Origin of the sequence: Streptomyces sp. NPDC086519 (assembly GCF_040686075.1) — a bacterium.
GTDB classification, from domain to species: domain Bacteria; phylum Actinomycetota; class Actinomycetes; order Streptomycetales; family Streptomycetaceae; genus Streptomyces; species Streptomyces shenzhenensis.
In genome coordinates this window covers 1-57,671 of sequence record NZ_JBFBJL010000031.1, presented here as the reverse complement: position 1 = coordinate 57,671, position 57,671 = coordinate 1, and the positions used below count along the sequence as shown (strand labels likewise).

The window sequence follows — 57,671 nt, the reverse complement described above, 5'->3', positions numbered from 1 at the left end:
CTCGAAGCCGCCCACGGTCCAGGTCCGCCAGGCCTCCAGGTGGTCTTCGGTGACCCATGGATCGCCCGTCCCGCCGAGGGCGAGCAGCGGGACCCGGAGCGGGCCGTGTTCCGGCCGGTAGCGGGCGAGCATCAGATAGTCGGCCCGCAGGACCGGGATCACCAGGTCGGCGAGGTCGTCCGAGTCGACCGGCGCGCCCGTCGCGGCCGCGCCCTCGGCGAGCTCGGCGAGCCAGTCACCGCGCCCCATCGACAGCACACGCGCGGTGTCGAGACGGACCCGGTCCGGCGGCGGAGCGGCCGAGACGACCACCCCCGCGGGTGGCCGGCCCATCGCCGTCAGCAGTGCGGCGATCTCGTAGCAGAGCAACCCGCCCATGCTGTGACCGGCCAGCACCAGCGTGCCGGTGCCGTGCCGGACGATGTCCCGGGCGGCCTCCTCCGCCACCTCGGACAGGCTGGTGGCGTGCGGCTCGGTGCTGCGCGGACCGCGTCCCGGGTACTGGATCACCAGCGCGGTGTCGCCCGGCCGCACCAGCCTCGGCGGCAGCTCGGCGAGCGAGTAGGCGCTGCCCCCGGCGAACGGGGCGAGCACGAATGTCACGCCCGCCGGGCCGCCCGCGTCGCCGAACCGCCACAACAACGGGGTGAGCGGTCTGCGGCTCACCACGGCTGCCGCACCGCCCGCACGGCCACGCTCCGGCCGCCACCGTCCCACGCGCGCTCCTCGGCCCCGGCCGCGAAGTCGAGCGCGACACCGTTGCGCCCGGTCGGGGTCAGCACCAGCTCGACCGTGCCGCAGCCGTGGCGTCCCGCGATGTCCACGATCCGCTGTAGGACGAGCGGCTCGACCCCGCGGCCCATCACGGGGCACGAGACCGAGAACACCTCGACCCGGCAGATGTCCGGGGACAGCGCCAGCGCGGCCACCGCGCCCAGGCCGTAGTCGCCGAACCGGTCGTGCACCTCCGCCGTGAGCAGGACCTGCTCGTCCCCGGCGGCGAAGTCGGCCGGGCTGAACCCGTCCGGCACCGGGCCCAGCACGAAGTCCTTGGACCGCGCCAGCAGATCGGCCACCTTGGGGGAGAGGGCGCCGGCCGGCTCGTCGAACGCGACCGAGACATCCAGGCCGGCCACGAACTCCTCCAGCGACAGCGTCCGGGCGGATTCCGCCGAGGACACCGGAACGTCCGTGCCGTCCGGTCGCGGCCGCCCGCGCAGAGGCCGGTCGAAGACGCCCGCCTCCCGCAGCTCGGCCGGCCAGGCCTCGGGAGCCGGACCGAGGAGCACCGGCTGAAGTCCCCCGACCGAGCCGGCCGCCGCGGCCAGTTCCGGGTCCGCGGTCAGCAGCAGGCTCGGGCCGAGGCCGTCCGCCACCGCGCGCAGGGGCTCGGCGCCCGTGCCCGCCGGCCACGCGTCGCCCAGGTGCGGTGCCAGGTACGGTGCCAGCGGGGCCCATGCGCCGGTCAGCGCCGTCAGGAACGCCTCCCCGTCGTACGGGCCGGCGACCGCGAGACGTACGCCGGCCTCGCCCAGCCGGGCCAGCGGCTCGCTCAGGACCTCCGCGTACCCGGGGGTGAGAAGGTCGCCGCCCAGGGCCGCGGCACGCGGCACACCGCCGAAGTGGGCCCGCAGGAGCCGGGCGACCTGCAGCCCGAGCCGCCAGAACACCTCCTCGGTGTAGGGGATGCGGGCGAACGCGTACAGGCCCGGATGGTGGGCGCGCAGCGCACCGACGTCGCGCACGGCTTCCTCCGCGTCGGCGACCAGCACGTGAGGGCGGACCGCGAGCCGGTCCCGCAGCCGCTGCCTGGCCGCTGTGGCGGCCGCCGCGACCCCGTCGGGGCGCCCGGCGTCGGCCACCCCGGCCCGGTCCTGGGGAAGCGCGGGGAGCACGAACACCAGGCAGGTCTCCCTGCGTTCGGCGGCCTGAAGGGCCGCGTCCGCGACCCGCAGCAGCTCACCCTCCTCGTCGCCGTCCGGCATCTCCTCCCAGCGGGGGGCGACGACGAGCGCGTCCGGGGCGAGCCGGGCCATGCGCCCGTGGTCGTCCAGGCACTCGGGCAGGATCTGGTTGAACGGCCCGAAGACGATCTCCGGGACCAGACCGGCGTCCGCGAGCGCCGTGTGCAGGTACGGCTCGACCGGGTCGGCGGTGTAGGACGCCAGCACTCCTATGCGCAGGGCAGCCGGGGCGGCCGTCAGACCCCGGCGGCGGGTCCGTACGGCGGCGGCCGCGGCGGCCAGGTCGTCCCGCTCAGCGGTCGCCGGCATCGGCCCCCGCCTCCTCACCGCGCACACCGGCCAGGGAAGGCCGGGACACCGCGGCCGCGTTCGCGCCGGACGTCTGTGCACCCGACGTCTGTGCACCGGACGTCTTCGGACCGGACGTCTTCGGACCGGACGTCTTCGGACCGGACGTCTTCGGACCGGACGTCTTCGGACCGGACGTCCCCGCGTCGGCGGCGGACGGGCCGGGGACGTCGAGCCCGATGGGCGATTCGAGCGCCTTCTTGATCGCTTTGAGGAACTCGACCGCGGTACTGCCGTTGACGAACCGGTGGTCGTAGGCGAGCCCCACCACGGCCACCGACCGCGCGACGACGGCGCCGTCGTCGGTGAACACGGCCTCGCGGCGGGTGCCGGCCAGCGACACCGCGCAGGTCTGGCCCGGGAAGACGATGGGCTGGGCGAAGAGCACGTCCTCGTCGTGGTTCAGGGAGAGCAGGATGTTGGCGCCGTTGAGATCGTCCGTCTGGAAGGCTTCCCGCATCGCCTTGATGCGGTAGTCCATCAGCAGCCCGGCGATCTCGCCCAGCGTCAGCTCGCCCGCGCTCTTCACCACCGGCGCGAACAGGCCCCGCCCGACGTCGACGGTGACCCCGACCCGCGCCTCCTCGGGCAGCAGCAGCGTGCCCTGGTCGGTGGGCGTGCCGTAGCAGAGCGGGAACCGGTGGTGCAGGCGGCCGAGCACGGCCACGAGCAGCTCGGGGAGGCCGATGAGCGCCCCCGTCCGCTCCGACAGCTCCCTGGCGGTGGCCAGGGCGGAGTCGACGGTGACGACGACCGCGGTGAAGGCGGCCGGGATCTCCCGGTGGGACTGCGCGACCGCCGCGGCCACCGCGCGCTGCGCCCGGTTCGGGGTGTGCGCCCGCGCCTCGCTGTCCTGCGGCGCCTCGCTCAGCAGCCGGCGTACGTCGGCCTCGCGCACGACCCGCAGACCCAGCCGGGCCAGGGCGGCCGGCTCGATCCCGTGCCGTTCGGCCAGCAGCCGCGCGGGTTCGGTGAGCGTGGGCAGACCGGCGGCGCCGTCGTCCACGGGGGCGGGCGCGGGGTCCGCGGGCCGCTCCGCCAGGAACTCCTGACGGTCCGCCTCGGAGGCGAAGAGGCGGGCGATGACATCGCCCTGGGCGCAGTCGGCGGGGGCGGCGACCAGCCGCTGCAGCACGCCACCGTGCTCACAGCACAGTTCCTCGGCCGCCTTCGAGGTCTCGATGACGACGACCGGATCCCCCTCCTCCAGCTGCTGCCCGTCCTCCGCGAGCCACTCGACGAGCACATAGGCGGTGTCGTTGTTGTTGAGCTTCGGCACCTCGACGGCGGTCACACCGGGCTCCTTTCGCCCTGCAGGTCCGCGAGCACGGCGTCGCGGATCGTGTCGGCCTGGACCAGGACCGCGCGTTCCAGGTGGACGGCGGTCGGGATGACGCTGTCGGCCGAGTGGACGAGCCGGACGGGCCGGCGCAGCCGCCCCCACAGCTGCTCGTGCAGGACGTGCGCGACCTCCGCGCCCCAGGTCCCGCCCGCGGTGCTCTCCTCGACGACGCACACGTACGACGCGCGCCGCGCCGCCTCGACCAGCGGCCCGGTCTCCACCGGGTACAGCCGGGAGGGCACCACGAGCCGGCAGCTGATCTCGTGGCGCAGCAGCAGGTCACGCATGGCGGCCACGGCGCGCTCCGCCACGCCGCCGGGCGCGACGAGGAGGCAGTCGACCTCGCCGTCGGCATCGGCGTACACCTGCGCCGGGGCGATGCCGTCCGCGCCGAGGAAGCCGTAGTCGAACAGGTCGTCCACCCGGCCGCCCGCGGCCGTCCGGCGGGTGTAGAGCACCTTGTCCTCGACGAACACGCAGGGTTCGCCCAGATCGAGCATGCGGGCCAGCACCGCCCGGTTGTCGTGGAACGGCGACAGCTCGAACAGCGACAGCCCGGGTATCCCGACGAAGTGCTTCAGCAGGGTCTGGCTGTGCGTCGGCCCGTAGCCGCGGTTGCCGCCGGACGGGCAGCGCACGACCAGGCGCATGGGGTGCCGCCGCCCGTACATGGACACGGACTTGCTGGCGAAGTTGAGCACCTGGTCGAACGCGAGACCGGCGAAGTCGCCGAACATGATCTCGACGATCGCCGCGTCCCCGGCCAGGGCGAGCCCGGCGGCGACCCCGACGATGCCGTTCTCACTGATCGGCGTCGTGATCACCCGGTCCGGATGGGCCTGCGACAGCCCGCGGGTGACCTTGAACGCCCCTCCGTAGGGGTCGGCGACGTCCTCGCCGAGCACGTACAGCCGGGCGTCGGCCCGCATCCGCTCGTGCAGCGCGAGATTGAGGTTCTCCACCACCCGTACCGGCCGCCCGGTCATGCCGCGCTCCAGACCGACAGCGGCCGCGCGGCCACCTCCGCCACCAGCCGGGCGACCCGGTCCGCCGCGACCGCGTCGGCCGCCGCGAACCGTTCGCCGAGCGCCGTGCGGTACCGCGTGTGCCAGTCGGCCTCGCGCACCCGGCGCAGCTCGGCGTCGGTCCGGGTGTCGTCGCCCTTGCTGTGCGGCCCGAGCCGCTGGGTGACGAACTCCAGGACCAGCGGAGCGCCGTCCCGGACCCGCTCGACGAGCGGCCCCGCCACCGCCCGGATCCCGGCCGGATCTGTGCTCTCCACGCGCAGGTGGGCGATGCCGAAGGCGGCGGCGCGGGCCTGGACGGTGCCCGCCATGTGGGTGCCGGTGGCCGTCGACTGGGCGATGCCGTTGTTCTCGACGACGACCAGGAGCGGCAGCCGCCACAGCGCCGCCATGTTGAGCGCCTCGTACACCGCGCCCTCTCCCCAGGTGCCGTCGCCCGTGTAGGCGAGCGCGAGGGCGCCCGGCTCCTGCCGCTTGAGGTGCAGAGCGGCACCGGCGGCGACCGGCAGGCTCTCCCCCTGCACGCCGGTGGACAGGTAGCGGTCGCGGAAGACGTGCTGGCTGCCGCCGACGCCGTTGCAGACGGCACCCTCCCGCCCCATGATCTCCGCCAGCAGGCCGCTCGGGTCGCCGAATCTGGCGATGTAGTGGCCGTGGCCGCGGTGGTTGCTGAAGACGTAGTCACGCTCGCCCAGCAACGGCGCCAGCGCGACCGGCACGTGTTCCTGGCCCAGGCAGGTATGTGTCGTGCCGTGCAGCTCGCCCCGTGCGAAGAGGTCGAGCAGGGCGAGTTCGAAATGACGGATCAGCAGCATCGCCGCCAGGTCGGCGTCGGCCGGTGGGGTGATGCTGTCGGTGCCTTCCGGCACCGTCGCGACGGTCGTCGTCGCCGTGTGGTGGGTCACTTGCCGGTCCTCTCCCGGTGTCTGCGGCGGGCGAGCGGGACGCTTCGGTCAGACGACGGCGTTCTTGGCACGCAGCGTCTCCCGGATGGCCGCGACGGAGGTCATGCCGCGGATCTCGGCCTGCGACAGCGAGATGCCGAAGGTGTGCTCCAGCGCCGTGACGAGCTGGATGTGCCTGAGGCTCGTCCAGTCGGCCGACCGGCCCGGCCCGGTCTCGTCGTCGATCTCGGCCGGGTCGGTCTCCAGGATCTCGGCGATGAGCCGGACCAGCGGCGTGGCCTCGGACGCGGCGCCGGAGGCCGCCCCGGACGCGGCCTCGCGGACGGACCGCGGGCGCATGTCCGTCCACACCTCCTCGATGTAGGCGAGGCACTCCTCCTTGCTCGCCGTCTTCCCGGCGTCGTGCCAGCCGGGCGGGTTCTCCCTGTGGTCCGGCCAGACGGAGTACTGCTCCTCGTCGTTCACGACCACCCGGTAGGCGGGGGCGGCCGTGGCGGCCGTGGCGGTGGTGGCGGCGGTGTCGGTCATGGTGGGCTCCTTCCAAGGGGCGCTGAGGTCGCTCACATCGCTCAAGTCGCGCGGGCCGCGCGGCCCGCGCGAGTCGCTCGGGCCGCTCAGGTGGCGAGGCGGGTGCCGGGAGTCGCCGGGGAGGGTTCGGCCACGTCGTCGCCCCCGTCCGGCAGCAGGGCCTCCGCGTGCCGGATGGAGGGCGTGAGAAAGCCGACGACGGCGACGACGACCGCACCCAGGCCGGACAGGACGTACAGGACGGCGATCCCGGTGCCCGGCCCGGTGCCGGTGATCGGCCCGAAGACCGGCGCGAGCCAGCCGTGCGGCCGCATGGCGGGCTCCAGGACGTGGTCGGCGAGGAGGCCGGCGGCGAGATAGGCGATCGGGCTCGCGATGTTCTCCGCCATCTGCACGGCCGCGAACAGCCGCCCCTGGAGCTCGGGCGGGGTCTTCTCCTGCCAGATGCTCTGGTTGTAGCCGTCGATGAAGGGGAGGGCGCCCCAGCCGAGGAACAGGGCGACCGACCAGATCCAGACGCCGTCGAAGGCGAAGAAGATCCGCCCCGGAACACCCAGGACGAGGATCGCGACCAGCATACGGAAGATCTTCTTGTCGGTGGGCCTGAGCATGGCGAGCACGACGCCCGCCCCCGTGCCGCCGATCGCCCCGACGGCCTGGACGATGCCCACCGCGTTGGCCGACCCGTCCGTGCGGGCGAGGATCAGCGGCGTGAACAGCACCCAGCCCAACGCGGACAGGAAGCTGATCGAGAGCATGATGGACAGCAGCCCGACCAGGGGCCTGCGGTGCGCGATGTAGCGGAACGCCGTGCCGATGTCCTGCCGGAAGCCGGAGATCCCCTTGGAGACGTGCTCGCGTACCGGGTTGGGCGGCAGCTTGACGGCGAACACCGCGGCGATCGCCAGCAGGTACGAGGCGGCGTCCACGGCCAGGACCGAGTCGATCCCGATCGCCGACAGCAGGGGAGCGGCGATGGCGGGGGCGGCCACGTACGGCGCCGCCCTCAGCATGGTCATCATCGCGTTGGCCCGGGTGTAACCGCCCTTCTCGATCATCACGGTGATGGCGGCACCGTACGCCGGGGCCTGGAACGCGAGGAACGCGCCGGTCAGGAAGTTCACCACGTACAGCTGCCAGAGCTGCGCGTCCCCGACCAGGTACACGCACAGCAGCAGTAAGGTCACGGCCCCCGAACCCACGTCCGAGGCGATGATGGTGGTGCGGCGGCTCCACCGGTCGATCAGGGCCCCCGCGACGGGGGAGAAGATGACGGTCGCGCCGAAGGCGACGAACGTGAGCAGGGTGACGTCGAGGGACGAGTGCGTCGTCTGGTAGACGTGGATGCCGATGGCGAAATTCGTCATCCGGGTACCGACCTGCGACAGTATCTGACCGGCCCACATCACGGTGAACCCGGCGAAACCCGAAGCGCGCCTCACAGGTGAATCAGTTCCTTCCTTCTAGGAGTTGGTCTTCGGTCAGCTGTCGCGACGGCTCTGCGGCGCTGGTCGCGCCCGCGGCCTGTTCGGCGATGGTGGGACGGGCGCAGAACCGGCCGGCGGTGATCGGGACACCGGCCCGGCTCGCGCGGAAGGCGGCCTGGACGGCGAGCATCGAGTCGCCGCCGAGGGCGAAGAAGTTGTCGTGGACCCCGATCCGGGACACGTCCAGCCCCAGCACGTCGGCCCAGACCCGCGCCAGCGTCCGTTCCCGGTCGTCGCGGGGCTCCGCGGACGCCGGCTCGGTCAGGGTCAGCGGCACCGCCGGCGACCAGCCGGACGTCACCGGCGGCGCGTCCAGCTCCCACCGCGCCCGTACGGCGGCCCAGGGATCGTCCCCGTCGGGAAGCAGCACCGCGCACTCGGCCGGATCGGTGCCTGCCACCCCGGTGAGCACGGCCGGTGCCGCGGTCACGTCGCCGTCGGCCAGCCGGACACCTTCGGCGTCCCGGAGCCGGGCGGGCGGCTCGGTGCCGGGCGGCACACAGACGACGAGACGGCGGCCGTAGGCCTGCTGGAGCGCGGCGAGCCGCAGCACGTCGGCCTCGGACCAGCCCGCCGCCGGGGTGACCACCCACTTCACCGCAGGGACCCGGAAAGCCTGGTGCAGCCGGCGCACGGCCGTCTCGCCGGCCGGCGCCGGAAGCGGGCCGGTCAGCACCTCCGTCCCCGGGAGCGCGGCGAGCTCGACGTGCAGCCGGGCGTCCAGGCGCGCCTCCAGCGCGGGGTCCAGGAGACCTTCCGCGGACCGGGTCAGCACCACCAGCGGCCGGCTCGATGCGGCCCGGTACGCCCTGACCGCCGCCACGACGTCGGTCACCGCGTCGTCCAGGCGGCGGACCAGCGCGCCCAGCCGTCCGGGCACCGGTGACCCGATCAGATCGGTCCAGCGCAGCACAACCACGTTGATCCCGTCGGACCCGGCCGCGAACACTCCGGCCGGGTCGAGCAGGGCGCCGAACACCTGGGAGGTGACGGAGAGGGCCGGCGCGACCTCGAAGCGGGCCAGCAGCGGTTCGGTCTCACGGCGGACCGGTTCGGCCGGGCAGGTCGTGGCCACGGCCAGCCTCGGTACGGCGCGCGACCCGGCCCGGACGGGTTCCGGCAGCGTCGGCCCGGGGACGGCGCTGCCGGGCGCGCCGCTCATCTCCATGAGGACCGACTCGAAACGCGAGAGCAGGTCGTCCACCACGTCCGCGTCCAGCCTGGTGGCGTCGTACTCCACGTCCGCGCCCAGGACGCCGTCCCGCCAGTGCAGGTGGAGGAACAACTCGTACGCCGTGTTCCGTTTCGGCACGTCCAGCGTCCGCACCGATATACCCGGCAGGTCGAGACCGGTCGACGGTTCGTCCACCACGTTGAGCGCATGCTGGAAGACCGGGTGGTACGAGGCGTCGCGTGGCGGCCGGACCGCCTCGACGATGCGGCCGAACGGCGTCTCCCGGTGCCGCCCGGCGCCCAGCACCGTCTCGTGCACGCGGCGCAGCAGCGCCCGCGAGGTCGGGGCCCCCGACAGATCCAGACGGAGCGGCATCAGGTGGGCGAAGCGGCCGACGAGGTCCCGCAGTTCCGGGTGGTCCCGGCCCCCGGACGGCACGCCGAGCACGACGTCTCCCCGGCCGCTCTCCTCGCCCAGCACCAGCGCGTACGCGGTGAGCAGCACCACGAACGTACTGACGCCGCACATCCGGGCGAGTTCCTCGGCCCGCGCACCTAGATCACCGCGGAGCTGCCGGGCCAGGGCACCGGCGTTCCCCGCCGAAGCCGAAGCCGAAGCCGAAGCCGAAGCCGAGGCCGACGCAGCCGACGACGACGATGGCGCGTCGTGGCGGGCGCGGGCCAGTTCCAGCCGTGGCGGCGCGTCCTGGAGGCGGTCGGTCCAGTAGGCCGTGTCGGCCTCGGCAGCCGCGGAGGCCAGCCGGTCGCGTTCCCACACCGCGTAGTCCGCCATCTGGACGGGCAGCGGCGGCAGCGGCTCGCCCAGGCCCGTCCGGGCCCGGTAGCAGGCCGCCAGGTCCTTGAGGAGGATGTGCCATGACGCGTCGTCACAGGCGATGTGGTGCACGCCGATCAGCAGGTGGTGCCGCTCGGGCCCGTCCCGCAGCAGCCGCACCCGCAGCAGCGGTCCCCGCTCGAGGTCGTACGGCTGCGTCTCGTACGCGTGGATCGCCGTGGCCGGCTCGTCCGGCCGGCCGTGGACGTCGTCGGTGTCGTCGGTGTCGCCGGTCAGGGCTCCGGACCACCAGCAGTCCAGCCGGTCGTGGACGGTCAGGACCGGGCGGCCCTCGGCCACGCCGAAGGTCGTGCGCAGGGACTCGTGCCGCCGCACGACGTCGTCCACCGCCGCGCGCAGCGCCGCCTCGTCCAGCGGCCCGGTCAGGGTGGCGGCGAAGGTGACCGCGGCGGATCCGGCGCCGAGCTGCGCGAGGGCCCACAGCCGGCGCTGGGTCACGGTCGGCTCGACGGGCTGGTCCCTGGGCACCGGAACGACCGCCGGCCGGCCGCCGGTCTCCGGTGTGCCCTCCTCCCGGGCGGCCAGCCCCAGGTCGATCGTGCGGGCGAGCGCCGTGATCACGGGGTCGGCGTAGAACTCGTGGAACGACACGGGCACCCCGAACTCCTGCTGCACCAGGGACAGGATCCTGGTGGCCAGCAGCGAGTGCCCGCCCAGTGTGAAGAAGCTGCTCTGCGCGCCGACCTCGTCGGAACCGAGCTGCTCGGCCCAGAGCGCCGCCAGCCGCTTCTCCGTCTCCGTCCGCGGCGGCACGTACTCCTGCGGTTCGCCGTCCGCGGTGGGCTCCGTGAGGTTCTCGCGCACCGCCCTCGTGATCTGCGCCGCGGTGGCGAGACGGGTCTCGGCGTACTCCGCGCGTTCCGGGCCCGGCGGTTCGGCCCGCCACGCGGCGAGCAGGCGCCGCACCGCGAGGGTGCCGAGCGCGGCGAAGTACTCCTCGGTGTACGGGACGTGCCCGAGCGCGTCGGCGGTGGCGTCGGCGACCTCCGTGACGCCCAGCCCGGCGGCGAACTCCGCGGGCCATGTCACCTCGACACCCGGCACCCCGGCCAGTCCCCGCGCGAGCCGCTCGTCGGCCGCGCCGAAGACGGCCCCCTCGCGCGACGGGCAGACCATCACCAGCAGCGGCGTGCCCGTCCGGGCCCGGAAGGCGGTGACGGCCGCGAGCAGGTCGTCGACGACGTCGGCGAGCGAGCCGGCGGTGAGCTCGCCGGACCGGTGGCGGGACCAGTCCTCCCAGCGCAGCAGCACGACCTGCCCGTCGCTCCCGTCACCGGCCAGGAGCTGCTGGAGGACCTGGCCGTAGGGCGCGAACTCCGCCTGGAACGGCACCCGCGAGAAGCCCGACCAGAACCGCATCGCCTCGCCCATCGGCTCGGCCGTGAACGAGGCGGCCACCTGGACCGTACGGCGGCGCGGCGGCACCAGCTCGGCGACCGGCCGGCCGGGTGCCTCGGCGAACCCGGTCAGCACGGCGGCCAGGCCGTCGGCGACGTGCCGGGCGGTCTCGGCCAGGTAGAGGTCGGTGCTGTACCCGAGAACGCCCGTCAGGCCCGCGGCCCCGCGGCGCACTGTTAAAAACATGTCAAAGTCGGTGGCACCCGTCTCTACCCGCTCCGGTGTGAACGTGACATCGCCCGCTGTCCGGGGCTCGGCCACGCCCAACTCGCTTGCGCTGAGCATGATTTGGAACAGCGGATTGTACGCGGGCCGCCGGGCGGGCGCGAGTTCCTGCACGAGCCGGGAGAAGGGCACGTCCTGGTGCGCCGCGGCGGTGGCGGCCGACCGCTGGACCCGGCGCAGGAGTTCCTCGCCCGTCGGACCGCCGGACAGGTCGACCCGGATCACCAGGGTGTCGGCGATGCTGCCGATGAGCGGTTCGAGCTCCGTCCGCTGCCGGCGCGCGACCGGCGTGCCGAACAGTACGTCGTCCTGGCCGGTGGCCTGCTGGACCAGCACCGCGAAGGCCGCGGTGACGACGTTGTTGAGGGTGACGCCGGCCTGCCGGGCCACCGTCGTCAGACGGTCGGTCACCTCGGGGGGGAGGACGAACTCCGTGTGGGCGCCCCGGCCGCTCGGCGCGGGCGGGCGGGGGCGGTCCGCGGGAACGGTCGACAGGGCGGGGGCGCCGGCCAGCCGCTCCCGCCAGTGGGAGAGCTGCGACGCGAGCCGGCCGTCGTCGGCCGCCTCCCGCTGGGCCGCGGCATGGTCGGCGAACCGCAGGCGCAGCGCGGGCAGTTCGGCGTCCTCGCCGGTGCGGCGCGCGTAGCAGGCGACCAGGTCGGCGACGAAGACCTCGGTGGACCAGCCGTCGATGACGATGTGGTGGACGCTGACCAGCAGCAGGTGGTCGTGGTGTCCCAGCGCGAACAGCGTCATGGCCACCGGCGGGGCGGCGGTCAGGTCGAACGGCGGCCGGGCCCGCTCGGCGATCAGCCGCGCGACCGCCGGGGGGTACGGCCCGGCCGGTGCCGTCGTGACCGGCTCCGCGACGATCACCGGCAGGGGCGGCACGAAGGCGTCGAGAACGACCTGGCGAGGCCCGTCCGGAGTCTTCCGGAACACCGTGCGCAGCGCCGACTGGCGGGTGACGACGTCTGCGATCGCCGCGTGCAGGAGGTCCCGGTCGAGCGGCCCGGTCAGTCGGACCGCGAACGTCACCGGCACCGCCCGGCCGGGCGAGAGCTGATCGGCCAGCCACAGCCGCTCCTGCGCCGGCGACAGTGGCAGCGCCTCCTCGTGGGACGCCGGCCGGCCGGTCCCGGCGGGGGACGGCACGGCGGCGGCGGACCGCTGGGCCAGCCTGGTCTGAAGCAGCCTGCGCTGCTGCGGGGTGAGTCCGTCGAGCAGCTCGCCGAGGTCCTTGCTCATCGCACCGTCCGCCCTTCGAGGTCGGTGACCGCGTCATGCAGGGACGCGAGCACGAGGTCGGCCATCCGGTCCGCGAGTCCGGCGGCGGCGAGGTCGGGCCGGGCCCGGACCATCAGCTCCCACTCCCGCGAGAGCGGCCGGCGCGCGACCGTGACGGTCATCGGGAAGTCGTTGCGGTCGGAGTACCAGAACTCCAGCGGCCGCACGTGCCGGAGGCCGGCGAGGGAGTCGTAGGTGCGGAAGTCGGCGTAGTTGAACAGGACGTCGAACGGCATCGAGCCGAGCGCACCGCGCAACGTGGCCAGCGGGAACCTGCGGTACGGGGCGAGCCCGCGCTCCGCGGCCCAGGCCGAGGCGACCACGTCGCGCCATCCCGCCCCGCCGCCGGTGTCCACGCGCAGCGGCACGCTGTTGACGAACATGCCGATCACCCGGTCCGCGCCGTCCACCTCCGCCCGGCCGTTGACGGCCAGCCCGGTGACGACGTCGGCCGAGCCGCCGAGGGCGGCCAGGGCCCGCAGGTGCGCGGCGAGGAAGACGCTCTTGGCCGGTACGGCCAGCCGCGCGGCCGCCGCTCGCGCGCGGTGCCGCACCGCGGGGTCGAGCACCCGCCGGACATCGACGTCGGGAGCCGCCGGGACGCCCGGGAGGGCCGGTTCGGTGCGCTCCCGGGCCGCGACCGGCGCGGGGCGGTGCCCCTTCAGCATCGTCGTGAAGTACTCGCGGGCGCCGGGATCGGCCACCGTCCGCCGTTCGAGCGCCACGAACTCACGGTAGGCCCCCGTCCGCGACGGCTCGCCGGGCCCGGCCGGGGCTCCGGACAGCCGGAGGTCGTAGGCCTGCACGAGGTCGGTGAGGAGGACCGCGAGGCTCCAGCCGTCCAGCACCGCGTGGTGCACCGACAGCGCCAGCGTCCAGGAGCCGTCGCCGTGGTCCAGCGCGTGGCACCGGGCGAGCGGCGGCCGGGCGAGGTCGAACCACTCGTGCCACTGGGGCAGCCACCACTCCCGCACCGCCGCCGCGTGGCCGCCCGCCGGCGTCACCGGGGCCCGGACCACCGTGAGCGGCAGCGGAGCGTGCTTGTGCACCCGCAGGAGGGGCCCGTCCTCGTGCAGCACGTCGAACGAGGCACGCAGCAGGTCGTGCCGGGCCGAGACGGCGGCCAGCGCGTCGCCCAGCGCCGCGGGGTCGAGCGGCCCGGACAGGCGCAGGGTGCTCAGGTCGTGGTAGAGGGTCGGGTCGTCGCCGATCTCGTACTCGTAGATGATCCCGGTCTGCAGCACCGAGGCGGGGTGGGCGTCCGCCAGGCCGTCGGGCGTGGTGCCGTCGGCCGTGGCCGCCGCGAAGCCTGACTCCGGCTCCTCGCCGGTGCCGGCTCCCGGGGGCTGCGGGCGGTCTTCCGCGTCCGTGCCGAGGACCGCCAGCAGCCGGCCGACCGTCGGATGGGTGAAGAGGTCCGCGACGGTGATCGCCAGCCCGGCGGCGCGGGCCGCCGCCACGACCCGGACGGCGTGCATGGAATCGCCGCCGAGCACGAAGAAGTCGTCGTCCTCGCCGACCTGTTCGACGCCGAGCACGTCCGCCCAGATGGCGGCCAGTCCGGCGGCGGCCAGTCCGGCGGCGGCCGGTCCGGTGGCGGCCGGTCCGGTGGCGGCCGGTCCGGTGGCGGCCGGTCCGGTGGTGGCCGGTCCGGTGGTGGACGCGTCGGGCCGCGCGGCCGCGGGCCGCCGTGTCCGGGGGTCGGGGAGCGCGGCACGGTCGAGTTTGCCGTTCACGGTGAGCGGCAGCCGGTCCAGCACGACCAGCGCCGCGGGCACCATGTGGCCGGGCAGCCGCTGGGCGAGACGCCGGCGCAGCTCGGCGACGTCCGGATCCGCACCCGGCGCCGGCACCACGTAGCCGACCAGCCGTTCGGCGTCGTCGCCGTCGGCCCGCACCACCACGGCCGCCGAACGGACCTCCGGCTCGGCCAGCAGCGTCGCCTCGATCTCACCCGGTTCGATCCGGAAGCCGCGCAGTTGCACCTGCTGGTCGGCGCGGCCGCAGAACACCAGCTCGCCGTCCGGGCGCAGGATCGCGAGGTCCCCGGTCCGGTACATCCTGGCGCCGGTGAACGGGTCGGGCAGGAACCGTTCGGCGGTGAGCGCCGGCCGTCCCAGATAGCCGCGGGAAACGCCCGCGCCCAGCACGTACAGCTCGCCCTGCACGCCGACCGGGACGGGATCCAGGCCGGCGTCGAGCAGGGCCAGTCCGAGGTCGGCGAGCGGGCGGCCGATCGGGCTGCCCGTCCCAGCCGCGTCGGCGGCGGTCAGGGGCCGCAGGGTCACGTGGACGGTGGTCTCGGTGATCCCGTACATGTTGACGAGCCGGGGGGACCGGTCGCCGTACCCCGCCAGCCAGTCGCGCAGCATCGCGGGTTCGAGGGCCTCCCCGCCGAAGACGACCAGGCGCAGGTCCGTCGCCGGGTGGCCGCGGTCGGCGGCGACCGCGGCGAGCTGGCGGAACGCCGACGGTGTCTGGCTGAGGACGGTGACGCGCTCGCTCCGCACCAGCTCCCAGAACGCCTCGGGGTCCCGGCTCACGGCGTAGGGGACGACCACGACCCGGCCGCCGTGCAGCAGCGCCCCCCACAGCTCCCACACGGAGAAGTCGAAGGCGAAGGAGTGGAACAGCGACCAGGTGTCGTCGGGTCCGAACCCGAACTCCCCGGCGGTGACGGCGAACAGCCGGGACGCGTTGGCATGCGTCACCATCACGCCCTTCGGGCGCCCGGTCGAGCCGGAGGTGTAGATGACGTACGCGGTGTTCGCCGGGCCTACGCCGCTGTCGGGCGCGGTGTCGGGGAGCGCCGTGTCGTAGGCGTCGGCGACGTCGACGAGGTCGGCGCCCGGGAGCAGGTCCGCGAAGTCCGGGCCGGCCACGACCGAGCGGCAGCCGGAGTCCTCCAGGGTCAGGGCGAGGCGGGCCGGTGGGTAGCGGGGGTCCAGCGGCACGTAGCCCGCGCCCGCCTTGAGCACGGCCAGGATCGCGACGGCGACGTCGGCTCCGCGGTCCAGGCAGACGCCGACCAGGGTCTCCGGCCGCGCGCCGTGTGCGCTCAGCCGGTGCGCCAGCCGGTTGGACGCCAGGTCCAGCTCCCGGTAGGTGAGGCGGGTGCGGCCGTCGCTGACGGCCACCCGGTCCGGGGTGCGGGCGGCCTGGGCGGAGAACAGTTCGTGCAGGCAGTCGCCGGGGGCGGCCGGTCGTGCGGGCGGGAGTACGGCGCGTTCGTCCTCGGCGGTGAACCGCAGGGCGTCCAGCGGGGCGTCGGGGGTGGTCACGGCGGAGTCCAGAAGGCGTGTGTACCAGTCCAGGAGCCGTCGGGCCGTGGCGGGGTCGAACAGGTCGGCGCTGAACTCGGCGGTGACCCGCACGCCGTGCGGCAGCTCGTCGAGTTCGAGGGTGAGGTCGAACTTCGCGGTGCCGTTGTCCAGGGCGACCGGCTCGACGTCGAGCCCGGGCAGCGCCGCCTGCGGCCTGAGCGGCCCCTGGTAGGCGAACGCCACCTGCGCGATCGGCTGCCGGGACAGGTCGCGGTCCGGGGCGACCTGCGCCACCACGGCCTCCAGCGGCACGTACTGGTGCTCATGGGCGTCCAGCGTGCGGTCCCGGCTCTCCCCGACGAGCGAGCGGAAGCTCCGCCGGGCGTCCGTCCGCAGCCGCAGCAGCACGGTGTTGGTGAAGAAACCGATCACGTCCTCGGCCTCCGGCGTCGGCCGCCCGGCCATCGGCGCCGCCACCACCAGGTCGTCCCCGCCGCCGACGGCGCGCAGCAGCGCGCCGAACGCCGCCAGGTACACGGCGAACGGGGTGGAGTTCTCGGCGGCGGCCAGCTCCGCGACCGCGGCCGCCCGGTCCGCCGTCAGCGTCGTGGCGACCCGGCCGCCCGTGTGGGTCTGCACCGGCGGCCGGGGCCGGTCGGCGGGCAGCTCGACAGCGGTGGGTACGCCGCTCAACTGCGCGCGCCAGTAGGCCAGGCCGGGCTTCAGGGCGCCGGTCCGGGCGAGCTCGGCGTGCCGGGCGGCGAAGTCGGCGTAGCGTGGCGCGGGCGCCGGCAGGTCCGGGCCCGCCCCCGTCTCCCGCGCGTACAGCAGGGCCAGGTCGCGGTCGAAGACGTTCTGCGACCAGCCGTCGGTGACCAGATGGTGCATGACGACCACGAACAGGTGGTCGTCGGGCGCGAGTTCGTAGAGGGTGGCCCGCATGAGCGGGGCGCGGGCGAGGTCGAAGGGGCGCACGGCCTCGGCGGCGGCCTCCGCGACGACCTCCTCGACCGCGCGTCCGGCCGCGTCGACCACGGTCAGTACGGCGTCGTCGGCGTGGTCCCCGGCGGACCCGGACACCGTCAGCTCGCCGTCGACGAGCCGGAAAGCCGTCCGCAGCGCGTCGTGGCGGCCGACGAGCGCGGTGAGCGCCCGGCCGAGGGCGGCAGGATCCAGGGGGCCGCGCAGGCGCAGCGCGGACGGCACATGGTAGGCGGGGCCCGCGGCCGGATTCAGGTGGGACAGGAACCAGAGCCGACGCTGCCCCGGCGCCGGTACGGGCGGCCCGCCCGCCGACGTGACCTCGGGCAGAGCCGACGCTGCCCCGGCGCGGTCGGCACGCGTCAGCTCGCGGACCCGGGCCGCCAGGTCGGCCAGGGACCCGGACGCGTGGAAATCGCGCAGGGTCGGTCGGGCCCCGAGGTCGGCCGCGATCCTCGTGAGCACGCGGGCGGCCTGCAGTGAGCTGCCGCCCAGCCGGGTGAAGTGGTCGCCCCGGCCCACGGGGCGTACGCCGAGCACGTCCTCCCAGACGGCGGCCAGGGCCCGTTCGAGGTCGTCGGACGGCTCCTCGAAGGCAACGCCGTCCGGCCGCGAGGTCAGTTCCAGCGAACGCAGCACCGCACGGTCGACCTTGCCGCCGTGCGTCTGCATGGGCAGCGCCGCGAGCGGCACGAACAGCGAGGGAACCATGGTCGGCGGCAGCACGGCGGCGGCCTCACGGCGCAGCCGGGCGGCCGAGAGGCCGGTACCGACGACGAACGCGACCAGCCGGGCGTCGGCGCCCTCCCCGCGGGAGACCACCGCGCACTGCCGCACGCCGGCGAGGGCCGAGATCGTCCGCTCCACCTCGGCCGGTTCGATCCGGACCCCGCGGATCTTGACCTGGTCGTCGGTCCGGCCGACGAACTCCAGCTGGCCGTCGGGCAGCACCCGCGCCAGGTCGCCCGTGCGGTACAGCCGGGCGCCGGGCCGCTCGGCGAAGGGATGCGGGCCGAAGAGCTCGGCCGTCAGCGCCGGCCGGCCCAGGTAGCCGCGGCTCAGGGTCGGGCCGCCCAGGTGGAGTTCGCCCACCGTCCCGGGCGCGACGGGCCAGAGGTCGGCGTCGAGGACGTACGCCTCCGCACCCGGGAGCGGGTGGCCGATGGGCGGCGGCCGGTCCGGCTGCCGCCGGTCACTCGTGATGATGATCAGGGTCGACTCGGTCGGCCCGTAGGCGACATGGAAGTGCCGGCGGCGCTCCCAGCGCTCGACGACCTCCGCCGGGACCACCTCACCGCCGACCACCAGGGTGCGCAGGTCAGGCAGTTCCGCGTCCGGCAGCACCGCCAGCACCGACGGCGGCAGGAACGCCGTGGTGATCCGCTCCTGTTCGAGCAGGCGGGCCAGCCCCGGGCCGATCAGGTCGGCGTCCGGCGGCGGCAGCACCACCGTGCCCCCCTCGCAGAGCGGCCCGAAGATCTCGCCGACGGTCGCGTCGAACGTGATCCCGGCGAACTGCAGCGTCCGGGTCCCCGGGCCGAAGCCGACCCGGCTGCCGATCCCGGCGAGGAACGCGCTCACGCTGCGGTGCTCGACCATGACGCCCTTGGGCCGTCCGGTCGACCCGGAGGTGTACATGATGTACGCCAGGTCGCCGGGGCGCGCGGCCGTGGGCGGGAGCCCGCCGCTCCCAGGGCCCGGGCCGGCCGGTTCGTCGACCAGCACCACCGGGCAGGCGTCGGCCGGCAGCCGGCCGGTGAACTCCGCCCGGGTGACCACCAGGGCGGCGCCCGCGTCGTCGAGCACGACGCCGAGCCGCCGGGTCGGATACGCGGGCTCCAGCCCGACGTACGCGGCACCGGACTTCAGCACCGCGAGCAGGGCGACGACGAGCTCGCAGGAGCGGTCGAGCAGCACACCGACGTGACGGCCCCGGCACGCGCCGGATTCCCGCAGCCGCAGGGCGAGGCGGTGGGCGGCCGCGTCGAGTTCGGCGTAGGTGAGCGCGGTGGTTCCCTGGACGACCGCGACCGCCTCGGGGGTCGCGGCGACCTGGCGTTCGAACAGGCCGTGGACGGTGTCCGCGCCGTTCCGGCGGTCCTGGGCGCTGGTCATGGCTGGCTGGTCCACCTCCCTGCGGCCCGGCCGTGGACCGCAGCACCCACCTTCGCCGCGGGCTCTGGCGCGCCGCTGACTGCTTGCTGGTCCGTCACTGACGCCCTCACGCGCCGCCGGCGCGGCCGCCCGCGACGGCGGCGGACAACTGCCGTACGTCCCCGGGCTCGGGCGGCAGTTCGGCCGCGACCAGCCGGACCAGCGTGGACATCCGGTACCGTCCGTCCGGCCGTGCCAGCACGAGGTGCACGTCGGCGAGGGTGTTGAGGGCGGAGCGCACGCGGGGCAGCGTGAGCCCGGTGTGCGCGGCGAGCACCGGTGCGGCCACGCCGTCGGAGTCGACCTGCGGCCAGTCGCTCAGCAGCCGGAACATCCGCCTCGCCTCCGCCGGCAGCAGCCGGTCGTAACCCGCCCGGATGCGGGCCCGCAGGGTCAGCCCGCCGAAGGCCAGTTCGTCCAGGCAGCGCTGCTTGTCGGAGAGCTGGTCGGCGACGTCCTTGAGCGGGAGTTCCGGCCGGGCGGCCAGGCGTGCCGCCACGATGCGGATCGCGAGCGGCAGGTTCTCGCACTGGTGGACGATGGTGCGCGCGGCCATGAGCTCCGCGTCGACCCGTTGCGGTCCCGCCGTCCGGCGCAGCAGTTCCAGCGCCTCCTCGTCGCCGGGGACCCCCAGGGTCAGATGCGCGGCACCGTCGATCATGGTGAGGGCGCGTTTGCCGGTCACCAGCGCGGCGGAGCTGCCGGCGCCGGGCAGCAGCGGGCTGACGTGGTCGAGGCCGGCGGCGCCCTCCACGACGACGAGGACGCGCCGGGTCGCGAGCGCCGACCGGAACAGCGCGGCCAGCTCCTCGCCGTACCGGGGCAGCGCGGTGACGCCCAGCATGGACAGCCAGCGGCGGAGGATCTTCGCCGGCTTCGGCGCGGTGTCGTCGTCCCCGTGCAGGTTGGCGTAGAACTGGCCGTCGGGGAAACGCGCGGCGAGCCGGTGGGCCGCGTGCACGGCGAGCGTGGTCTTGCCGACCCCCGCCGGGCCGCTGATCACGCCGACCTGTCCCGCGCCGTCCTCGGAGAACCAGCCGCAGACCGCGGCCAGTTCGGCCCGGCGGCCCACGAACGTCGAGGTGTCGCGGGGCAGTTCGGCCGCCACCCGCACCCGCTCGCCGCCGGTGGACGCGGCGCGGGACGGCGCGGTCGGTGCCCCCACGAACCAGAAGCCGTCGGCGTCCCCCGCCCGTCCGACGGGCCGCCCGGACAGGATGTCCCGCTGCAACTGCCGTAGCTGCGGCCCCGGTTCGATCCCCAGGTCGGCCCGCAACCGGGCGCGGGCGCGCCCGTACGCGGCCAGGGCGTCGGCCTGGCGGCCGGCGCCGCAGAGCGCCACCATCAGCAGCGCCCACAGCCGCTCCCGGTACGGATGGGCGGCCACCATGGCCTCCAGCCGGGGCACCATCGTCGCCTGCCGCCCCAGCGTGAGCGCCGCCTCGACCGCGTCCTCCTCGACGGTCATGCGCAGATCCTCCAGGCGCTGGACGTCGGCCTGGATCGCGGTCGCGGACACGTCGGCGAGGGCGGTGCCCCGCCACAGGCCGAGCGCCGCCTGGAGGGCGGCGGAGCCCTCGTCCGCCCGCCCGGCCCTGATCGCCGCGCGCCCGCGGTCCGTCAGCTCCTGGAAGCGGTGCAGGTCGAGCGAGCCGTCGGGTACCGTCAGCCGGTAGCCGCCCGGCTCGGTGAGCAACGCGGTGTCGGAGTCGAACCTCAGGAGCTGGCGCAGCCGGTAGACGTACGCCTGCAGGGTGTTCCTGGCCTTCGCGGGGGGAGCGTCCCCCCAGACCTGGTCCTCCAGCTCCTGCACGGGCACGGTCTGGCCGGCCCGCAGCAGCAGGACGGCCAGTACGGCCCGCTGCTTGTCGGCGGCGATGTCGATCAGCCGGTCGCCGTCCCATACTTGCAGGCAACCGAGAATCCGGAAGTCCATCATGCTTCTCTCAGGTCGTACGCGGGTCCGTCCCCGTCGGGTCGCGATCGGGGGTCGGCGGACGCCGGCGTGCCGGGAGTGTTCGGTGACGAAGACGGCCGCGCTCGGCGTGTTCGCCGTCGCCGCCGGAAGGGAAGTACCGCGTGCGCGTCCGGCCGCCGCACGGGCGGCCTGGCAGGACGCCGGGCGCCGCCCCCCGCGCGTTCCGTACGGGTGCCGGACGGCGGCGGGGCGCCCCCGACCGTGCCGTTCAGCCGGCGTCGGCCGACCCGGCGCGGCTCTGCTCCCGTTCGACCGCCTCGTAGAGTCCCTTGATGTTGCCGCTGCCGAAGGTCCGCGCGCCGCGCCGCTCGACCAGTTCCAGGAACAGCGTCCGGCGCGTGTACGGGGACCGGGTGAAGATCTGCAGCAGCAGCCCCCACTCGTCGATGTCGGCGAGGATGTTCCGCGCCCGCAGGTCGTCGAGCTCGGCGCCGAGTTCACCGACCCGGCCCTCCACCAGGTCGTAGTAGGCGTCGGGCGTCCTGAGGAACTCGACGCCCCGGTCGCCGAGGCGCCGTACGGCCTCCCTGATGTCCGCCGTCCCGAAGGCGACGTGCTGGACGCCGGCCCCGCCGTGGGACCGCAGGAAGGTGTCGATCTGGCCGGGATCGTGCGTCGCGTCGGGCTCCAGGACGGTGAGCGTGATGCCGCTGGCCGGGTCGCGCACCACCTTCGACGACATGGCCTGCCGCCCGACCTCGATGAACTCGGAGAAGATCTCCTCGAAGCCGAACGTCTGCTGGTACCGGCTCACGGTCTTGTCCAGCTCGCCGACCGGTACGCACACGGCGAAGTGGTCTATGTCGCTCAGCAGTTCACCGTCCCGGGGCGCGGGTGACGCCCCCTCGACGGGCACCAGACCGGGGTGCGGGAGCACGGCACCCGCCTCGACGAACGTGTGCACGACGTCGCCGAAGCCGCGGACCGTGGCATTGACGACGGTGCCCGCCGGGCCGGTGTGGGTGGACGGCGCCGTCACCGGATCGGCGCCGTTCGCCACCGCGGTGCGGTAGGCCTGTTCGACGTCGGGCACCTCGATCGCGATGTCGGCCACACCGTCGCCGTGCGCCGCCACGTAGCGGGCGACCGGGTCGGCGGCGTCGGTGGCCGAGGTGAGCAGGAGGCGGATGCGGCCCTGGGCGAGCAGGACCGAGCAGGGCTGTCGGGCCGGGTTCGACTCCGCGACCGGACGGAAGCCGAAGGCCGTGCGGTAATAGTAGGCAGCCTGGCAGGCGTCGCCGACATACATGTGGACATGGCTCAGACGCGCATGATTCATGGTTCCCCCGTCGCAACACACTCACGTGGCCCATGTGGGCCCGGCTGACGCCATCCTCACACCGAGGGCTTTACGGCCCGCTGAACACTTCGCTTAACTCCTCTCTCCCGACCGGCCGGTTGTCCGGGTAAGTCATGAAAGAGTGACGCACGTCGGGGCCGGCACGTGAGAGCGGTCCGGTGTCCGGCGGGCCCGCCGGGCCGGCCGGCGGTCGGATTGAGAGGGCTCTTCTCGAAACACCGCCCCGGAAGTGCGCCGCACCGAACCGAATCGCGAAGTGGGCCGTGCGCGGCGCTTTTCCAGTGCGGGCGGGGGCCGTTGGCCGGTATTTGCCGATTTTGGCCGCCCGCCCGTCGGCGGGTGAAATCGGCAGCAACATCCCGGCCCGCGACCGTCCTTTCCCGCGTGACCGTATTTCCCGGGCCCCCGGTTTCCTGGGGCCCGGGTTTCCAGGGTCCCAGGGTCCCGGGTTTCCCGGTTTCCGGACACCGCGGCGACGGGGCCGCGGTGTGACGCGGCACCGGTCAGGTTTCCCTGCGAAGCCAGTCCTCGACTTCCTCGGGTGACAGTTCCGCGATCTCCGCGACGAGCTCGGCCACCACCTCCGGATCCGCGTCGTCGGCCGCGGCGGGCGAAGGACCGCTCCGCTCGACCAGCGCGACGAGCTCCCGCGGCGTCGGCGCCGAGTAGAGCGCGTCGCCCGGCAGTCCGACGCCGGTCGCGTCGGTCACCCTGGCGATGATGCGGGTCGCCAGCAGGGAGTGGCCGCCGAGTTCGAAGAAGTCGCCGTCGAGGCCCACGTCGTCGATGCCGAGCAGCTCCCGCCAGATACCCAGGACGATGTCGGGCAGACCCGCGGCCGGCTCCGCCGCCCCGGCCGGCTCCGGCCCCGTGTGGGGCCGTACCGGCTGTGCGTCCTGCGGCCGCGCCGCCGCGGCCGCGAGGCCCAGCTCCACCCCGGGCGCCGGCTCCACCCAGTGCCGACGGCGCCCGAACGGGTACGTCGGCAGCGGTATGCGCGACCACGTCCCACGGCGCCACCGGCCCCAGTCCACGGCCGCGCCCGCCGCCCACAACCGGCCCATCGTACGGGCCAGGTAGTCACCGGCGGCCTCCTCACGCTCCGGATCGGGCAGCCCGCCGAGCAGGACGTGGTCCTCCCCGCCCCGGCCGGCCAGCGTCCGCAGGGTGGCCCCCGGACCGACCTCGAGGAACACCGACGCCGGGCCTGCCAGCAGCCGCCCCACCCCCTCGTGGAAGCGGACCGGGGCCAGCAGATGGCGGATCCAGTACGCCGGATCCGCCGCCTCCTCGGGACGGATCCAGTCGCCTGTCAGGTTGGAGACGAAGGGGACCTGCGGCGGCCGGAGAACGGCCTTGCGCAGCATCGCCTCGAACGGCGCGGCCACCGCCTCCATCATCGGGGAGTGGAAGGCATGGGACGTGTGCAGCCGACGGCACGTGGTCCCGGCCGACCGCAGCTCCTTCTCCAGTGCCTCCACGGCCGGCGGCGGACCGGACACGACACAGAGCTCCGGGCCGTTGACGGCCGCGACCGAGATGCCGCCGTCGAGGACCGGGCGCACCTCGTCCACGGGAAGGCCGACGGCGAGCATCGCGCCGGGCGGCTGCTCCTGCATGAGCCGTGCCCGCGCGGCCACCAGGTCGAGCGCGGTGGCGAAGTCGAAGCAGCCCGCGAGGGTCGCCGCCACGTACTCGCCGAGGCTGTGCCCGATCATCGCCCGCGGCGTGATCCCGAGCTCCAGCCACACCTGCGCCAGGGCGTGTTCGACGGCGAACAGCGCCGGCTGCGTGTGGCCGGTGAGCTCCAGCGCCCGCGCGCTCTCGGCCGGATCCCCGTCGTAGAGCAGGCCGCGCAGGTCGAAGTCCAGGCGTTCGTCGGCGGCGTCGATCCAGGTGCGGAAGGTCTCCTCGGTCTCGTACAGGTCCCGGCCCATGCCGACCCGCTGGGTGCCCTGTCCGGGGAACATGAAGACCACGCCACGGTCGCGGGTGTCCGCGGCCGGCGGCCGTACGGCGGCCAGGGCGGCGACGGCCGAGTCGAGGTCCGTACAGGTGACCGTGGCCCTGCGGCGCTGGGGGGTGCGGCCGCTCTGCAACGTGGCGGCGACGTCCGCCAGTTCGGTCTCCGGATGGGCCAGCAGGTGCTCCCGCAGCCGGGCGGCCACTTCGAGCAGCCGCTCGTCCTCGCGGGCGGAGAGGGTCAGCACCTCGCGCGCGCGGCCGCCGCGGGAGCGCGGCGACGGCGGCGGGGGCTCCTCCAGGACCAGGTGCGCGTTCGTCCCGCCGATGCCGAAGGAACTGACCGCCGCCCGCCGCCGCCCGGTGTCCTGTGTCCACGCCGCCGCCTCGCCGAGCAGGCGGAACCGGCCGGAGTCCAGGTCGATGTCCGGGTTGGGCCGGCTGAAGTGGCGACTGGGCGGCAGGACCCGGTGCTTCAGCGCCAGCACCGTCTTGATGAGCCCCGCCACCCCGGCCGCGCCGGACAGATGCCCGATCTGCGCCTTCAGGGTGCCGAGCGTGCACGGCGGTCCCGCGGTGCCGAACGCCTCGGTGAGCGCCTGGAACTCGATCGGGTCCCCGAGCGACGTGCCGGTCCCGTGCGTCTCCACGTAGCCGATGGTGCGGGGGTCCACGCCCGCGACCCGGTGCGCCGCGCGGACGACGGCGATCTGCCCGTCCACCCCCGGAGCCGTGAAGCCGACCTTTCTCGCGCCGTCGTTGTTCACCGCCGATCCCAGGATGACGGCGTGCACGGTGTCGCGGTCGGCGAGAGCGTCCGCCAGCGGCTTGAGCACGACCGCTCCCACCCCGTTGCCGAAGACCGTCCCGTCGGCCTCGGCGTCGAACGGCAGGCAGTGGCCGCTGGAGGAGAACACCGAGCCCGGCGTGTGCCGGTACCCCTCGTACTGCGGCACATGGACCGTGACGCCGCCGGCCAGGGCCAGTTCGCACTCGCCGGCGATCAGCGCCTGGCAGGCCAGGTGCACCGCGACCAGGGAGGAGGAGCAGGAGGACTGCACGCTCAGGCTCGGCCCGCGCAGGTCGAGATGGTAGGAGACCCGGGCCGCCAGCATGTCCTTCTCGGTGGCCATCAGCAGCTCCTGCGGGCCCGTGTTCGCCAGCGCCCCGGGGGAGCGCAGCAGGTTGCCGAGCAGGTAGGCGTTCTGGCTGGCGCTGGCGTAGACGCCGACGGAGGCGCGTTCGGCGCGGGGGGCGTACCCCGCGTTCTCCAGCGCGGCCCAGGCGCACTCCAGGAAGATGCGCTGCTGCGGGTCGAGCAGGGCGGCGTCCCGGGGCGTGTACCCGAACAGGACGTTGTCGAAGTACTCGACGCCGTCGAGCACCCCGTGGACGTGCCGGTAGTCCGGGCGGCGGGCCTCGTCCGGCGCCACCCCCGCGGCGATCGCGTCCTCGGCGGTGAACGACGTGAGGCGCTCACCCCCGTCGAGCACGTTCTCCCAGAACCGTCCGACGGAGTCGGCGCCCGGGAACCGTCCCGCCATGCCCACGACGGCGATCTCCAGCCCGGTCGGTTCCGCCTGCTGCGCGCTCATCGCTCGTCCTCGCTCATCGCGGCGCGCCGCCGGGCCCGGGCGGCGGTCGTCAGCCTGCTGCGTCCTCTGCCGTACCCCGCCTCCGCGCCGGATGCCTCGGAGCCGGGTCCCTCCGAGCCGGGTGCCGCGACGGTCTCCAGATGACGCACCAGCAGGTGCACGGTCGGATTGCGGAAGAGCGTGACCATCGAGATCTCCCGTTCGAACAGCTTGACCAGTCGAGCCCTGAGCCGCATCAGCAGCAGCGAAGTGCCGCCGATGTCGAAGAAGTTGTCGTGCACGCCGACGCCCGGAAGGCCGAGCGTCGCGGCCCAGACCGCCGCCACCTGCTCCTCCAGGCCGGCCCCCGGCGCGACCTGGCCGCCGTCCGGCTCGGTCACGGGGGAGGGCAGGGCGGCCCGGTCGATCTTGCCGTTGGGGGTCAGCGGCAGGGCGTCGAGCACCACCACGGCCGAGGGCACCATGTGCTCGGGCAGCAGCCCGGCGGCGAAGGCGCGCACGTCCCCCGCCGTGAGCCCCGCCCCGGTCACATAGCCGGCCAGCCGCAGCTCGTCGGCGGCGCCGTACGGCACGACGACGGCCTGTCCCACGCGCGGATGGCGGGTCAGCACGGCCGCGACCTCGCCCGGCTCGACCCGGTATCCCATGACCTTCACCTGGTCGTCGGCGCGCCCGACGAACTCCAGGTCCCCGCTCGGCAGCCGCCGCACCAGGTCGCCGGTCCGGTACCTGCGGGCGCCGGGCGGCCCGCCGGGGCACGGGGTGAAGGCGGCCGCGGTCGCGGCGGGAGCGTGAAGGTAACCGCGGGCCACGTTGGCCCCGGAGATGTGCAGTTCCCCGGTGACGCCGTCGGGCACGGGCTCCCCGTCCGGCCCGAGGACGTACGCGCGCACCCCCCTGAACGGGCGGCCGAGGGGCACCGTCGCGGCCTTCGGTACCTCCTCGGGCACCCGGTGACCGAGCATCGAGACGGTGGTCTCGGTCGGGCCGTAGTGGTTCTCCACGGCCAGGTCCGGCCGGGCGGCGCGGACCCGGCGGACCAGGCTCGACGGCAGCGGCTCTCCGGCGCAGATCAGCAGTCGCCGCGGCAGCACCCCGGCGACCGTGGCGCCGTCCGTGCCCGCCAGCGCCCCGAGATGGCTCGGCACGAGTTTCATGGCGTCGATCCCGTGCCGCGTGACGTAGGCCGCGAACTCCGCCGGATCGACCGCCTGTTCCCGGGAGAGCACGTGCAGCCGGCCGCCGGTGGTCAGCGCGCCGAACACGTTGGTGCTGCCCAGGTCCGCGGAGAACGTGGACACCAGGGCCCAGGACCACCCCGGCTCGATCCGCTCGTACAGGCCGTTCAGGTAGTGGACGTACTGCCGGTGCTCGACGGCCACGGCCTTGGGCCTGCCGGTCGATCCCGAGGTGAACAGCACGTAGCACAGGGCTGTGTCGGGAGTGGGCGGCCGGTCCGGGCCAGGCTCGCCGGAGTCCTCGCCCGGTACGGCGACGGGGAGCCCGGCTGCCGCGGCGCGCTCCGCCAGTTCCGGCGTCGTCAGCACGGCCGCCGCGCCCGCGGCCGACAGCAGGGCGGTGAGGCGGGCGCCGGGCAGCTCGGGGTCCAGCGGCAGGTAGGCCCCGCCCGCCCGCAGGATGCCGAGCATTCCCACGATCATCGCTGCCGACCGGGGCATCAGCAGGCCCACGGGACGGTCCACTCCCACGCCGAGTGCGGCGAGCCGCACGGCCGTCCGCTCCGCCCGGCGTTCGAGTTCGCCGTAGGTGAGGTCGCCGTCGGGCCCGGTGACCGCGATGCTGGACGGCCCCCTGCGGGTCTGGGCGGCGATCAGTTCGTGCAGTGTGGTTGCTTGAGTGGCTCCCATGAAGGCGATCGTCGTGTCGCGCTCTGACTCAGCGCTGAACCGGCGGTGACGCGCCGGACGGGCGGGCGCGGCCGGTCGTCTCTGGCAAGCCTAAAACGGGCCACAATTGATCGCATATTGACACTATATTGAAGCTGAAGCGATATCAGGTATGTACACTCGGACCTGTTTGGCGCATTGGCCGTTCAGCCGCGCACGGGGGTAAAAATGAGCAGGTTCGATGTCGGGGATCCGTATGGCACCGAGATACTCGCGGGTAACTATGTCCGCATTCTCGGCCCGGTCGATGTTCTCGCCAAGGGCGTACCGGTTCCCCTGGCCCGGCGCAAGCAGCGCCTTCTGCTGGCATTGCTCGCATTGGACGCGGGCCGCCCGGTCCCCTTCTCACGCATCGTCAGTGTCCTGTGGCCCTTGAAAGCGCCCGCCGCCGTGCGTAATCAGGTCCATGTACACATATACGCACTCCGTCGAGCACTGGCGGCGATAACCTCCGCCGGGAAGTGTCTGGAGACACGGCATGACGGATATGTGCTGAACGCGCCGGTCGTCGAAGTGGATCTGTGCCGCTTCGAACAGGCCGTCGCCGACAGTGAACGCGCCCTGGCGGCCGGGCACCTGCCCGAAGCGCACCGGACCTTGTCGGCGGCGCTCGACCTGTGGCACGGGAGGCCCCTCGACGGCCTCGACGGCCTGGACGGGGTGTTCGCCCAGTCGGAGTCGGCCCGGTTGCAGGAACGCCGGCTGACGGCCCTGGAGCGGCGGCTGGACCTCGACCTCGCCGTGGGCAGGCACGCCGACGCCCTGGCCGAACTGGCGGGCCTGGTGGCCGCCAATCCGCTGCACCAGGGCTTCCAGCGCCGTCACGTGCTCGCTCTGTACTGCTGTGAACGCACCAGCCAGGCCCTGGCCGCGTGCCGTGCGGCGCGCCGGCTGGTCGTCGACGAACTGGGCATCGACGCGGGGGAACGGCTCGACTCGCTGGAGATGGCCATCCTGCGCGGCGTCCCGGCGGAAGGCCTGGTCGCCGAGGCCATCGGCTGGGAGGGCCCGCGTGTCCGGCCGCTCCGGAGGGCGGCCGGACACGCGCGGTACGGCAGCGGCCTGTGACCGGCCGCGGCCGTCACGTGCGGACTACTCCGGCTTGCGCGCGGAGCAGGTCCACGACAGCGGGATCGGGTCCCCGGGCAGCCGCCAGAAACCCGGGTCCTGTTCGTCCCGGACCATGGAGCTGAGACGCTGCCGGCAGTCGACCGGCACCTCGGTGAACGTCTCGATCCGCAGCCCCGCCTGGATCAGCGCGGTGATGACGTCCGAGATCGTCCACGGCCAGCTGTACTGCTTGTACGGGTCGATCTCCCGGGCGCCCTCGTACTCGTCGCCGTAGGTGATGCCGACCTCGTTCTCGTGCGGACCGCTGGTGAACAGCTCCGAGCGGAGCCGCAGTTCACCGTTGACCTCCTGGAACGCGCCGAGGATCGAGTGGATCTCCACGATGTGGAAGACCCCGCCGGGCTTGAGGAAGTGCGCTATCACCTTGGCCCAGCCGGGCAGGTCCGGCAGGAGGTTGAGCACGCCGTAGTCGGTGTAGACGATGTCGAAGGAGCCCTTCAGCACCTGCGGCAGGTCGTAGATGTTGGCTTCCACGAACCTGATGTCCACGTTCAGGCCCTTGGCCAGGTCGCGGCCGATCTCAAGGGCCTGCCCGGCGAAGTCGACCGCCGTGACGTTGGCGCCCTTGCGGGCCCAGGAGATGGCGTTCAGCCCGATGTGGCACTGCAGGTGCAGGAAGTCCTTGCCGGACACGTCACCGAGCGCCGCCAGCTCCAGCGAGCGCAGACTGCTCTTCCCGGCCCGGAACGAGTCCAGGTCGTAGTAACTGGAGTCGACGTGTGCCAGGGCTCGCCGGTTCCAGCCCTCCTGGTTGCTCTCCATGCGTTTGCGGTCGTCGATGGTGGTGTCCAAGGGAGACCTCTCTTCGATGTGACGGCCAGTGCCGGTGCACCTGTGTCGGTGGAGCGTCCTACCGCCGATCGTTCCCGCGGCCGCTGACTCGGTGCTGAAGTGCCGGACGCGGCCCGCTGGAGCCTGCCGGGCCGCGCGGGCGGCTCAGCGGCCCCAGATCCTCCGGTAGGCCTCCCGGTAGCCCGGCGGGTCCCAGGCCGTGGCTCCGGCGCTGTTGGCGGCCGTCGAGACATGCGTGGAGGCGATATAGCCGCTGGCGGGGCGTCCGGAGAAGGCGCGGTTGAACTCGTCGACGATCTGCCAGCCCTGCTCGGACAGCGGCTCGGGAACGGTGGCGGCCTGATACTGCCGGCTGTTGATGCGCTGGAAGGCGGACGGGTCGCCGTCCCCGGCACCGATGTTGACGGGCGGTCCCGCACCCTTGCGGCCGGCCGCGCGGAAGGCGGGGGCGGCGTCGGCGAAGTACAGGTCGTTGATGGCGACGGAGTGCGTCCACGTGTCCGGGAAGCGGGAGAGCAGGGAGGCGATCTCGCGCGGGGTGCGGGTGCCGGCGTCCGGGATCGGGATGTTCTCGTACGCGAGCAGCCGGACCCCGGCGCAGGTGGCGAGTTTCTCTCTGACCAGATCGGACTTCCGCTTCGCGAACGGGACCGAGGCGTCGGTGAACAGCACCACCCCGGCCCGGCCGCCGGAGTGCGCGATGATCCACTGCGCGCTGATGCCGGCCACGTCCGAGACGCGGGTGGTGACGTTGGTGAACAGCGGGGGCCGCCTGCTCGGGCCGGGGGCCGCGACCGCGTGCCAGCCGATGAGGGGGATGCCGGCCGCGGCTGCCGCGTCGATCTGCTGCGCGGTCGAGCCGGGGTCGAAGCCGCCGATGACGATGCCCGAGGGCCGCAGGTCGACGGCCTCGCTCATGGCCGCCTGGATGCCGGCGGGGCTGCCGCCGCCGTCGATGACCCGGATGCGCCAGCCGATGACGTGCGCGGCCTCCCGGAGGCCGTCGGCGACGCCCGCGACTCCGGGGTTGGTCATGGTCTGCGCGACGTAGACGATCGTTTTGCCGGACACCGCCGCGGGGCCGGTGGTCGGCCCGTTCCAGGCGCTGTCGGTCCGCTCCGCTCGTGCGACGGCGGCCACGGCCGCGGCCTGCGCGGCGGGGCAGCCACCGGGGCCGGTGGCGGCTGTGGCGGGGTCCTTCGACGAACCACGCTGGCAGCCGGCCAGGGCGACGGCCGCGGCCAGCAGCGCGAGCCCGACGGACCTGACCCGGCGGCCCCGGGGGCCGCCGGCCTCGCGGGCGCGGCGCACGGGACCTCCTGGCGGAGCGACGATCGTCACGCCCTGGCCGGGGACGGGGCCGGAGCCCTTGGCGGAGGCCCTGGTCATGGTGGGGGGTCCGCGGTTCCGTCGTCGGCGGCCGACGCCGGCGGGCGGGGCGGAGCCGCCGGTGTGCCGTGGGCCGCGTCGGCCCCGGTGCGCAGCCGGCGCGCGGAGTACCCGGCCAGGCCGACGGCGAGCAGCAGTGTGCCGCCGTAGAACAGGGGGACCGTCCAGAACGCGCCGCCCAGCTGGCCGATCCCGGTGAGGCCGACGGCCAGCACGGCGACGGCGACGAGCGTGCCCAGGGCGTTGGGACGGCCGGGTCGGATCGCGGTGGAGCCGAGAAGGGCGCCGACGAACGCGGGCAGCAGATAGTCGAGACCGACGCTGGGATTGCCGATCTGCTGCTGAGCCGCCAGCAGCACCCCGGCGAAGCCGACGATCAGCCCCGACGCCGCGAACGCGTAGACGGTGTACCTGCGGGCCGGAATGCCCACCAGTTCGGCGGCGCGCGGGTTGGCACCGATGACGTACAGGCACCGGCCGAGCGGCAGCCGCTCCAGCACCACCCACAGGACGACGGCGACGGCGAGCACGTAGAACGCGGGCAGCGGCAGGCCGAGGAACGTGGAGTCGTAGAGGTCGGTGAAGGCGGCCGGCAGCCCGTCCGGACCCGGGACGATCCTGCCGCCGCCGGTGACCCAGCCGGTCACCGCGTACAGCATGCTGCCGGTCCCGAGGGTGGCGATGAACGAGTCGATCCGGCCGAACTCGACGATCAGACCGTTGAGGACGCCCACCACCCCGCCGCCGGCGATCACCACCAGGCAGGCCCAGGGCCACGGCCATCCGGCGTCGACGACGAGTCGCAGCACCATGACATGGGCCAGTCCCAGACCGTAGCCGAGGGAGAGATCGAAGGAGCCGGTCACGATGGGGACCATGGCGGCGAGCGCGAGGACGGCCGGGATCGACTGGGTGGACAGGATCGATGCGAGCGTGTCCCGGGTGGGGAACGTGTGCGGCAGCACGAGGGAGAAGGCCAGCACGAGCAGCGCGGTGAGGACCACGAGGCCGTAGGCGCCCGTGAGGTGCCGGGCCGGACTCCGCCCGAGCGGCCGGGGGCGGGGCGGGGAGGGGGGCGGCGCGGCGGTCATGAGTCGGTGGCGGAGCCGGGGGCGGGCAGGGCCGAGGCGGCCCGGGCCAGGGCCGTGACCGTGAGGTCAGCCCCGGTCAGCTCGGTGGCCACGCGGCCGCGGACGAACACCAGGGCACGTCGGCAGACGTCCGCCACCTCCTCGAAGTCGGTCGAGACCAGCAGCACCGCGAGGCCGCCGGCCAGCGCCTCGTCGAGCAGGCGGTGCAGCGCGGCCTTCGCCCCGACGTCCACGCTCGCGGTCGGCTCCTCCAGGATCAGCAGCCGCAGGTCCGCTCGGAGCCACCGCCCGATCAGGACCTTCTGCTGGTTGCCGCCGGACAGGGTGGCGAGGGGGGCCTCGGTGTCGCGGGGGCGCACCGCGAACCGTTCGGTCAGCTCCGCGGCCCGGGCGCGTTCGTGACGGGGACCCATCCAGCGCAGCGCGGGCAGACCGCCCGCCCGGGGATTGGCCAGCAGGTTCTCGCGCACGGTCAGCCCCATGGCACAGCCCTCCCGCTGTCTGTCGCCGGGCACGAGGCCGACCGCGGCGGCGACGGCGTCGGTGACCGTGCGGGGCCGGTAGGGCCGGCCGGCCAAAAGGGCCCGGCCGCCGAGGAAGGGCCGGGCGCCGGCCAATGCGCGGCCCAGCTCCACGTGCCCGGCGCCCGAGAGGCCGACCAGGCCCAGGGCCTCCCCGGCCCGCAGCTCAAGGGTGACCGGTGCCGTGCCGGCGGTCCGTGCGCCGTCGAGGACCAGGACGGGCGGGCCGCCCGCGGGGACGGCGGCGGGGAGCGGGCGGGCGGGTTCCGAGCCGACGATGTCGTGGACCAGCCGGGCGGGGCTGTGGCCCGCCAGCGGGCCGTGGCTGACGAGCCGGCCGTCGCGCAGGACGGCGAAGGCGTCGGCCACCTGGAACACCTCGTCCATGCGGTGGGTGACGTAGAGGATGCCGTGCCCCTGGTCCCGCAGGGCGTGCAGCACCCCGAAAAGGCGGGCGCAGTCGGCGGCGGGCAGGCGGGCGGTCGGCTCGTCGAGCACGACGAGCCGGGCGTGCGCCGCCAGGGCCCGGCCGACGGCGACCAGCGAACGCTCGGCGGGACCGAGCCGGGCGACCTGGGTGTCCGGATCGAGGTGGCCGCCGACCGCCTCCAGGGCCTCGGCGCACCGCTGCCGGGTCAGCCGCCAGGAGATCAGTCCGGCGCGGCGCGGATATCCGGTGGTCAGGGCGATGTTCTCGGCGACGGTCATCCACTCCACGAGCCCGAGGTCCTGGTGGATGAAGGACATGCCGCGGGCGGCGGCACGACTTCCGAGCGTGTGCCCGGCCACCGTCACCGAGCCCGCGTCGGCCTGGTGGACCCCCGCGAGCACCTTGATGAGCGTGGACTTGCCGGCACCGTTGGGGCCGAGCAGGGCGAGCACGCTGCCGGCCCTGACGTCGAGGTCGACCCCGTCCAGCGCACGGGTCCCGCCGAACCGCTTGGCGAGCCCGCGGATCCGTAGCAGCGGGTCGGGAGGGTCGTGCACGGAGATCTCCGGGTGGTCGGCCTGGTGTCTTCTTCGTCCCGGCTCTGGCCTCTCGCCAGCGATACTAGTGGGACAGATCGTGGCATTCCGGATCTGGCGTCCATGTGGCGAACACGTGGCGAATTTGACGGCCGCGATACACCGACGGGTCGGCCGGGCCCCCAACCGTGAGCGGCCACGATCCGGGCGCCCGCGGCCTCAGGCGGCGTCGAGCGCGCACTCCGCCCAGATGACCTTTCCCTCCCGGATGTAACGGGTGCCCCAGCTCCGCGTCAGCTGGGCCACCAGGAAGAGGCCGCGGCCGCCCTCGTCGGTGGTGGCCGCCCGGCGCAGGTGCGGGGCGGTGTTGCTGTGGTCGGAGACCTCGCAGATCAGGGTGCGGCCGTGCAGCAGACGTACGCGCACGGGACCGGAGCCGTGGCGGATGGCGTTGGTGACCAGTTCGCTCAGCACCAGCTCCGCGGCGAACCCGGTCTCCTCGAGTCCCCAGTCGGCCAGCCGGCGCAGCGCCGACGAGCGGACCTCGCTGACGAGGGACGGGTCGGCGGGCAGGTCCCAGGTGGCGATCCGGTCGGGGGGCAGGGCACGGGTGCGGGCGACGAGCAGGGCGATGTCGTCGGTCGGGTGGACCGGCGCCACGGTGTCCAGGACCGTCTCGCAGATCTCCTCGGGTGTGCGATCCGGGTGGGCGAGGGTGTCGCGCAGCCGGTCGAGGACCGCGTCGACGTCGCGGTTGCGGCCCTCGATGAGCCCGTCGGTGTAGAGGACCAGCCGGCTGTCCTCGGGCAGGTCGACGTCGACCGCTTCGAAGGGCAGGCCGCCGAGGCCCAGCGGGGGCCCGGCGGGCAGGTCGGGGAAGCGGACCGTGCCGTCGGGGAGGACCAGCGCGGGGGGCGGATGCCCGGCACGGGCCATGGTGCACTGCTGCGTGGTCGGGTCGTAGACGGCGTACAGGCAGGTCGCGCCGATGATGCCCGCCTCGCCGGTGGCGGGAGCCTCCCGGTCGAGGCGGCCCACCAGGTTGTCGAGGTGGGTGAGGACCTCGTCCGGGGAGAAGTCGAGTTCGGCGAAGCTGCGGGCGGCGGTGCGCAGCCGCCCCATGGTGGCGGCCGAGAGCATCCCGTGCCCCACCACGTCGCCGACCAGGAGGCCGACCCGGGTGCCGGAGAGGGGGATGACGTCGTACCAGTCGCCGCCCACGTCGGACTCCGCGGGCAGGTAGCGGTGCGCCACCTCGACGGCGTCCTGGTCGGGCAGACCCTGCGGGAGCAGGCTGCGCTGCAACGCCAGCACCATGGTGCGCTCGCGCGTGTAGCGGCGGGCGTTGTCGACGGACAGGGCGGCGCGGCCGACGAGTTCCTGGATGAGCGAGCGGTCGTCGTCGTCGAAGGCGGCGCGGTGCTGCCCGCGGTAGAACGCGGCCACGCCGAGGATGACGCCGCGGGCCACGAGGGGGACGGCGACGAGGGAGTGGACGTGGCTCAGCAGTACCTCGGTGCGCTGCGGGTCGTGGGCGAGCCAGCCCACGGCTGTCCTCAGGTCCGGTTCCAGCACCGCCTGCCCGCTGGTCAGGCAGCGCAGTTGCGGCGTGGCCGGGCCGTAGTCGACGCGCTTGCCGACCGGGTGGAACGGACAGTCGTCGGCGATGCCGTGGACCACGGTGCGATACAGGTCCGAGAAGGGGTCGGCGGCCTCCTCGCCCCGCAGTACGGCCTCGGGCAGGTCGATGGTGACGTAGTCGGCCAGCCGTGGCACGGCGGTCTCGGCGAGTTCCTCGGCGGTACGGCGCACGTCCAGGGTGGTCCCGACGCGCGCGCTGGCGTCGCTCAGCAGTTCCAGGCGGCGCCGGGCGGCGAGCGCGTACCGCCCCACGTGCGGCTCTCCCACCAGCACCAGCCCTCTGGCCGGCGGACCCGCCGGGGGCGGCGCGTCCGGACGACCGCCTGCCGCCGCGTCGTCGCCCCCGCCCGGCGCGCCGCCCGGACCGCCCGTCGACGTGCCGGCGCCGTGCGTACCGGCGGCTCGCAGGGGCACGGGCCCGGTCACCACGGGAACGGGTGCTGTCCCGCCGTCAGCGGCCACGGGAACGGCCGCGGACGGCGGGACGGCGAGGGCGACGGACGTCGCCTCGACGCGCGAGACGGCGGCTTCCGCGGACGTGGCAGCCGTGGCGGACCCGGCGGTGGCGCGGGCGAGGTCGGTGGGGACGAGGGTGAGGCGCGGTTCCTCGGCGGGCCGCGCGACGAGGAGGGGCGCGCGCGGTGCGGGGCCGGGCAGGATGGCCTCGGTGACGAAGCCCTCCACCCCGGTGGGGGTCGTCATCGGACGGCTCACCAGCGTGACCTGCCGGCCGTCGGACAGGGCCACGCGGACCGCGGCCCGCTGTGCGCAGGAGATCAGCTCGGCGGCCTTTTCCAGCACGGTCGCCTGGTCGCCGGGGCGCATCCGGGGGCCCAGGTCGCCGACCCCGACCCTGTGGTGAGGCAGGGCGGCGGTCTCGGCGCCGGTGTCCAGGTACGCCCGCAGCAGGGCGCGTTCGCGTTCGGAACTCTGTCCGAGCAGCCGCCGCTCGATGGCGTGGGCAGCCCGGCGTATCACCGTGGCCAGCGCCGGGTCCTCGGCGCCGCGCGGGTAGCCGAGGCAAAGGACGCCCTCGATGCGGCCGCTGATCGGGTCGCGGACCGGAAGGGCCCGGCAGGCGTTGCCCTGGGAGCGTTCGGCGAAGTGCTCGGCGCCGTAGACCTGGACGAGTTGCCGCTCGGCCAGCGCGAGCCCGATGCCGTTGGTGCCGGCGTACTGCTCGGCGAAGACGAACCCGGGGACGCGCTGGAACGCCGGGAGGGTTCTGGCCAGGGACGTCTCTCCGAAGCGGCGCAGCAGCACGGTCCCGTTCGCGTCCGCGAGGGAGATGTTCATCCTGGTGCCGGCGAACCAGGACTGCAGCCGGTCCAGCACCGGCACGGCCGCGCGGATGATCGGGGCATCGCGCTCGAAGTCGTCCAGGAAGGGGAGCCCGGGCTGGTCCGGGGAGAGCCCCAGGGCCCGGCAGCGCTGCCACGACTGCCAGATGGGGACGCGGACGCCGGCCTCGACCGCCTCGCCCTGCAGGAACCGCTCACGCGAACGGGCGGGCCCTTTGCCGTCCGTCGCACGCCTCGTCGCTGCCGCTTTCCCGCCGCCCCGAACCACGCTTCGCCTCATTCGCTCCCGCAGAGTCCGCTTCTCTAACATAAAAGGATATACGTTGCATTACGGACATTGCCCATTCGGCGTCACAGAACGGCGACCGGGTTGACCGGCGAGCCCGTCCCGCCCGGGATGTCCAGCGGCGCCACGACGAGCAGGAACTCGTGCCGTCCCGCCCGGGCCGTCGCGGCCGCCAGGGCCTCCAGGTCGAGGTTGTCCAGGAGCGGTACGCCCATCGCGGCCAGCAGCAGGGCGTGGACGGGCGAGTGCACACCGTCCACGGGGGAGGGCCGTACGTCACTGTCGCCGTCGCCGCCGAGCAGCGCGATGCCGCGCTCGGCCAGCAGCGGTACGGCGTCCACGTGGAAGCCCGCGCAGGCCGTGTCCGGGTCCCAGGCGCCGAGGTCCGCGCGGCGGCGGGCCTGCCCGGAGCGCAGCAGCACCGCGTCGCCCTCGCCGATCCGCACGCCGAGCGCCCGCTCCGCGGCGATGACGTCCGCCGCGCGCACCGCCAGCCCCGGCTCCAGCCAGCGGATCCCCTGGACGGCGGGGAGGTCGAGGAGAACCCCCCGGGTGACGAGGGGGCCGAGCGCCGACACCGCCGCGAACCGGGCCCCCGCCGCCCCGACGGCCTCCTTCGCCGGCCGGCCGTCGTAGAGCTGCCCCCGGTAGGAGACATGGCACAGGGCGTCGAGATGGGTGACGGCCTTGCCGTGGTAGTCGGCGGCGATGAAGTCCTTGTGGGTGGCGGGCTCCGGGCTCTGCACGTCACCGAGATCGGTCATGTGGTGCAGGGCGGGCCGGGGGTTGTCGGGGCCGGGCACGGTGTTCCAGGGCAGCGCCAGCGGTACGACCTGACCGGACCGCACGGCACCCGTGGCCCGCCGTACGTGCCGCGCGGTCACCCGGTTCCAGGCGCCGCGGTCGGCCGGGGTCCAGCGGCCCCAGGTGCGGACCGCCGCGAAGAGCTCGTCGAACTCCCGACGGGAGACGGCGGGCCCGTTGCCGGCACCGGTCGGCCCCGGATCCGGGCCGCCCGCGGGGCTCGCGCTCGCGCTCATCCGTGCTCCCGTTCCCAGCGTCGGGCTTCCAGCCTCGCACGACCCGCGCCGGCCCGCCGGGTCCGCAGGGCCGGTCGCACGGCGGGCGGAGCCGCAGCACGGACCGTAGATTGAGGGGGAAGCCGTTGAGGCGGGAAGGAGCGTCAGCGGTGGCATCGCGGGTTGATCACACGGCGCTGTTCGCCGCGACACCGAGCCCGTATCTGGTACTCGGCCCCGACCTGGTCATCGTCGATGTGAACCGGGCCTATCTGGCGGCCACCGGGCGAACCCGGGAGGACCTGCTCGGGCGGCACATCTTCACCGCGTTCCCGGACAATCCCGCCGACCCCGACGCCGACGGGGTCCGCAATCTCGGCGGGTCGCTGCGCCGGGTCCTCGCCACCGGCCGGCCCGACACGATGGCGCTGCAGAAGTACGACATCCCCGTCATGGGGAGGCCCGGGGTCTTCGAGGAGCGCTGGTGGTCCCCGGTGAACACCCCCGTGCTCGGCCCGGCCGGGCAGGTGACCTACATCATCCACCGGGTGGAGGACGTCACCGCGTTCGTCAAGGAGTACCGGGTCACCCATCCCGACAGCGTCCAGCCAGGGGAGCGGCCGCAGGAGACGCAGGCCCTGGAGGCGGAACTGTACGCGCGGGCGCGTGAGCTGCAACGGCTCAACGAGGAGCTGCGGCAGGCCCACACCCGTGAACGCGAGGTCGCCTTCATCCTGCAGGAGGCCATGCTCCACGTCCCCGACCTGGCCCACCACCGCGACATCGCGGTGCGCTACCTGCCCGCCACCGGCTCCCTCAACGTCTGCGGCGACTGGTACGACGTCGCCGACATCCCGCCCGACCGGTTCGCCGTCGCGGTCGGCGACGTCATCGGCCACGGCCTGGAGGCGGCGGCCGTCATGGGCATGCTCCGCAGCGCCCTGTCCGCCGCCATCCGGGCCCTGGAACGCCCCGCCCAGGCCCTGGAGGTCCTCGGCCTGTACGCCAGGTGCGTCGAGGGGGCGCTGGGCACCACCGCCGTCAAGGCCGTCGTCGACATGCGCAGCCGTCTGATCACCTACAGCAGCGCGGGCCACCTGCCGCCGATGCTCATCCACCCCGACGGCAGCTGCGAACTGCTGGACCAGGCCACCGACCCCCCGCTCGGCGTCCGTCCGTACCACGTCCCCCGCCCGCAGGCGAGCCTGGCCTACAAACCCGGCGACACCCTCGTCCTGTACACCGACGGGCTCATCGAGCGGCGGGACCAGGACATCGATGTCGGCCTGAACCAACTGGCCCATGTCCTCGGCGAGTTCAACCACCTGGGCACCGAGCAGCTCGCCGACACCGTCCTGGCCCGCCTGGGCGTCGCCAGCGGCGGCCTGGACGATGTCGCGCTCATCGTCGTACGGCTCTGAGCCGTACGGCCTGCCGCCGTAGGACTCCGACCGCGGGACCGGAGCCCCTAGCGGCCGGCGCGCACCCCGTCCAGGGCGATGCCGAGGACGCGGTCGCGCTGGGCGTCGTCCTCGTAGGCCGTGGCCGTGATGCCGGAGACCATGCGGAGCAGGTCGCCGATCTCCATGTCGGTGCGGACCACGCCCGCCTTCTGGGCCCGCTCCAGCAGCGGGCCGCCGGCCGCGTACATCGAGTCACGGCAGGCCTGGAAGATCTCCGACTCGTCGTTCAGGGCCTCGCGCACCGCCCGTTTGGTGACCATGTAGCCGGTGAAGCGGTCCAGCCACGAGGTCAGCGCCTGCCACGGCTCCAGCTCGGCCAGGTCCACGGCGGCCCGGCACAGCGCGTTGACCTCGTCCGCGTAGACGCTCTCGAAGAGGTCGCGGCGGGTGGGGAAGTTCCGGTACAGGGTGCCGATCCCGACCCCCGCGCGGCGGGCGACGTCCTCCAGGGAGACGTCCGCGCCCCGCTCGGCGAAGGCCTCGCGGGCGGCCGCGATCAGCGCGTCGTAGTTGCGGGCGGCGTCCTTACGGTGCGGTCTCCGGGACGCGACGATTCCACTGACGGGGAACGGACTGTCCGTCACTGCTGCCTCCCGCGTGACAAGGGTGAACCGGAGGGATTCCTCGACTTCGGTTGAAGCGGAGGGTGGCCTCCAGTAGAGTGGAGGGGTACCTCCACTTTAGCAGTGCGGAGTGGCGACGCCATGGCCGGACGCGGCCCGGTCCCCACGTCCCGCCCGCTCACCGACATCTCCCTTGCCTTTCCTCTGTTCTCCTCCGTTTTCCCTGGCTTTTCCCCTTTTCCGCCTTTCCCCTTTCCCTTTTTCCCTCCGTTCCGATTTCGGAGAGGTCCTTCATGCCCCGGAAGTCCACCCGCCTCACCTTCGCGGTCCTCGCGACCGGTGCCGGCGTGTTCTCCATGCTCCAGTCGCTGGTCGCACCGGCCCTGCCGACCGTCCAGCACGCCCTGCACACCTCCCAGTCCACCGCGACCTGGGTGATGACGGCCTACCTGCTGTCCGCCTCGGTCTTCACCCCGATACTCGGCCGCGTCGGCGACCTGATCGGCAAGAAGCGCACCCTCGTCGCCGTCCTGCTGGCCGTCCTGGCCGGCTGCCTGCTCGCCGCGCTCGCGCCGAACATCGGCGTCCTGATCGTCGCCCGGGTCGTCCAGGGCATCGGCGGCGCCCTGTTCCCGCTCTCGTTCGGCATCATCCGCGACGAGTTCACCCCGGCCGAGGTCAGCGGCAGCATCAGCAACCTGTCCGCGGTGATCGCGGCCGGCGGCGGCGTCGGCATCGTGGCCGCGGGCCCGATCGTCTCGGCGCTCGACTACCGCTGGCTGTTCTGGATCCCGGTCGGCGTGGTCGCGGTGACCGTCCTGATCGCCGCCCGCTACGTCCCCGAGTCGCCCAAGCGGGCCGAGGGCAGCGTCAGCTGGCTCGGTGCCGGACTGCTCTCCGCCTGGCTGGTGGCGCTGCTGCTGCCGCTGAGCCAGGCCGGGCAGTGGGGCTGGGGCTCGGCCAGGGTCCTCGGCCTGTTCGGCACGGCCGTCGTCCTGTTCGCCGTCTGGCTGCTCGCCGAGACCCGCTCCGCCACCCCGCTGATCGACCTGCGCGTGATGCGGCTGCCCGCCGTCTGGACCACCAACACGGCCGCCCTTCTCTTCGGCGCCGGCATGTACGCGATCTGGTCCTTCCTGCCCGGCTTCGTCCAGACCCCGGCCGCGGCCGGGTACGGGTTCGGCGCCACCGTCACCGAGTCCGGCCTGCTCATGCTGCCGATGCTCATCGCCATGTTCCTCTCGGGCGTCATCGGCGGCCGCCTCGAACACCGCGTCGGCGCCAAGGCGCAGCTCACCGCGGGAGCCGCGCTCGGCGCACTGGCCTGCGGCTTCCTCACCCTCTGGCATGACCAGCAGTGGCAGATCGGCGTCGTCGCGGGCCTGTTCGGCCTCGGTATCGGCCTGGCCTTCGCCTCGATGGCCAACCTCATCGTCGGCAGCGTGCCGCCCGAGCAGACCGGCGCGGCGACCGGCATGAACGCCAACATCCGCACCATCGGCGGCTCCATCGGCGCCGGGCTCACCAGCGTCCTGGTCACCGGCCGGCTCCAGCCCTCCGGGCTGCCGTACGCCTCCGGCTACACCCACGCCTGGGCCCTGCTCGCGCTGTTCTGCCTGACCGCCGCCGGGGCCGCCCTCCTCGTCCCGGTGCGCCGCGCGAGCCGCGTCGCCGGCCCGGCCACGGAGCGGTCGGCGGCAGCACCCGTACGCGTGCGGTAGTGTTGACCTGCGTGATCACGCGGGCCACCGCGTGACTCCGCAGCGGGACGTGGCGCAGCTTGGTAGCGCACTTGACTGGGGGTCAAGGGGTCGCAGGTTCAAATCCTGTCGTCCCGACGGTGTGAAGGGCCCCACGGGCGAGAGCCTGTGGGGCCCTTTTGGTTTGGGTCGTTTCCGATCTTCGAGGTTGAGCATGCCGCTCACCGGCACCTTCACTCGGAGGCCGGCGAAGATGCCGTTGCTGGACCTGGAGAAGATGACCGCGGGTCTGCCGCAGGCCTGGTCGGGGTTCCTACGGGACTGGGACCGCTCGCTGCGGGCCGGGAACTACCCGGAGACCACGCCCTACAACTGTCTGCCGGCGGCCGCGCGGCTGGCGCGGTACGTGGGCGAGTACTCGCCGGATCCCGAGGCCGGCGCGGCGGCCGGGGGCCCGGTGGAGGTCGGCCGGGCGCACGTGGAGGCGTTCCAGGCCTGGATGATCGAGACGCGGTCGGCGTCGACCGCCCTGAACAAGCACAAGGGACTGCAGCAGTTCTTCAAGTGGCTGATGCCGGACGACGGGGAGATCGACCGACACCCGACCGTGCTACCGCTCGGCCGGGTGTGGCCGCCTGCCCTCCGGCGTATCGAATTCCGGATCAGAGCGTCGGGGACGAGGAGGCGGTGCGCGCTGAATCGGTGGTCACGGGGTGGAGCAGGTCGTAGGCGCTCTCGGCGTGCAGGTGGACGTCCACGCCGCCCTCCTCGACTTCGGGGCGGACGCGCAGGCCCATGGTCTTGTCGAGGGCCTTGGCGATGAGCCAGGTGACGGAGAAGGAGTACAGCAGTACGGCGAAGGCGCCCACCGCCTGCTTGCCGAGGAGGCCGAGACCACCGCCGTAGAGCAGGCCATCGACACCGTTCGGGGCGTCGGAGGTGGCCAGGACGCCCACGAGCAGCGTGCCGGTGATGCCGCCGACCAGGTGGATGCCTACGACGTCGAGCGAGTCGTCGTAGCCGAGTCGGTACTTGAGCCCCACGGCCAGCGCGCAGACCGCGCCGCCGATCGCACCCAGGAGCAGCGCGCCGACCGGGGACACCGCCCCGCAGGACGGGGTGATGGCGACCAGCCCGGCGATCGCGCCCGACGCAGCGCCGAGACTGGTGGCGTGGCCGTCACGGAGCTTCTCGACGACGAGCCAGCCGAGCATCGCCGAGCAGGTCGCGGTGAAGGTGTTGAGGACGACGACGGACGCCGCGTTGGACGAGGTGAGGGCGGAGCCGCCGTTGAAGCCGAACCAGCCGAACCACAGCAGGCCCGCGCCGAGCATCACCAGGGGCAGGTTGTGGGGCCGTTCGGTGCCTCTGTCCTTCTTCCAGCCCAGGCGCTTGCCGAGGACGAGGATCACCGCCAGTGCCGCGGCACCGGAGTTGATGTGGACGGCCGTGCCGCCGGCGTAGTCGATGGCGCCGAGTCTGTTGACGATCCAGCCGCCGACGACGCCCTTGCCGTCGAAGGCGAACACCCAGTGGGCGACCGGCAGATAGACCAGGGTCACCCAGATGCCGGTGAAGGCCATCCAGGCGCCGAATTTGATGCGGTCGGAGATCGCCCCGCAGATCAGGGCGGCGGTCAGGGCCGCGAACAGGGCCTGGAAGGCGGCGAACACCGAGAGCGGGATGACGGCGTTCGGGTCGTCCTTCATCACACCGCTCAGACCGAAGTACTCGGTGACGTCACCGAGCAGTCCGGCGCCGCCGATCGAGTCGCCGAAGGAGGCCGAGAAGCCGTAGACGACCCAGATGCAGCCCACCAGGGCGACGGCTCCGAAGGTCATCATGATCATGTTCAGGACGCTCTTGGCGGCGACCATGCCGCCGTAGAAGAGGGCCAGCCCCGGCACCATCAGACAGACGAGTGCCGTGCTTGCGAGCATCCATGCGGTGCTTCCGGTGTCCATGCGCACGCTCCGCGGAGTGGATCCAGGAGTCCCACAGGCAGTGGGCCCCATGAAAGGAAACGAAGTTTCATCGCAGTAGACCTGTGGTGTGTTACGGACGCTCGAGCGCCGAATTAAGCGCGAGTTTCGGCCACTCCCGCGCCGCCCGGTCCAACCGGAACCCCGGGGAAGTGGCCAGGTCGGCGGCCATCGTCCCGGTCGGCGGGACGAACTTGGCGCCGTGCCCCGAGCAGGCGTAGCGGCAGCCGGCCTCGGCGACCGGCTCGGGGGTCGAGGCCTGGCATCCGGTCGCGGACGAAGCCGCCGAGGCGGCGGCCGTGTCCGGGCGCATGCGTCGGCCTGGCAACCACGGTGGGCGCGGCTCCCGTTGCGGCGAGCCGGCTGGCCGCGGTCACTGGCAGTGGACGCTGTGACGTTAGGGTGTACGTATGGGAGATGACGCGAACGCGCTGCTGCGCAACGTCGGCACGGCACGCGACCGCCATGCCGACGAGCCGATCGAGACGCTCGAACTCGAGTCGGCGATCGCCCGCAATGTGCGTGAACTGCGCCATCAGCGCGGGCTTTCGGTCACCGACCTGGCGGCCAAGGTCGGTATCTCCAAAGCGATGCTTTCCAAGATCGAGAATGCCCAGACCTCGTGCAGCCTCAGCACGCTCTCCCTGCTGGCCAAAGGCCTCGACATTCCGGTGACCTCACTGTTCCGCGGAGCTGACGTCGAGCGCCCGGCCTCCTATGTGAAGGCCGGGCGAGGCACACCGATCGTTCGCAGTGGCAGCCAGGTGGGGCATGACTACAAGCTCCTCGGGTCCCTTCGCGGTGAGCACAGGCGCCTTGAGTGCCTGCTCGTGACGCTCACCGCGAAGAGCCAGACCTATCCGCTCTTCCAGCACCCCGGCACCGAGTTCATCTACATGCTGGAAGGGGCGATGGACTATGGCCACGGACGCAGTGTCTACCGCCTCAAGCCGGGTGACACCTTGATCCTCGACGGCGAGGGAGCCCACGGCCCCGTCGAACTGGTGGACCTGCCGATCCGCTTCCTGTCCGTGATCGCTTTCCCCGACGGCACCAAGTGAGGCCGCTCCGCGAACGCTCCGATGCCCGGGGCCGGTGACGGCTCGGTGCCGGCGTCCGGCCCGCCGGCCGGCATCATGTCCGGGGCACATTGCGGGTGCTGAAGCAGGGCCTGGGTTCACCGCGGCGGCCCGCCAGGCACCCCCCACCCTCGCGCCGTGCCCGAGTCTCACCGGCGGAGCAGGGTCTCCAGGCTGTCGGCGAGCGCCGCGGCGCCGATCCCGGCGTCGGCGTCCTCCACCTGATCGGCGGGGACGTGCGAGACGCCCGTGAAATTGCGTACGAAGACCATCGCGGTCGGGACGTGGTCCTTGAGGACGCCGGCGTCGTGGCCGGCGCCGGTGCCGAGCTGCGGTGCCGCGTCGAGCACGTCGGTGAGCCGGTCGCGCAGGCGTGGGTCGAAGTCGACGGTGGAGCTGAAGGACTCCTCGGTCATCTCCGCGGTGCAGCCCTCCTCCGTGGCGAGCCTGCACGCGGCGTGCCGGATCTCGTCGACGAGGTGGCGGGTGACGGCGTGCCTCGACCCCGACGCCGCCGTGCCAGGCCCAGATGACGCCGTTGCGGTCGGTTTCGACGTCCAGCCCGTGCTCTTGCGCGTGGGCGACGAACCACGAGCGCAGGTCGAATTCGGCACCGGAGCAGACGGACCGGGTGCAGCCGCCGCGCTGGGGGTCCGTGCCGACGTCGGCGATCTCGGCGAGCAGGGAGGAAACGGTTTCAGTCATCGGGTTCCTTGAAGAGTCGTACGTCGGCGGCCAGCTCGTCCAGCAGGACGGTGGCGTCGGCTGGGAGGCGAGGGCCGCCCACCGGCCGGAGGATCACCTCCGCCCGGCACGCGCCCCGTCGCGTCATCACGTTGAGTGCCCGGGTGGGCGTGTCGAGGGCCACCGCGACCGGTGCCTCGCCGGCGAACCGCGCCTGGTCGCCGACCGCGAGCCGCCGCTGCCGCCCGTCGACCGTCAGCCGCAGGGGGCCGAGCGCGACGAAGAGGCGATCGAGCCCGGGGAACGTCGAGAACGGCGCGTCGCGGTCGAGATCGGCCACGCTGAGGCGCCACAGGACCCGGCCGGACGCGTCTGTCCCGGTCGCGAGCTCCCGGGTGGTTCCGGCACCGTTGCGCCAGGGCGTCGGGGCCACCCGGGAGGGGGCGAGCGTCCCGGTCACGTCACCGCATCTCGCCGGCACCGACATAGGGGTGCAGGCTGCTGAGCGGTTTGCCCTCGGCGAACCGTTCGAGGCGGAAGTCCGAGGCGGGGATGTCGGGATCGGTGCTGTCGCCCTCGAACACCAGGTCGGCGACGAGGTCGCCCACGGCCGGGCTGATCTTGAAGCCATGGCCGGCGAAACCGGCGGAGAGGATCAAGCCCTCGATGCCTCCGACCGGGGCGATCACGGGGTTCCAGTCCGGCGGGACGTCGTACACGCCGGCGTAGGTGTGGGTGACCGACGGTTCGGGGAAGCCCGGGAAGCGGTGCATCACCTTCTCCGCGTACTTCTCGATACTGGCCTCGCCGGCGATGTTGGAGTAGTTGTCGGGGTCGACGAACTTCTTCTGGAAGTCGGCGTGGTCGCTGTTGCCGACGAGGAACTGGCCCGCGCCCTCCAGCCGGCAGTACTGCAGGCTCACCAGGTCGGAGACGACCGGGAGGTCCGGCAGCGGCTCGCCGGCGTCGACGATGAGGAGCTCCGAGCGGTAGGCATCGATCGGGAAGTCGATCCCGAGGTCGGCGAGCAGCTTCGCCGACCACCAGCCCGAGGCGACGACGACCAGATCGGCATCGACCACCTCACCGCCGTCGAGCTGGACACCCGTCACCTTGTCGCCAGCGGTGAGGATGCGGGCGACGGGGGTGTTCTGCCGGATGCGCGCGCCCTGGTCACGGGCCACCTGCCCGTAGTGCAGGGCGAGTTGGGTGGCGTCCGCGAACCCGCCGCGCGGTTCGTACGACGCCAGCGCGACGTCGCCGACCTCCATCATCGGCCACAGCCCGGCCAGCCGGTCGTTGTCGATCAGGTCGACGTGGACGCCGAGGCCCTGGTGCATGGCGGTGTTGGCCCTGAGCGGCTCGGTGTTCTCTTCGCCGACGATGACGGTGTAGCCGACCTGGCGGAAGCCGACCCGGTCGCCGAGTTCCTCGAAGACCGGCAGGCTCCGCCACGCCATCGCGGCGATCGAGGGCACGCCGTAGTGCGCGCGGACGATCCCGCTGGACTTGCCGGTGCCGCCGCCGGCGAGCTGGTGCCGCTCCAGGACGAGCACGTCGGTGAGTCCGCGCTGCGTCAGTGCCCGGGCGATCGAGAGTCCGATCAGGCCGCCTCCGACGACCACTGCCTTCGTCGCCATCAGAACCCCCCTCCGGGGATCCAGGAGGTACCGGCGAGCGGGACGCGGGCCATGGCGGCTGCCTCGATGGAGGTGGCGACCATGTCCTCGGGTTCGAGGTGGGTGACGTGGGCCTTGCCGCAGGCGCGGGCGATGGTCTGGGCCTCCATGGTGAGAACCCGCAGGTAGTTGGCGACTCGGCGGCCGCCCTCGACCGGGTCGAGCCGCTGTTGCAGCTCCGGGTCCTGGGTGGTGATGCCCGCGGGGTCCTGGCCCGCCTGGAACTGGTCGTAGAACCCGGCCGCCGAGCCGAGCTTCTCGTACTCCGCGGCGTACTTCGGGTCGTTGTCGCCCAGCGCGATGAGGGCGGCGGTGCCGATGGCGACGGCGTCGGCACCGAGGGCGAGTGCCTTGGCGACGTCGGCACCGGATCGGATCCCGCCGGAGACGATGAGCTGGACGCCGTCCGGCTTCTTGTGGACGCCGAGTTCCTGGAGCGCCTGCACCGCCTGCGGAACGGCGGCGAGGGTCGGGATGCCGACGTGCTCGATGAAGACGTCCTGGGTGGCGGCGGTGCCGCCCTGCATGCCGTCCACCACCACGACGTCCGCGCCGGCGTGCACGGCGAGCTTGACGTCGTAGTAGGTGCGCGAGGCGCCGACCTTGACGTAGACCGGCTTCTCCCAGTCGGTGATCTCACGGATCTCGTTGATCTTGATGGTGAGGTCGTCCGGGCCGGTCCAGTCGGGGTGGCGCGAGGCCGAGCGCTGGTCGATGCCGGCGGGCAGGTCCCGCATGCCCGCGACACGCTCGGAGACCTTCTGGCCGAGCAGCATGCCGCCGCCGCCCGGCTTGGCGCCCTGGCCGAGGACGATCTCGATGGCGTCGGCACGGCGCAGGTCGTCCGGGTTCATGCCGTAGCGGTTGGGCAGGTACTGGTAGACGAGGTGCTTGGAGTGGCCGCGCTCCTCCGGGGTCATGCCGCCGTCGCCGGTGGTGGTGGAGGTGCCGGTGGCCGAGGCCGCGCGGCCGAGGGCCTCCTTGGCGTTGGCGCCGAGGGCGCCGAAGCTCATGCCGGCGATCGTCACCGGGATGTCGAGCCGCAGGGGGTACTTGGCGTTGCGCGCGCCCAGCACCACGTCGGTGCCGCACCGCTCGCGGTATCCCTCCAGCGGGTAGCGCGACACCGAGGCGCCGAGGAAGAGCAGGTCGTCGAAGTGGGGCAGGGCGCGTTTGGCGCCCCAGCCGCGGATGTCGTAGATGCCGGTCTCGGCGGCACGCTGGATCGCGGCGATGGTCGCCCGGTCGAACGTGGCGGACTCGCGCAGGCCCAGCCGGGCCCGGTCGTCGGGGGTGAGGGTCATCGGGTCCTGCCTCAGTACTCGTTCTCGTGGGTGAAGTGGTAGAGAGTGCGGGCCGAGCCGTAGCGCTTGTACGACGCCGGGTCGTCGTCCTCGAAGCCGGCGGCCTTGAGCAGGCCTGCCAGCTCCTCGAGGTGCTCGGGCCGCATCTCCTTCTCGACGCAGTCGGCCCCGAGCGACTTGGCGGTGCCGCGCAGGTAGATGCGGGCCTCGTAGAGTGAGTCGCCGAGCGCGTCCCCCGCGTCCCCGCGGACCACCAGGCGGCCCTTCTGCGCCATGAAGGCGCTCATGTGCCCGACGTCGCCGCCGACGACGATGTCGATGCCCTTCATCGAGATGCCGCAGCGGGCGCCGGCGTCTCCGTCGATGACCAGCAGACCGCCGCGGCCGGTGGCCCCGGCCGACTGTGAGGCCGAGCCCGTGACATGGATGGTGCCGCTCATCATGTTCTCGGCCAGGCCCTGGCCGGCGTTGCCCTTGATGACGACCTCGGCCTGCTGGTTCATGCCGGCGGCGTAGTAGCCGAGGTGACCGTTGACGGTGACCTTGACCGGCGCGTCGAGACCGACGGCGACGTTGTGGGCGCCGCGTGGGTTCTCGATCACGTACTCACCTTCGAGACCCGCGGCGTGGAGCGCCTGGTTGACCTCGCGCAGCGGCGTGGTGCTCAGGTCGAAGGCGGGCACTGCCTCGTCGGCGGAGCTCATGCCGACACCTCCTGACGGTTCCAGTGGTAGATGACCTCGGGCTCGGGCTCCCAGATCCGGGCGTTCTCGACGCCGGGCAGGTGGGCGAGGGCCCGGTACTCCGAGGCCATCGCCACCCAGTCGTCGGTCTCGGCGATGACGGCCGGCTTGCAGGCGATGGCGTCGCGGACGACGGCGAAACTGTCCCGGTTGGAGACCAGCAGGGTGTAGAAGCCGTCGAAGGTCCGGGTCAGGTCGGTGAGCGCCTCGTCGACGCCCTTGCCGTCCGCGAGTCGGTGCGCGACGAAGCGGGCGCCGACCTCGGTGTCGTTCTCCGAGTCGAACTCGACGCCGGCGGCCCGCAGGTCGCGGCGGATCGTGGCGTGGTTGGAGAAGGAGCCGTTGTGCACCAGGCACTCGCCCGGACCCACGGCGTAGGGGTGCGCGCCCGACGACGTGACCGCCGACTCGGTCGCCATCCGGGTGTGGCCCACGCCCTGCCAGCCCTGCGCCTTCGCGAGGCCCCAGCTCTCGGCCAGCGCCCGGGGGGCGCCGACGCCCTTGAGGACGGCGAGGTCCTCGCCGAAGCCGCCGATGAGGACGTGCGGGTAGGCCTTCCGCGCGGCGGACAGCAGCACCTCGGAGTCGACGCCGGCGCTGGCGAGCACCACGTTGTCGACGACGATGGCGGTCACCTCGGTGCCGGTCTCGGCGCCGAGCGCCGCCGCAACCGTCTCGGCGGGCACGTCGATGTCGATCAGTGAGACCGAGCCCCGGCCGCGCGGCGACCAGTCCTCGTTGCCGTAGACGGCGATGCCCGCCGAGTCCGCGCCGCGGTCCTCCATCTCGCACAGCATCCCGGTGAGGAGCTCACCGAGGCGGGGGTGGAGTTCGGGGCTGCGCAGGTGCAACCCAACGATTCCGCACATGTGTTGAGTCCCTTTCTCGGGGATGACGGAGCCTCAGAAGGCGGTGAGATAGCGGTCGTGCTCCCAGCCGGAGACGGCCGCGTGGTAGGCGAAGAACTCGTCCTTCTTCAGGCTCGCGAAGTAGTCGGCGACCCCCGGGCCCGCGACGTCGAGGGTTGCCTTGACGACGACGTCGGCCTCGAAGGCCTCGACGGCGTGCAGCAGCGTCAGCGGGAAGGGGGTCTCGGGACCGGTGCCGACCTCGCCGAGGGAGAGGCCGCTGGCGATGCCGTCGAGGCCGGCGTCCACGGCCGCGGCGATGGCGAGATACGGATTGGCCGAGCCGTCGCCACCGCGCAGCTCGATGCGCTGGTTGTCCGGGATGCGCACGTAGTGGGTCCGATCGTTGCCGCCGTACGTCGGCAGCTTGGGCGCCCAGGTCGCACCGCTCGCACTGGAGGCGACCGCGCCGGTCCGCTTGTAGGAGTTGACCGTCGGTGCGATGACCGCCTGCAGTGCGGTCGCGTGCTCCAGGATGCCCGCGACGAAGGAGTACGCCGTCTTCGACAGCCCCAGACCGACCGAGTCCTCGTCGCCCCCGCTGCTCGCCGGGAAGACCGGGGTGTCGGTCGCGGTGTCGCGCAGGGAGAGGTGGAGGTGGAGGCCGTTGCCGGTGCGGTTGGCGAACGGTTTCGGCATGAAGGTCGCGATCATGCCCCGCTCCTGGGCGAGCACGCTCAACAGATAGCGGAGGGTGATGACTCGATCGGCCGTCGTCAGGGCGTCGGCGTACTGGAAGTTCTGCTCGAACTGACCGTTGCCGTCCTCGTGGTCGTTGGCGTAGTTGCCCCAGCCGAGCTGGTTCATCGCGGTGCTGATCGAGGTCAGGTGGTCATACATCCGGGTGACCCCACGCGCGTCGTAACACGGCTGGGCCGCGACGTCGTCGCTGTCCGCCGGGGCCAGGGCACCCGTCGCGTCGCGCTTGAGGAGGAAGTACTCCACCTCGGCGCCCGCGTAGGGCACGAAACCGGCGGCGGCCGCCTTGGCGACGACCTGCTTGAGGATCACACGGGGAGCGAAGGGCCACGGCTCGCCCTCCACGTGGGGGTCGCAGTGGACGATCGCCAGGCCTTCCTTGACGAAAGGGACCGGCGTGAAGGAGGCGGCATCCGGGATCACCATCAGGTCGGGGTCCTTGGGCTCCTGCCCGATCGCGCCGACGGCGTACCCGGCGAAACCGACGCCCTCCGTGGCCAGCTTGTCGACAGCCTCGACAGGCACGAGCTTGGCACACGGCTTGCCGTTGAGATCGACGAAGAGCGCCAGGATGAACTTGGTGCCGCCGGCCTCACAGAGGGCGGCCAGGTCGAGGTTGTCGCTCATGATGACTCCTGAAGTAGCCATGTTCACTGAAATGAATCAGCGTCTCCGCTGAGTAGACAGAGCAGATGTTTCGGCGTCGTTTCGGAGTGGTTAGGCCTGGATCTCGCGAGCCTCGGATCCGGTCTCACGGATCGCACGGTCGATGCGCGTCGCGGCAGTCGTGCGACGAGTTGGTGGATCTCGTTGGGGAACGGCGAGAGGAAGTCGGCGTAGCGCCCGGCCGCTGGGGTGCTTTCGGAAAGCGTCATCCAGACGAGTCTTTTCGAGCGGCGGCACGAAGGGAGGATGTCCGTGATCGTTTGTGATGGCGAACCCGGACACCCTCGTGACCGCACTTCACGTGAAGAAGTGAGCGGGCCGGCCATGGTGATCTCCTCCGGACCAGATCTACTAAAGTCACAGGTCAGTGACTACTGAAGAGTTACTAAGACCTCGACCTGGCAAGCTCACCCGAGTGGCGGTGACGCCTGAGTCATGACCATTTGGCATCGCTTTGCAGATCTCGTCGGGGTTGCGTCCATGGAGATGGTGTACGGGTTCGACCTGACCCGGGGGTTTGCTCCGGCGTCGGGATGACGCCCGCATGGATGAACGGCCACCGGCTGATCTTCGAGGTGTCGAAGCCCGAAGGAGATCAGCACGATGACGAAATCGGCCCAACCCTGGGTGGCCACGCTGCTGCGGACCGTCTTCGAGCAACCCGACACCGACGCCGTGAAGGCTCAGATGCAGCACGTCCCGGACGCGGTGGAGGCCAAGCTCCCCAAGGCCGCAGCCCACTTGGACGCCGCCCAGCACGACCTGCTGGCCTTCACCGCGTTCCCGCGTGAGATCTGGCGGCAGATCTGGTCGGACAACCCGCAGGAACGGCTGAACAAGGAGATCCGCCGCCGCACCGACGTGGTCGGCATCTTCCCCGGCCGCACCGCCGTCATCCGCCTGGTCGGCGCCGTGCTGGCCGAACAGAACGACGAATGGACCGAGGCCCGCCGCTAATGGGCGGACGAGAGTCGGCGGGGGCCCTTCGTCGTACCGGGGAACCCGGCGGTCTGCCGTGGTCGGCGCGATCGCGGACGCCACGAGGTACCGCCGCTCGTCGGCACGGTGCCGCGCGGCCCACGGCCGGGGCGTACGTCGGGGGCTGGCTGACGCGGCCGGCCGCCTCGCGGACGGTGAGCCGGCTGACGTGATCGGCATGCATAGCTTGCGGCCCCCGGTACGGCGCCGCACCCCCCGTCCCGACGTAGCGTGAGCCCGTCACCGCATGCCCCGCCCCCGAAGCACCGGGAGTCCCAGATGGCCCGCTCCGAAGCCCGCGTTCCCACCGACCGCGCCGCCCGCTATGCCAAGCAGCTCGCCTCGCACCTCGGCCGCCGCTCGCAGACCAGTTGGGACGAGGAGACCGGCACCGGCGGCATCGTCTTCCAGAACGGCACCGGCACCCTCACCGCGACCGAGGGCGCCCTGCTGCTCACCGTGGAGACGGACCCCGAGAACCTGGAACTCCTGGAGGGCGTCGTCGGCCGACACCTGGTCCGCTTCGGCACCCGCGACGAACTCGTCGTCGTATGGCACCGCGACAACGGAGAGCCGGGCACCACCCAGAAGAACACCGGGGACCCGATGCCCCACTGAGCCGGCTAGTCGAACTGGCTCGGCAGCGGAGCCGGGGTCCTGCCGGCCAGTACGTCCTGGAGGCGCTGGGTGCCGTTCTGGACGGCCAGGGCGGTGCTGTCGTGGTCGACGCCGGACAGGCCGCCGTTGGTGACCGCCGCCCCGGAGGCGCCGACGCGCATCGCCGCGACGTCCAGGGTGGTCGTGGCGGGCTGCCCGTTCGAGGTGCCCTGGACGGTGACCGTGAGCGCCGCCAGCGCGTCGGCCACCTTGGGCGGTTCCTTGTACTCGACGACCTGCACGGTCCGCTTGCTGCCGTCCGAGGCGGTGGCTGTGAACTGGTTGCACTTCTCCGGCAGGCCCTTCAGCCAGTTGACCGTGGCGTCCATGGCGGCCTGGCCGTAGTCCCCGACCTGGTACAGCAGCCGGGAGTCCTCCGCGGTGAAGCCGCGCAGCCCGGAGGCGCCGGTGGCGCGGCCCAGCAGGGTGTCGGAGTAGAGGCTGTCCAGCAGCCGCTGGCAGTCGGCGGCAGCGGACTTGGCGTTGAGGAACTGGGCGACGTCGACCTTGCCGACCAGCATCTGGTTGCGCCAGGTGGCGGCGTCGCCGGCCAGTTGCCAGTCGTCCTCGATGTCGGCCGGTGTGATCAGCGCGGCCTGTGCCCCGGCGCCGGTGAGGGCCGGGGTGGGGGAGGCGTCGGGGGAGCGCTCGGCGGCGGGGGAGACGGTCGCGGCCTCGGGGGAGCCGCTGCCGTCCGAGCAGGCCGCCGTGGCGGACAGGGTCCCCGCCGCCAGGGCCGTGGCGAGAACACGCGCGGGTCGGGACGGACGGGTCATCGCGACTGCCTCCTCGGGAACGCGGTACGTCCCTCCACGCCACCACCGGCCAGGAGCGCCGACCACTCGCACGTGCCATTCGGGTGAGCAGCGGGATCAGGCCGCCGCGATCCGCACCCGCCGGCTGCCGCAGCGCGGGCACACCGCGTCCGTGAGCGGCGACCGCACCGCCCGGCCGGTCTCGTCGACGTACTCCAGGGTGCTCTGCAACTCCGGGTCGGCGACCGGGTCGGTGAAGAACACCGCCTGGAAGGTGGCCTCCCAGCCGTGACCGCACCGGCCGCAGCGGAACGCGAAGGTCTCGGGCACGGCGCCCGGCACCGGCCCGGGACCCGGGGGCTCGGTCATCGGGTCCGGCTCCTGTCACTCGGCCTGAGCCACCAGCGCACCGCCCCTGCCGTCCGGCGGCAACTCGGGGCCGGGTGTCCCAGGCGTGGACGCCCCCTTGACGCGGGGCACGGGCCGATCGACACTCCAGGTGGGAATCCTAGTGAAAAGGTAGGGAAAGATGGGTCGCCTGCGCACGCTCACCGGCAGACAGCGCCGCGAGAGCCCCGCGCCCTGGACGGCCCCCCTGCTCACCTCCCGCCGCCACATCGACCTGCTGCGGACCTGCGGCGCCACCGGCCGCAGAGGCTGAGTGCCCGATCCCGGCCGCACGCGCCGAGCGCCCGCCCGCCAGGACTCACCGAGTCGCACCGAGAACCCACCGACGAACGCCCGCGCCGCGCGTACGTCCGCGCGCCCGCCCGCCCCGGGGAGACGCATGTCCATCACTCCGCTCGCCGCCCTCCCGTCCGTCCGCAGCGCCCCCGCCTTCCGGGGCCGCATCGGCCGCGACGCCCGCAGCGGCCACTACGCGGTGCCGCGCCGCTACCGGCTGCACCTGTCCACCGCCTGTCCGGACGGCCTGCGCATCGCCGTCGGCCACAGCCTGCTGGCCCTTGACGACTGTTGTCCGGTCACCTTCCTGCCCGCCGTCCCCGACTGTCCCGACGGCAGCCACGCGGTGCTGCGCCCGCTGTACGAGGCCAGCGCCCACCACTACTCGGGCCCGGCGCTCGCGCCGGTGCTCAGCGACGACTGGTCCGGCCGTATCGTCAGCACCCACAGCCGGGACATCCTGCGCGACCTGGACCGGCACTTCGGCGACGGCGTCGCCCGGCTCTACCCGTGCGGCTCCAGGACCGAGATCGAGGCCGTCGAGCGGCTGTGCGCCGAGGACATCGAGCAGGCCGCGCAACGGGCCGGCCACGAGGGCGGCGACCCGGAGGCGCTGGAGGCGCTGCTCGCCGCCCTGGCCGGGCTGGAGCGCCGGCTGACCGGGGTGGAGTTCCTGGTCGGCGGTCAACTCACGGCCGCGGACATCGAGTTGTGGGTGGCTCTGGTGCAACTCGACACCGTGCACCGCAACCACCTGGACGCCGCCGCGGTGCACGCCGTCGCCGCCCACCCGGTGCTGTGGGCCTACGCCCGGCGGCTGGCCGCCCACCCGGCCTTCGGCGCCCACCTCGACCTCGACGGCATCGCCCGCCGCCACCACGGCCGTTGCCAGGGCCTGGAGGCCGCCGGCGCGGCCGTCCAGATCCTGGACTGGGCGGGCCACGCGGCGAACGCTCCCGGCGTTCCGCGCAGGTGAGAGCGGCCCGAACCGTCCCGCCAGTCGGACAGGCGTTGACAACCGTTCGGGCAACTGCGTTACTTGCGGACCAGAACGGTCAAGAGCGTCAGCGTCAAGCCCTGGCTTGCTGACCGGCAACCCTCGCATCGCGGTGGGGTGCCCCAGGTGACGACCGGACCGACGACGTTTCGGCAAGCGACGATTCGGTAAGCGCGAGGCCCCCCGGGGCCGACAGAACAGTGACAGGTGACGGACATGTACGCAGCTTCCAGGACGGCCCAGCGCCGCGCCGAGGGCTGCGTACGCCCGTACCCGAGCCCGCTCGTCGCCGACCGCGCCGTCGACCTGCTCCGTGTCAACAGCGCCCTGTGTAGCGCGTGCACCGCACCGGGCCGTGCCCGCTGTCGGGTCTGACCAGGCCTTCTCGCCCAGCACCCGCAGCCCCGCACCCCAGCGTCCCCGTCGGCACACCGGCCGTCCGGTGTGCCGCCGTCCGCCCAGCCCCGTGCCCCGCGCGCCCCCCCGCGCACCCTGCCGTGCCCGAACACGGCCCGGTGTGCGCGGCCCCCCGGCCGTGGGACACGTGGTGTCCGACTCCGCCGGAGCCCGCCATGAGTGAATCCCCAGGCGCCATCATCGCCCCCGAGGCGCCGTCTGCCGCCGACGAACCGCCGAAGTCCCTTGCCGCTCAGCGGGTTGTGCCGTTGCGGCGGCCGGGACGCTGGATCGCCACCGCTGTCGTCCTGGTCCTGGTCGCCCAGTTCGTGCACGGACTGGTGACCAACCCCTTCTACCAGTGGGGCCGCTGGGGCTACTGGTTCTGGCGGCCGACCATTCTCGACGGACTGGTCATCACCCTCGAAGTCACCGCCTGCAGTGCGGTGTTGGGCCTGGTCGGCGGTGTCCTGCTGGCGTTGGCCCGGCTGTCGGGGAGCCCGGTGCTGCGCGCGGTCAGCTGGACGTACGTGTGGGCGCTGCGTTCGGTCCCGCTCATCGTGGTGCTGCTCTTCCTCTACAACTTCAGCGCCCTGTACCAGACGTTGAGTGTCGGTGTCCCCTTCGGTCCGGCGTTCTTCTCCTTCGACGAGTCGAAGCTCGCCACCGACATGGCCATCGCCGTCATCGGCCTCAGCCTGAACGAGGCTGCCTACGCGGCCGAGGTGGTCCGCGGCGGGATCCTCTCCGTGGACCAGGGCCAGCACGAGGCGGCCGCCGCGCTCGGGCTGCCCAGGGGCTACCAGTTCCGCAAGATAGTGTTCCCGCAGGCGCTCAGGTCGATCGTCCCGAACTACGTCAACCAGCTCATCGGCCTGGTCAAGAGCACCTCGCTGGTCTTCTACGTCTCGCTGCTCGACCTGTTCGGGACCGCGCAGAGCATGGGTTCCACCTACCCCGGCGACATCGTGCCGCTGCTGCTGGTGGTCACCGCCTGGTACCTGATCCTCACCAGCGTCGTCTCCGTGGTCCAGTTCTACGTCGAGCGGTACTACGCGCGGGGCGCCACCCGCAGCCTGCCGCCGACGCCCCTGCAGAAACTGCGGGCGGGCCTTGGCGGTCTGCGCGCCCGTGTCCGCCGGGAGGCCGCCGTATGACCGCCACCGGCGTTCTGGAGACGGCCCCTGCCGCTCTGGAGATCCACGACGTCCACAAGTGGTACGGCGCTCACCGCGTCCTGGACGGCGTCGACCTGAGCGTCCGCCCCGGCGAGGTCACCGTCGTCCTCGGCCCGTCCGGCTCCGGCAAGTCCACGCTCCTGAGGGTCATCAACCACCTGGAGAAGCCCGAGATCGGCTACGTCAGCATCAACGACGAGCTGATCGGGGTGAAGCGGCAGGGCGGGAGGCTGAAGGAACTGAGCGAGCGCGCTATCCTGGCCCAGCGCGGCCGGATCGGTTTCGTCTTCCAGAACTTCAACCTCTTCCCGCACCTGACCGTGCTGGACAACGTGGCCGCGGCCCCCGTCGCCACCGGAAAGCTGACCAGAGCCGAAGCCCAGGCGCTGGCCAAGCAGCTCCTGGAACGGGTGGGCCTGGGTGAACGGGTCGGCGCTTACCCCCGTCAGCTGTCCGGCGGCCAGCAGCAGCGTGTCGCCATCGCCCGCGCCCTGGCCCTGCGGCCGGGTGTGATCCTCTTCGACGAGCCCACCTCCGCGCTGGACCCCGAACTCGTCGGGGAGGTCCTCTCCGTCATCAGGGACCTGGCCACCAGCGGCACCACGCTTGTCATCGTCACCCACGAGATCGGTTTCGCCCGCGAGATCGCCGACCGGGTCGTCTTCATCGACGGCGGAAAGATCGTCGAGCAGGGCCCGCCCGGCCAGGTCCTCGACACGCCACGGCACGAGCGGACCAGGG

Annotated in this window: 38 protein-coding genes, 1 tRNA gene, 5 pseudogenes and 1 riboswitch (1 of these 45 running past the window's edge); of the genes and pseudogenes, 13 read left to right on the top strand and 31 right to left on the bottom strand. The window is 73.1% G+C overall.

All coding sequences use genetic code 11. The annotated features are described in order from the left end of the window. From AB0P24_RS27430 to AB0P24_RS27365, 14 genes and pseudogenes are all read right to left on the bottom strand, one after another. Positions 1–669 carry the 5' portion of an alpha/beta fold hydrolase gene (locus AB0P24_RS27430; protein WP_365798455.1) on the bottom strand. It extends 141 nt beyond the left edge of the window, so 669 of the gene's 810 nt are visible here — the first part of the coding sequence; the start codon lies at positions 667–669; the stop codon falls past the left edge of the window. Continuing rightward, on the bottom strand, positions 663–2,273 hold the full coding sequence (locus AB0P24_RS27425; protein WP_365798453.1) for a hypothetical protein: 1,611 nt from the start codon (positions 2,271–2,273) through the stop codon (positions 663–665). Before AB0P24_RS27425 ends, AB0P24_RS27430 begins: the two co-directional genes overlap by 7 nt. Further along, a complete protein-coding gene (locus AB0P24_RS27420; protein ID WP_365798451.1) occupies positions 2,257–3,606 on the bottom strand; it encodes a 2-oxo acid dehydrogenase subunit E2 in 1,350 nt (449 codons plus the stop codon). The genes AB0P24_RS27425 and AB0P24_RS27420 overlap by 17 nt, the downstream gene beginning before the upstream one ends. Further along, complete coding sequence (locus AB0P24_RS27415) at positions 3,603–4,640, bottom strand: transketolase C-terminal domain-containing protein (protein ID WP_365798449.1); 1,038 nt, start codon at positions 4,638–4,640, stop codon at positions 3,603–3,605. The genes AB0P24_RS27420 and AB0P24_RS27415 overlap by 4 nt, the downstream gene beginning before the upstream one ends. Next, positions 4,637–5,584: a thiamine pyrophosphate-dependent dehydrogenase E1 component subunit alpha gene (locus tag AB0P24_RS27410; protein ID WP_365798447.1), complete on the bottom strand. Its 948-nt coding sequence runs from the start codon at positions 5,582–5,584 to the stop codon at positions 4,637–4,639. The genes AB0P24_RS27415 and AB0P24_RS27410 overlap by 4 nt, the downstream gene beginning before the upstream one ends. A 48-nt stretch (positions 5,585–5,632) precedes the next feature. Continuing rightward, positions 5,633–5,842, bottom strand: a pseudogene (locus AB0P24_RS27405) (acyl carrier protein); the annotation flags it as partial. A 36-nt stretch (positions 5,843–5,878) separates the two neighbouring features. Then, a pseudogene (locus AB0P24_RS27400) lies at positions 5,879–6,112 on the bottom strand (MbtH family protein); the annotation flags it as partial. A gap of 86 nt (positions 6,113–6,198) precedes the next feature. Beyond that, positions 6,199–7,518, bottom strand: a complete 1,320-nt coding sequence (locus tag AB0P24_RS27395) for an MFS transporter (RefSeq protein WP_365798552.1) — start codon at positions 7,516–7,518, stop codon at positions 6,199–6,201. A 43-nt stretch (positions 7,519–7,561) separates the two neighbouring features. Next, positions 7,562–12,499, bottom strand: coding sequence for a condensation domain-containing protein (locus AB0P24_RS27390; RefSeq protein WP_365798445.1), 4,938 nt, complete (start codon positions 12,497–12,499; stop codon positions 7,562–7,564). After that, positions 12,496–18,897, bottom strand: a complete 6,402-nt coding sequence (locus AB0P24_RS27385) for an amino acid adenylation domain-containing protein (RefSeq protein ID WP_365798443.1) — start codon at positions 18,895–18,897, stop codon at positions 12,496–12,498. Before AB0P24_RS27385 ends, AB0P24_RS27390 begins: the two co-directional genes overlap by 4 nt. Before the next feature lie 106 nt (positions 18,898–19,003). Continuing rightward, positions 19,004–20,875: a BTAD domain-containing putative transcriptional regulator gene (locus AB0P24_RS27380; protein ID WP_365798441.1), complete on the bottom strand. Its 1,872-nt coding sequence runs from the start codon at positions 20,873–20,875 to the stop codon at positions 19,004–19,006. Between the two features lie 247 nt (positions 20,876–21,122). Beyond that, positions 21,123–22,193 (bottom strand): 4-hydroxyphenylpyruvate dioxygenase, encoded by a 1,071-nt coding sequence (hppD, locus tag AB0P24_RS27375; RefSeq protein WP_365798439.1) that lies wholly within the window; start codon positions 22,191–22,193, stop codon positions 21,123–21,125. 524 nt (positions 22,194–22,717) lie between these two features. Beyond that, complete coding sequence (locus AB0P24_RS27370; protein WP_365798437.1) at positions 22,718–25,771, bottom strand: beta-ketoacyl synthase N-terminal-like domain-containing protein; 3,054 nt, start codon at positions 25,769–25,771, stop codon at positions 22,718–22,720. Continuing rightward, positions 25,768–27,639, bottom strand: a complete 1,872-nt coding sequence (locus AB0P24_RS27365) for a non-ribosomal peptide synthetase (protein WP_365798435.1) — start codon at positions 27,637–27,639, stop codon at positions 25,768–25,770. Before AB0P24_RS27365 ends, AB0P24_RS27370 begins: the two co-directional genes overlap by 4 nt. A 207-nt stretch (positions 27,640–27,846) precedes the next feature. Between AB0P24_RS27365 and AB0P24_RS27360 the strand changes: the two are divergent. Both AB0P24_RS27360 and AB0P24_RS27355 read left to right on the top strand, forming a co-directional pair. Further along, positions 27,847–28,158, top strand: a pseudogene (locus tag AB0P24_RS27360) (winged helix-turn-helix domain-containing protein); the annotation flags it as partial. A 9-nt stretch (positions 28,159–28,167) separates the two neighbouring features. Continuing rightward, positions 28,168–28,746: an AfsR/SARP family transcriptional regulator gene (locus AB0P24_RS27355; RefSeq protein ID WP_365798549.1), complete on the top strand. Its 579-nt coding sequence runs from the start codon at positions 28,168–28,170 to the stop codon at positions 28,744–28,746. Positions 28,747–28,770: 24 nt separating this feature from the next. On the opposite strand, the gene AB0P24_RS27350 is transcribed toward AB0P24_RS27355, so the two are convergent. The 6 genes from AB0P24_RS27350 to AB0P24_RS27325 form a co-directional block, all read right to left on the bottom strand. Then, positions 28,771–29,601 (bottom strand): class I SAM-dependent methyltransferase, encoded by an 831-nt coding sequence (locus AB0P24_RS27350; RefSeq protein ID WP_365798433.1) that lies wholly within the window; start codon positions 29,599–29,601, stop codon positions 28,771–28,773. Between the two features lie 144 nt (positions 29,602–29,745). Next, a complete protein-coding gene (locus tag AB0P24_RS27345; RefSeq protein ID WP_365798431.1) occupies positions 29,746–30,990 on the bottom strand; it encodes a substrate-binding domain-containing protein in 1,245 nt (414 codons plus the stop codon). After that, positions 30,987–32,081 carry an ABC transporter permease gene (locus tag AB0P24_RS27340; protein WP_365798429.1) on the bottom strand — a complete coding sequence of 365 codons (1,095 nt, stop codon included), beginning with the start codon at positions 32,079–32,081 and terminating at the stop codon, positions 30,987–30,989. The genes AB0P24_RS27345 and AB0P24_RS27340 overlap by 4 nt, the downstream gene beginning before the upstream one ends. Further along, on the bottom strand, positions 32,078–33,589 hold the full coding sequence (locus tag AB0P24_RS27335) for a sugar ABC transporter ATP-binding protein (protein WP_365798427.1): 1,512 nt from the start codon (positions 33,587–33,589) through the stop codon (positions 32,078–32,080). Before AB0P24_RS27335 ends, AB0P24_RS27340 begins: the two co-directional genes overlap by 4 nt. A gap of 198 nt (positions 33,590–33,787) precedes the next feature. Further along, a complete protein-coding gene (locus AB0P24_RS27330) occupies positions 33,788–36,778 on the bottom strand; it encodes a SpoIIE family protein phosphatase (protein ID WP_365798425.1) in 2,991 nt (996 codons plus the stop codon). Positions 36,779–36,861: 83 nt separating this feature from the next. Then, positions 36,862–37,836, bottom strand: coding sequence for a cyclase family protein (locus AB0P24_RS27325; protein WP_365798423.1), 975 nt, complete (start codon positions 37,834–37,836; stop codon positions 36,862–36,864). A 149-nt stretch (positions 37,837–37,985) separates the two neighbouring features. On the opposite strand from AB0P24_RS27325, the gene AB0P24_RS27320 reads away from it, so the two are divergent. Continuing rightward, positions 37,986–39,236, top strand: coding sequence for a SpoIIE family protein phosphatase (locus tag AB0P24_RS27320; RefSeq protein WP_365798421.1), 1,251 nt, complete (start codon positions 37,986–37,988; stop codon positions 39,234–39,236). A gap of 47 nt (positions 39,237–39,283) precedes the next feature. Here the strand turns inward: AB0P24_RS27320 and AB0P24_RS27315 are convergent, their stop codons facing one another. Next, positions 39,284–39,862: a helix-turn-helix domain-containing protein gene (locus tag AB0P24_RS27315; protein WP_365798419.1), complete on the bottom strand. Its 579-nt coding sequence runs from the start codon at positions 39,860–39,862 to the stop codon at positions 39,284–39,286. Between the two features lie 272 nt (positions 39,863–40,134). Here AB0P24_RS27315 and AB0P24_RS27310 point away from each other — a divergent pair, with 272 nt between their 5' ends. The 3 genes and pseudogenes from AB0P24_RS27310 to AB0P24_RS27300 all read left to right on the top strand — a co-directional run. After that, positions 40,135–41,562, top strand: a complete 1,428-nt coding sequence (locus AB0P24_RS27310) for an MFS transporter (protein ID WP_365798417.1) — start codon at positions 40,135–40,137, stop codon at positions 41,560–41,562. Between the two features lie 43 nt (positions 41,563–41,605). After that, positions 41,606–41,679, top strand: a tRNA-Pro gene (locus AB0P24_RS27305). Between the two features lie 76 nt (positions 41,680–41,755). After that, positions 41,756–42,106: pseudogene (locus tag AB0P24_RS27300) on the top strand (phage integrase N-terminal SAM-like domain-containing protein); the annotation flags it as partial. 97 nt (positions 42,107–42,203) lie between these two features. Here AB0P24_RS27300 and AB0P24_RS27295 read toward each other — a convergent pair. Further along, positions 42,204–43,505, bottom strand: coding sequence for an ammonium transporter (locus AB0P24_RS27295; RefSeq protein ID WP_365798415.1), 1,302 nt, complete (start codon positions 43,503–43,505; stop codon positions 42,204–42,206). A gap of 428 nt (positions 43,506–43,933) precedes the next feature. Between AB0P24_RS27295 and AB0P24_RS27290 the strand changes: the two genes are divergently transcribed. Next, positions 43,934–44,584 carry an XRE family transcriptional regulator gene (locus tag AB0P24_RS27290; RefSeq protein ID WP_365798413.1) on the top strand — a complete coding sequence of 217 codons (651 nt, stop codon included), beginning with the start codon at positions 43,934–43,936 and terminating at the stop codon, positions 44,582–44,584. A 167-nt stretch (positions 44,585–44,751) separates the two neighbouring features. Here the strand turns inward: AB0P24_RS27290 and AB0P24_RS27285 are convergent, their stop codons facing one another. The 7 genes from AB0P24_RS27285 to glnT form a co-directional block, all read right to left on the bottom strand. Beyond that, positions 44,752–45,216, bottom strand: coding sequence for a M20/M25/M40 family metallo-hydrolase (locus AB0P24_RS27285; protein WP_365798410.1), 465 nt, complete (start codon positions 45,214–45,216; stop codon positions 44,752–44,754). 83 nt (positions 45,217–45,299) lie between these two features. Continuing rightward, positions 45,300–45,746, bottom strand: a complete 447-nt coding sequence (locus AB0P24_RS27280) for a HutD family protein (protein ID WP_365798408.1) — start codon at positions 45,744–45,746, stop codon at positions 45,300–45,302. 1 nt (position 45,747) lies between these two features. Then, on the bottom strand, positions 45,748–46,926 hold the full coding sequence (locus AB0P24_RS27275) for an FAD-dependent oxidoreductase (RefSeq protein WP_365798406.1): 1,179 nt from the start codon (positions 46,924–46,926) through the stop codon (positions 45,748–45,750). Then, positions 46,926–48,269, bottom strand: a complete 1,344-nt coding sequence (locus tag AB0P24_RS27270; RefSeq protein ID WP_365798404.1) for an FMN-binding glutamate synthase family protein — start codon at positions 48,267–48,269, stop codon at positions 46,926–46,928. Before AB0P24_RS27270 ends, AB0P24_RS27275 begins: the two co-directional genes overlap by 1 nt. A gap of 11 nt (positions 48,270–48,280) precedes the next feature. After that, positions 48,281–48,973 (bottom strand): glutamate synthase, encoded by a 693-nt coding sequence (locus AB0P24_RS27265; protein ID WP_365798402.1) that lies wholly within the window; start codon positions 48,971–48,973, stop codon positions 48,281–48,283. Continuing rightward, positions 48,970–49,881, bottom strand: coding sequence for a glutamine amidotransferase (locus AB0P24_RS27260; RefSeq protein WP_365798400.1), 912 nt, complete (start codon positions 49,879–49,881; stop codon positions 48,970–48,972). Before AB0P24_RS27260 ends, AB0P24_RS27265 begins: the two co-directional genes overlap by 4 nt. A gap of 33 nt (positions 49,882–49,914) precedes the next feature. Further along, entirely contained in the window at positions 49,915–51,246 is a 1,332-nt protein-coding gene (gene glnT, locus AB0P24_RS27255) for a type III glutamate--ammonia ligase (RefSeq protein ID WP_365798398.1), read from the bottom strand. Between the two features lie 648 nt (positions 51,247–51,894). On the opposite strand from glnT, the pseudogene AB0P24_RS27250 reads away from it, so the two are divergent. Both AB0P24_RS27250 and AB0P24_RS27245 read left to right on the top strand, forming a co-directional pair. Beyond that, a pseudogene (locus AB0P24_RS27250) lies at positions 51,895–52,239 on the top strand (transposase); the annotation flags it as partial. A 303-nt stretch (positions 52,240–52,542) separates the two neighbouring features. Beyond that, the gene (locus AB0P24_RS27245) at positions 52,543–52,881 is read left to right on the top strand and encodes a DUF2218 domain-containing protein (RefSeq protein WP_365798396.1); all 339 of its coding nucleotides are present in this window, start codon (positions 52,543–52,545) and stop codon (positions 52,879–52,881) included. A 5-nt stretch (positions 52,882–52,886) separates the two neighbouring features. Here the strand turns inward: AB0P24_RS27245 and AB0P24_RS27240 are convergent, their stop codons facing one another. Next, on the bottom strand, positions 52,887–53,696 hold the full coding sequence (locus AB0P24_RS27240) for a hypothetical protein (protein ID WP_365798394.1): 810 nt from the start codon (positions 53,694–53,696) through the stop codon (positions 52,887–52,889). 96 nt (positions 53,697–53,792) lie between these two features. Further along, the gene (locus tag AB0P24_RS27235; protein ID WP_365798392.1) at positions 53,793–54,044 is read right to left on the bottom strand and encodes a hypothetical protein; all 252 of its coding nucleotides are present in this window, start codon (positions 54,042–54,044) and stop codon (positions 53,793–53,795) included. A 160-nt stretch (positions 54,045–54,204) separates the two neighbouring features. Between AB0P24_RS27235 and AB0P24_RS27230 the strand changes: the two genes are divergently transcribed. From AB0P24_RS27230 to AB0P24_RS27215, 4 genes are all read left to right on the top strand, one after another. Next, entirely contained in the window at positions 54,205–54,336 is a 132-nt protein-coding gene (locus AB0P24_RS27230; RefSeq protein WP_365798390.1) for a hypothetical protein, read from the top strand. Between the two features lie 126 nt (positions 54,337–54,462). Further along, entirely contained in the window at positions 54,463–55,335 is an 873-nt protein-coding gene (locus tag AB0P24_RS27225) for a glutathione S-transferase C-terminal domain-containing protein (RefSeq protein WP_365798388.1), read from the top strand. Positions 55,336–55,412: 77 nt separating this feature from the next. Then, positions 55,413–55,536: riboswitch (SAM riboswitch) on the top strand. Positions 55,537–55,928: 392 nt separating this feature from the next. After that, a complete protein-coding gene (locus tag AB0P24_RS27220; protein ID WP_365798386.1) occupies positions 55,929–56,909 on the top strand; it encodes an amino acid ABC transporter permease in 981 nt (326 codons plus the stop codon). After that, the coding region (locus AB0P24_RS27215) for an amino acid ABC transporter ATP-binding protein (protein ID WP_365798384.1) at positions 56,906–57,671 on the top strand (766 nt) is incomplete at its 3' end. The genes AB0P24_RS27220 and AB0P24_RS27215, both read left to right, overlap by 4 nt.

Coding starts and splice junctions, on each gene's coding strand:
- AB0P24_RS27425 (WP_365798453.1), bottom strand. CDS start 2,273: ATGCCGGCGACCGCTGAGCGGGACGACCTGGCCGCCGCGGCCGCCGCC.
- AB0P24_RS27415 (WP_365798449.1), bottom strand. CDS start 4,640: ATGACCGGGCGGCCGGTACGGGTGGTGGAGAACCTCAATCTCGCGCTG.
- AB0P24_RS27395 (WP_365798552.1), bottom strand. CDS start 7,518: ATGTGGGCCGGTCAGATACTGTCGCAGGTCGGTACCCGGATGACGAAT.
- AB0P24_RS27390 (WP_365798445.1), bottom strand. CDS start 12,499: ATGAGCAAGGACCTCGGCGAGCTGCTCGACGGACTCACCCCGCAGCAG.
- AB0P24_RS27385 (WP_365798443.1), bottom strand. CDS start 18,897: ATGACCAGCGCCCAGGACCGCCGGAACGGCGCGGACACCGTCCACGGC.
- AB0P24_RS27380 (WP_365798441.1), bottom strand. CDS start 20,875: ATGATGGACTTCCGGATTCTCGGTTGCCTGCAAGTATGGGACGGCGAC.
- hppD (WP_365798439.1), bottom strand. CDS start 22,193: ATGAATCATGCGCGTCTGAGCCATGTCCACATGTATGTCGGCGACGCC.
- AB0P24_RS27370 (WP_365798437.1), bottom strand. CDS start 25,771: ATGAGCGCGCAGCAGGCGGAACCGACCGGGCTGGAGATCGCCGTCGTG.
- AB0P24_RS27365 (WP_365798435.1), bottom strand. CDS start 27,639: ATGGGAGCCACTCAAGCAACCACACTGCACGAACTGATCGCCGCCCAG.
- AB0P24_RS27345 (WP_365798431.1), bottom strand. CDS start 30,990: ATGACCAGGGCCTCCGCCAAGGGCTCCGGCCCCGTCCCCGGCCAGGGC.
- AB0P24_RS27340 (WP_365798429.1), bottom strand. CDS start 32,081: ATGACCGCCGCGCCGCCCCCCTCCCCGCCCCGCCCCCGGCCGCTCGGG.
- AB0P24_RS27325 (WP_365798423.1), bottom strand. CDS start 37,836: ATGAGCGCGAGCGCGAGCCCCGCGGGCGGCCCGGATCCGGGGCCGACC.
- AB0P24_RS27310 (WP_365798417.1), top strand. CDS start 40,135: ATGCCCCGGAAGTCCACCCGCCTCACCTTCGCGGTCCTCGCGACCGGT.
- AB0P24_RS27295 (WP_365798415.1), bottom strand. CDS start 43,505: ATGGACACCGGAAGCACCGCATGGATGCTCGCAAGCACGGCACTCGTC.
- AB0P24_RS27290 (WP_365798413.1), top strand. CDS start 43,934: ATGGGAGATGACGCGAACGCGCTGCTGCGCAACGTCGGCACGGCACGC.
- AB0P24_RS27275 (WP_365798406.1), bottom strand. CDS start 46,926: ATGGCGACGAAGGCAGTGGTCGTCGGAGGCGGCCTGATCGGACTCTCG.
- AB0P24_RS27270 (WP_365798404.1), bottom strand. CDS start 48,269: ATGACCCTCACCCCCGACGACCGGGCCCGGCTGGGCCTGCGCGAGTCC.
- AB0P24_RS27265 (WP_365798402.1), bottom strand. CDS start 48,973: ATGAGCTCCGCCGACGAGGCAGTGCCCGCCTTCGACCTGAGCACCACG.
- AB0P24_RS27260 (WP_365798400.1), bottom strand. CDS start 49,881: ATGTGCGGAATCGTTGGGTTGCACCTGCGCAGCCCCGAACTCCACCCC.
- glnT (WP_365798398.1), bottom strand. CDS start 51,246: ATGAGCGACAACCTCGACCTGGCCGCCCTCTGTGAGGCCGGCGGCACC.
- AB0P24_RS27245 (WP_365798396.1), top strand. CDS start 52,543: ATGGCCCGCTCCGAAGCCCGCGTTCCCACCGACCGCGCCGCCCGCTAT.
- AB0P24_RS27240 (WP_365798394.1), bottom strand. CDS start 53,696: ATGACCCGTCCGTCCCGACCCGCGCGTGTTCTCGCCACGGCCCTGGCG.
- AB0P24_RS27235 (WP_365798392.1), bottom strand. CDS start 54,044: ATGACCGAGCCCCCGGGTCCCGGGCCGGTGCCGGGCGCCGTGCCCGAG.
- AB0P24_RS27230 (WP_365798390.1), top strand. CDS start 54,205: ATGGGTCGCCTGCGCACGCTCACCGGCAGACAGCGCCGCGAGAGCCCC.
- AB0P24_RS27225 (WP_365798388.1), top strand. CDS start 54,463: ATGTCCATCACTCCGCTCGCCGCCCTCCCGTCCGTCCGCAGCGCCCCC.
- AB0P24_RS27220 (WP_365798386.1), top strand. CDS start 55,929: ATGAGTGAATCCCCAGGCGCCATCATCGCCCCCGAGGCGCCGTCTGCC.